Source organism: Streptomyces sp. XY431, assembly GCF_001279805.1.
GTDB lineage: Bacteria > Actinomycetota > Actinomycetes > Streptomycetales > Streptomycetaceae > Kitasatospora > Kitasatospora purpeofusca.
In genome coordinates, this window is record NZ_LGDO01000469.1 from 1 (window position 1) to 49,298 (window position 49,298).

Consider the following 49,298-nt stretch of genomic DNA (forward strand, 5'->3'; position numbering starts at 1 on the left):
GGGCCGGGTCGGGGGGGAACGGGGGGAGGGGGGGAGGGGGGGGGGTGCCGGCGGCGGGGTGGGCGGTGCTGCCGTACCCGGTGCTGCCGAATTCGGTGGCCGCAGCGGCCCCGGTGTTCCCGTACTCGGTGCTCTCGTGCCCGGTGCGCTCGTACGTGCTGCCGCCGAGGACGGTGCCCGGAATGACCCGGTCCTCGCGGGACCCGGCCGGGGGCTCGGACGGTCCGTCGTAGGGGCCGTCGGTGCGGTGCTGCCACTGCTGGTGATCGCTCATGGCGACCAACGTCCGCCCGGTGGATGAGAATCCGGTGAGAGTGCGCTCAGAAGGGTCCGAGAAGCCCGTTGACTTCTCATAAAGCCTGGTCAGGCCGGGGTGCGCGCTACGCCCCGGCGCCGTCCGGGGAGCAGCCGCAGGAACGCCGTACGACCAGGCGCGACGGGAATTTGCGGACCCGTTCGGTGTCCGAGCCGGGCACCATCAGCGAGTCGTCCAGGACGAGGTCCACCGCGGCCCGGGCCATCGCGTCGCGGTCGGAGGCGACGGTGGTCAGCGGCGGGTCGGCCAGCGCGGCCTCCGGCACGTCGTCGAAGCCGGCCACGGCGAGGTCCTCCGGCACCCGCAGGCCCACCTCGCGGGCGGCCCGCAGGACACCGATGGCCTGGTCGTCGGTGGAGCAGAAGATCGCCGGCGGGCGGTTCTCGGAGCGCAGCACGCCGAGGGCGACGTCGTAGGCGCCGTAGCGGTGGAAGGGCGCGTCGATCAGGTGCGGTTCGGTCGGCAGGCCGTGCGCGTCCATGGCGCGCTGCCAGCCCTCGACGTGGTCGATGACCGGGTCGCCGGGGGCGGGGGACTCGACCGGGCCGCCGAAGCAGGCCACGTACGGGTGCCCGTGCACCTCCAGCAGGTGGCGGACGACGGCCTCGGCGCCGCCCACGTCGTCGGTGACCACCGCGACGTCGTCGATCGCCTCGGGGCGGCGGTGCAGCAGCACGACCTTCGCCCCCTCCATGGCGGCGAACTCCTCGGCGGCCCGCTGGGAGGGGCCCTGGCTGACCAGGATCAGGCCGGAGACCCGCATGCCGAGGAAGGCGCGGACGTAGTGGACCTCGCGGTCGTCGACGTAGTCGGAGTTGCCGATCAGCACCAGCTTGCCGCGTTCGGAGGCGGCCCGTTCCACGGCGTGCGCCATCTCGGCGAAGAACGGCTGGCGGGCGTCCGGGACGACCATGCCGATGAGGTTGGTGCGGCGGGAGGCCATCGCCTGCGCGACGCTGTTCGGCCGGTAGCCGAGCTGCTCGATCGCGGCGAGCACCTTCTCCCGGGTGGCGGGCGCGACCGGCCGCGGCCCGTTGTTGATCACGTAGCTGACGACCGCGGTCGAGGTACCAGCCAGTCGGGCTACATCGTCGCGCGTCACTTTGGCCACGGGGGGAGTCTACGCGTGTGGCGTGCGGCCGGGCAGTGGGGACCGCCCCCCGGCCGGGCCGTTCGAAGGGCGGCTCCCGGACGGGGTGGGGCGAATCCGGACAGGCCGGGCCGGGCGGTGCTGGGTGGGCCCGCCCGGCCCGCCGGTTCAGGCCTCCAGGACCGTCGCGGGGCGCCGGGCGGCCTGGTCGGGGCGCTCGCCCTTGTCGGGCTTCTCCGGGACGACGAAGCGGTAGCCGACGTTGCGGACGGTGCCGATCAGGCCCTCGTGCTCGACGCCGAGCTTGGCCCGCAGCCGCCGGACGTGCACGTCGACCGTCCTGGTGCCGCCGAAGTAGTCGTAGCCCCAGACCTCCTGCAGCAGCTGCGCCCGGGTGAAGACCCGGCCGGGGTGCTGGGCGAGGTACTTGAGCAGCTCGAACTCCTTGAAGGTGAGGTCGAGCACCCGGCCCTTGAGCTTGGCCGAGTAGGTGGCCTCGTCGACCGAGAGGTCGCCGTTGCGGATCTCCATCGGGCTGTCGTCGGTGGTCACCTGGAGCCGGCCGAGGGCGAGCCGCAGCCGGGCCTCGACCTCGGCCGGGCCGGCGGTGTCGAGCAGGACGTCGTCGATGCCCCACTCCGCGGTGACGGCGGCCAGGCCGCCCTCGGTCACCACCAGGATCAGCGGGGAGCCGATGCCGGTGGAGCGCAGCAGCTGGCAGAGGCTGCGGATCTGCGGCAGGTCGCGCCTGCCGTCCACCAGGATGACGTCGGCGCTGGGGGTGTCGACCAGGGCGGCACCCTCGGCGGGCGCCACCCGGACGCTGTGCAGCAGCAGGCCGAGCGCGGGCAGTACCTCCGCGGAGGGCTGCAGCGCGTTGGTGAGGAGGAGCAGAGAACTCATACCCGGTAGTCCCCTTTCCGGGTCGTCGCGGTCGCGTTCCGGCTGCCGCCACAGCCGGATGGCGCACGTGCTGGTGAGGGGGAGGAGGGGGACGCCCGGTGGGAACCGTTGGACCCGCCGAGGCGGACGGCCGAACGGGGCGCGCGCCGGGGGTCCCGCAACCCGCGATGCACCGTTTCTGCCCTGTTCATCCCGCGAACCTTCCGGTCCTGGCCCGTCCCGGGCGGCGGCCCGGAGCAGGGGTTGTCCGACGCCCCTGCCGGGTCCGGCACGTCGTTGTGCCGTGCGTGGCGGGGGCGGTTCCCGCGGACCGCCGGGGGTGGGCCGACGATTCGCAAGAACGTCCGTACTGGCGTCCTGAAAGCACAAAAGGACCCGGGGGCGACTCTGCCCGGATCCCTCAGGGGTCGAGGATAGCCGACCGGTCCCCGGGCCGGGAGGGCTCCGACCCGGCGGTTCGGCCCTTTTCGGGCGCGCCCCGGGTGAGCCCCGCCACAGCTTCGCGACGGCGCCGCCGGGTACCGGGCCAGGGCGATTGCCGCTCGTGCGGGCGAACACGCCATCATGGGACGCACATCGGCGGCACCCGTGCGCGTACACCTTTCGGGGTAGGCGCGGCCGCCTCCGGTGGTGGACCCGGCCGGGGTACCCGGGAACGGGCGAGGACGACGAGAAGGGGTTGCCATGGGCGCGACCACCGGGCACGACCCGGCGGCCGCCGTTCGGGTGAGCGGAACCATCCGCTACTGGGCGGCGGCGAAGTCGGAGGCCGGGCTGGCCGAGGAGCCGTACCTGGCGGCGACCCTGGCCGAGGCGCTGGCGGAGGCCAGGGCGCGGCACGCCGACCGGCCGAAGCTGGTCCTGCTGCTCGGCCACTGCTCCTACCTGGTGGACGGTTCGCCGGTGGGCGGCCGTGACCACTCGACGGTGGCGCTCAGCGAGGGCGGCACCGTCGAGGTCCTCCCGCCGTTCGCGGGCGGGTGAGCGGTGTGACCGGGACGAACGGGGCCCCCGAGGGCCCGCCGGGGCAGCACCGGCCGCAGCCGCCGCAGCAACTGCAGTACCCGTACGGGCAGCCGCAGCCGCAGCCGCAGCAGCCGCAGCAGCAGGCGCAGTCGGGGCAGGAGCAGCCGCAGATGCAGCAGCCGGGGGCGCAGGGGTACCACCCGCAGCAGCCGCCTTATCCGTACGCCCCGCAGCAGGGGTACGCGCCGGATCCTTATGCGCAGCAGGGGCTCGCGGCGCAGCCGCACGCCCCCGGGGCGGGTGTACCGCCGTACGGGGGACCGTCGGCGCAGCCGCCGGGGTACCCGCAGCAGCAGCCGTACGGACAGCAGGCCTACGGGCAGCCGTCGTACGGGCAGTCGCCGTACGGGGCGGGGCCGGGCGGTGGTCCGGCCGTGGACGACGCCGCGACGGCGCTGCTCCCGCCCGTGCCGCCGCTGGACGACGCGGACGCGACGGCGCTGCTCCCGCCCGTGCGGGTGTCCGGCGTGGTGCCGCCGGGTGTCCAGGGCCGACCGGCGGAGCCCTTCCCCGGCCACGACCGGCCCCAGGCCCAGGCCCAGCCACACGACCGGCCCCGGGCCCGGCACGGCCGGCCGCAGGGCCAGCCGCCCGCCGGGGCCCCGTACGGCCAGGGCCCGGCGCAGACCCAGGCTCCGGCCCACGCGCAGGCCCCGGTGCAGGCCCACGCCCCGGCGCCGGTCCCGGACCAGGGGCAGGCCCTCGACCAGCCGACCATGACCCTGAAGCGTCCGGAGCCGCCGGCCCCCGTGCTGACCGACCCGGCCGCCGCCCGTGCCGCCAGGGCGGCCCGCGCCGCGCAGAACGCGAACGCGGCGCTCGGCGGCCACGGCGCCCCCGCGGCTCCGGCCGCGCCGTTCACCGCCCCGGTGCCGGTCCCGGTGCCAGTCCCGGCCGCCCCGGCTCCGGTTCAGGCGGCGGCTCCGGCGGCGCCCGCCGTCCGGACCGGTTCGCCGATCAACGACCCCGGTCTCCAGCCGGCGCTGATCACCGCCGGTGCCGCCGCCCTGCTGGCCGGTGGCGCGGCGCTCGGCCAGGTCGGGCTGGCGCTGGTGCTCGTGCTGCTCCAGGGCTTGACGGCGGCCGGCTGGTTCCGGCTGAACGGCATGTGGCCGGCCCGGCAGGGCATCGCGCTGGCCGCGCTGTCCGGCGTGGTGGCCGACGTGGCGGTGCTGCTGGCCGACGAGGACGGCGGCACGGCGGCCGTGGTCGGCACGCTCGGCGGGTTCTTCCTGCTGGTCCTGGTGCTGCAGACGTTCCGGCCGGCCGATCCGAAGGAGCGGTTCTACGCGCTCACCGTGCTCGGCTCGGCCACCGTGGTGACGGTGCTCTGCACGGCGCTGCTGCTGTCGGACTGGGTGCCGGCGGCGGTCGGGGCGGTCGCGCTGGCGACGCTGCTGGCGGCCGCGCCGCTGCCCGGGCCGAAGTGGCTGGGCCCGTTGCTGGGGCTGCTCGCGGCGGTCGGGCTGGGTCTCGCGGTCGGCGCCCCGCCGGCGCTGGGCGCGGCGGCCGGTCTCGGCGCGCTGATCGGCCGCCGGGTGGCGGGGTACGACTTCCCGTCCCGGTTCGTGCACATGACGGCGGGCGTGGCGCTGCCGCTCGCGGTCGCGGCGCCGCTGGTGTGGATCGCCACGACCCTGCTCGGCTGACCGCCGCCGCCGAGGCGGCCTTCCCCACGACGTCCCGCCCCGGAACCATGCTCCGGGGCGGGACGTCGTACGGTCGTGCGGAGCGGCCGTACCGGAGTACCCGGATCCGCCGCCGTGGGGACCGACCGCGACGCGACCGCGGCGCGGGGACGGTGCACGACAGCGCACCACAGCGAACCAAAGCGAACGACAGCGACCGGCGACGACGGGGGAGAGCGATGCGCGGCTGGCTGAAGGCGACGATCGGCCTGGTGGTGCTCTCGGGGGTGCTGGTGGGCGCCGACCGGATCGCCGTGGGGGTCGCCGAGGACGAGGCGGCCGACCAGATCCTGAAGAGCGGCCGGATGAGCCAGAAGCCGCACGTGTCGATCGAGGGCTTCCCGTTCCTCACCCAGGTCGTCTCGCAGAAGCTGGACGATGTGCGGATCTCCGCCGACGGGCTGACCGTCGGCGAGGGCAAGGACAAGGTCGCGCTGCACTCCTTCTCGGCCAGACTTTCCGGTGTCGAGGTCAGTGACAACATGAGCAGCGCCACCGTGGACACCGGTTCCGGGTCCGGTCTGATCGACTACGCGGACCTGTCGCGGCTGCTGCCGCCGGCCTCGGAGCTGGTGCCGAACGCGGGCCGGCTCTCGCTCGGCGCCAACACCAGGCTGAGCCTCTCCTACGGCGGGCCGGGCAAGGTCAAGGCCTCGCTCGGACCGTTCCCGGTCGGTGAGGCCTCGGTGCACAACAAGGGGAACACCGTGACGGTGGACGGCTTCCGGATGAGCGCGATGGCCTCGCTGCTCGCCGGGGTGTCGGACCAGGCGATCGACCCGATCAGCTTCACCCTCGCCGCGCTGCCCGCCGGGCTGAACCTCGCCTCGGTGACGCCGCAGGAGGAGGGCTTCCGGCTCTCCTTCGAGGGCAAGGACGTCAAGCTCATCGGCTGACCGGACCCCGCCGTCCACCGTTCCGCTCCGCGAGACGCGCTGTCCAGCGCCGGCCGCGGAGCGGTGCTGTTCCCGCCCCCGGACCCGCCCCCGGGGCCCCGTCGCCCGGGCCGTGGCCGGTTCCCGATGCCCATGGAAGGGTCAAATCCCAGCATCCGAGCGATCTGGTCTCGGTATTCGATACGCTGATGACAGCGGGCGTCGGGTGTCCCTAGCATCGTCGGCATGAAGCGACAGACGGACCTCACGAAGCGGCGGGCGGTAGACCTGTGCCGCGTGGCCGCCTGTCTGTGTCGAATGCGCTGACTCGGCGTCCTGGCAGGGCAGTTGCCGCCCGCCGCCGATTTCTCCGGTGACCTGTGCCGGCCCCTCGGGCCGGGCGCGGCCGCCCTGCTCAGCACCTCTCGCCCGCTCGCACCGCACGCCGCCGCATGTCCCACTATTCGGACAGGAATTCGGACCGGCGTCCGACGGGCGACCGCACCCCCGCTGCGCCGCAGCACCCGAAGCAGCCACCAGCAGCACCACCTTCCGCAAACCGCCCCCGGATGGAGAACATCACCATGAGCCGCAGCGACGTCCTGGTCGACGCCGACTGGGTCCAGGCCCGCCTGGACGACCCGAAGGTCGTCATCGTCGAGGTCGACGAGGACACCTCCGCCTACGACAAGAACCACATCCGCAACGCCGTCCGGATCGACTGGAAGTCCGACCTCCAGGACCCGGTCCGCCGCGACTTCATCGACCAGGCCGGCTTCGAGGCGCTGCTCAGCGCCAAGGGCATCGCCAACGACGACACCGTCGTCCTCTACGGCGGCAACAACAACTGGTTCGCCTCGTACGCCTACTGGTACTTCAAGCTGTACGGCCACGGTGACGTCCGCCTGCTCGACGGCGGCCGCAAGAAGTGGGAGCTCGACTCCCGCGACCTGGTCTCCGAGGTGCCGCAGCGCGCCGCGACCGCGTACACGGCGCAGCCCGTCGACTCCTCGATCCGCGCCTTCCGTGACGACGTGATCGCCGCCATCGGCACCCTCAACCTGGTCGACGTCCGCTCGCCCGACGAGTTCTCCGGCAAGCTGCTCGCCCCGGCCCACCTCCCGCAGGAGCAGTCGCAGCGCCCCGGCCACGTGCCCTCCGCGCGCAACATCCCGTGGGCGAAGAACGCCAACGACGACGGCACCTTCAAGAGCGACGACGAGCTCAAGGCCCTGTACGAGGCCGAGGGCATCGACCTGGCGAAGGACACCATCGCCTACTGCCGCATCGGCGAGCGCTCCGCGCTCACCTGGTTCGTCCTGCACGAGCTGCTCGGCCAGGAGAACGTGAAGAACTACGACGGTTCCTGGACCGAGTACGGCAGCCTCGTCGGCGTGCCGATCGAGCTCGGCAACTGAGCCGTCCGCTCCACCCGTAAGGCTGAAGGGAAGACAAGACATGTGCGGTGCGAAGGCCGGTGGGCCGGACCTGGCAGGAGTTGACGTGGCGAACGAGACGATCATCCAGGGTTCCGTGACCCGCGACGGCGAGCCGGTCAACGGCTACGTCCGACTGCTCGACGAGGGCGGCGAGTTCACGGCGGAGGTGCCCACCTCGGCGACCGGCCAGTTCCGGTTCTTCGCCCGCCCGGGCAAGTGGACCCTGCGGGCGCTCATCCCGGGCCAGACCGTGGACCGCCAGGTGGTCGCCTCCCAGGGCAACCTGACCGAGGTCGCGATCGCGGTCTGACCGTCCACGACGGACCGGTGTCACCGAGGGCCCCTGCGGAGCGGGGGCCCTCGGGCATACCGTGGACGTGTGCAGGCACGTCGGCGACACCGCTACTACTTCGCCATGATGGCCGTCTGCCTCGGGCTGTTCGTGCTGGCCTGGGGTGTGGTGCGGTTCTGGTCCGTCCCGGCCGCGATCGGCATGTGCGTGGTCGCGATGGTGATCCCGCCCGCCGCCGCGGTCTTCGCCAACAAGCGGGACCCCGAGGACGACTGGTGGAACGACCCGCGCTGGGAGGACCCGAAGTGGGACGACCCCGGCCACGACCGGGACCGCCCCGACCGGGAGGACCGCTAGTAGACGAGCGCCTGCACGTCGTCGGCCATGATCTCGCTGACGAAGACCTGCGCGCCCGCGATCCGGACGCCCTCGACGGTGTCCTTCTGCTCGATCCCGCGCCGCACCGCGCACTGCGTGCAGAGGGTGACCGTGCCGGCCGCCAGGATCGACTCCAGCAGGTCCGGCAGCGGGGCCGCGTGCGGCAGCTCGAACTCGGCCGCGCGCCCGGGCAGGGCGAACCAGGACGACTCCCCGGTCAGCCAGAGCGAGACCTCGACCCCGCTGGCGACGGCGACCGCCGCCACCGTGAACGCCTGCGAGCACCGCTCCGGCGCGTCCGCTCCGGCGGTGACCTTGATGACGAGCTTCTTCTGAGACGACATGCCCGACACACTAGATCGCCGACGTGGTGGGGCTCACCGAGACCCGTCGGTGCCCGCCGGATAGAGTGAGCGGCAGCAAAATCCACACACTGTCGCCGCCCTGGGAGCCCCCCGTGTCCGGTCTGGAAATCTTCTTCGACGGTCTGCTGGCCCTCATGGCCGTGCTGATCACCTGGTTCGCCGTCTTCTCGGTGATGAAGCTGTACCAGGGCCAGCGCTGAGCGACTGCCGTACGGTTGAAGTGATCCCGCACCGACGACAGCGACCAGGAACATGATCGAGATCCCCTCTGACCTCCACAAGGACGTCGTCCCGCTGGCCTTCCTCCTCGGCACCTGGGAGGGCGCGGGCGTCTACGCCCCCCTGCCGGGCTCGGAGGGCCAGGACACCGAGAAGTGCAACTTCGGCCAGGAGATCGTCATCCGTCACGACGGACGGCCCTTCCTGGAGTTCCGCTCCCGCTCCTGGGTGCTGGACAACGAGGGCGAGAAGGTCCGTCCGCTGGAGAACGAGCACGCCTTCTGGCGCGTGACCAGCAACCAGCACGGCGCCAGCGGTGCCCGCGGGATCGAGATCTCCTCCGTCCGCGACGACGGCACGGTGGAGATCTGGTACGGCGAGCTGGCCGACGGCAAGCCGCAGATCGACGTCTCCACCGACGCGGTGGCCCGGATCGAGGGCTCCCCGGAGTACTCGGGCGGCAAGCGGCTCTACGGCTTCGTCAACGAGGAACTGCTCTGGGTCGGCGAGAAGGCCGCCCCGAACGTCCCGCTGCGCCCGTACATGTCCGCCCAGCTGAAGAAGGTGCTCTCGCCGGCCCAGCTGATCAAGGACATCAACGACCTGCCGGACGACGGCATCGCGTTCTTCAAGTAGGAAGCGCGCGGCGTCCGCCGAGGCGCACAGGTACAGGGACCGGCCCGTCGGCCGGTCCCTACACTTGCTTCAGGACCCCCGACGTTTGGCAGGGAACAGGACCGTGGCGGACACCGGCACCACCGACTGGCAGCTCTCCGGCGACTGGAAGGCCGACCTGCGCGAACGCGGCTACCGGCTCACCCCGCAGCGACAGCTCGTCCTGGAGGCGGTCGACGCGCTCGACCACGCCACCCCGGACGACATCCTCTGCCACGTCCGGCAGACCGCCAGCGGCGTCAACATCTCCACCGTCTACCGGACCCTGGAGCTGCTGGAGGAGCTCGGCCTGGTCTCGCACGCCCACCTCGGCCACGGCGCCCCGACCTACCACCTGGCCGGCCGCCACCACCATCTGCACCTGGTCTGCCGGGACTGCGAGAAGGTCACCGAGACCGGCACCGAGATCGCCCAGCCGCTGATCGACAGCCTGCGTGCGCAGCACGGTTTCGACACCGACCTCAAGCATTTCGCCATCTTCGGCCGCTGCGCCGACTGCTCCGCGAAGCGTGCCGCCGAGCGGTCGTAAGCTTGCCGGTATGACCGGTCTGAAGAGCCCGCTGCTTGCGCTGCCCGGAGCCGTCCCCGCCGAGGGCGCCGACGAGGGCGTCGCCGCCCATTACGGCGACATCTTCCGCGAGCAACGGAGCCTCGCCCAGGGGTCCGGCTTCGTCGACCTCTCGCACCGCGGGGTGCTCACCGTCACCGGCGACGACCGGCTGAGCTGGCTGCACCTGCTGCTCACCCAGCACGTCAGCGCGCTGCCGTCGGGGCAGGCCACCGAGGCGCTGGTGCTCTCCCCGAACGGGCACGTCGAGCACGCCCTCTACCTGGTCGACGACGGCACCACCACCTGGGCGCACGTCGAGCCGGGCACCCAGCAGGCGCTGATCGGTTACCTGGAGAGCATGAAGTTCTTCTACCGGGTCGAGGTGGCCGACGCGACCGCCGACTTCGCGGTGGTCCACCTGCCGGCCGGCTCGACCGTCTCCGCCGAGGGCGCGGCCGCGGTCCGCGAGCTGACCTACGGGCGGGACCTCTTCCTGCCGCGCGCCGAACTCGCCGCACTGACCTCGGGCTACGGCCCGGCGGCCGGCGTCTGGGCGTACGAGGCGCTGCGGATCGAGGGCCACCGGCCGCGGCTCGGCTTCGAGACCGACCACCGGACCATCCCGCACGAGGTGGACTGGCTGGCCACCGCCGTGCACCTGCAGAAGGGCTGCTACCGGGGGCAGGAGACGGTGGCCCGGGTGCACAACCTGGGGCGGCCGCCGCGCCGGCTGGTCTTCCTGCACCTGGACGGCACCGAGGAGGTGCTGCCCCCGCACGGGACGGAGGTGCGGCTCGCCTCGGACCCGCAGGGGCGCTCGCTGGGCTTCGTGACCTCCTCGGCGCGCCACCACGAGCTCGGGCCGGTCGCGCTGGCCGTCGTGAAGCGGAACGTGCCGGTGGACGCGGTGCTGCTGGCCGGCACGGTGCCGGGCACGCAGGACGTGATCGTCCCGCAGTAGCGGCGGTCCGGCGGGGGCGGGCCCGACGCTCGGACCCCGCCGGGGATCAGACCTCGACCAGGACGGTGAACGGGCCGTCGTTCACCAGCGCCACCTTCATGTCGGCGCCGAAACGGCCGGTCTCGACCTCGGCGCCGAGCGCGCGCAGTTGGGCGACCACCTCGTCCACCAGCGGCTCGGCGACCGGGCCGGGCGCGGCGGCGTTCCAGGTGGGGCGGCGGCCCTTGCGGGCGTCGCCGTAGAGCGTGAACTGGCTGATGACCAGCAGCGGCGCCGCGATGTCCGAGCAGGACCGCTCGACGCCGTCCCCGTCGGCGGGCAGCAGCCGCAGGGTCCAGAGCTTGCGGGCGAGCTGGGCCGCTTTGGCGGGGGTGTCGTCATGGGTGACGCCGACCAGGGCGCAGAGCCCGGGCCCCTCGATCGCGCCGACGGTCTCCCCGGCCACCGTCACCCGGGCCTCGCTCACTCGCTGCACCACTGCTCGCATGCGGTCATTCTGCCGGAGGCGGTGGGGGCGCGAGCAGGCCCCCCAGGGGCGCCTGTTGGCCTGGCGTGCGCCGGGTAGCGTGCGCCTGCGCGCTCCTAGGCGCCGCTCTTGCTGCGAAAAGCTTCGGTCGTATCAGCCACCCCTCTTCGCCAGGGGGCCGTTCGGGTGCACGGGCGGTGCGGCGGCGGTGGGCGGGGTGGCACGCTGGGGGACCGTACAAGGGCGGATCCGGCCGTCCGCCGCGTCATGCGGAGGAGGCCGGACACGTCCGTGGTCCGGGGCGCCGAAGGTCCGCCGCGCCGGGCCCGGTTCGGCCGGGCGGTCGAGCCGGTAGGTCAGGCGTTCTGGTCGTGTCGCCCCGGTGGGTGGCCACGGCCGGGGGAGGGAACCATCGCGGGCGTCCGGGCGTGCCTCCGGACGGGAACGCGCCGACGGCGCGCGCGGCGGTGACGGGCCGGACCGGCGGCAGGCGACGGGGTGCCGCGAGCGGGCGGGATCGGGACGACGGCAGGTGGGTTGGTTGATGGACGCGATCGGCACGGCACAGGACCGGTACGAGCGGGCGCCGGAGGACCCCGGGTCCGGACCGGACCTCGAAGGGCTGGGCCTGGACCAGCTGCGGATCCTGCGCCGGGAGACCCTGGAGCAGGAGGAGGACCTCTCCTACCTGCGGCGGCTGCTGCACGGCCGGATGGACATCCTGCTGGCCGAGCTGGACCGCCGGCCCGACGGCGGCGCGGCCCGTCCGGCGGACCCGGCGGAGCCGGCCGGCGCCCTGCTGGAGCGGCTGCCCGCCATCCTGACGGACGCGGCGCCGACCGTCCGCCGCTCGGCCCGGCACGTCACCCTGGGGCCGCCGCGCGGGCAGCAGTCCCAGCTGGAGGCGGACACCTTGATGGGTGACGTGCAGCTGGCCGACCTGGCCGCGCACCCGGCGGCGGACCTGCTGGCGGCGCTGGAACGGCTGCGCGCGCACGAGCGCGAGGTGTCCGGGCGGCGGCAGCTGCTGCTGCGGACGGCGGACGGCTGCAACGCCGAAATCACCCGCAGGTACCGTGATGGGGAAGCACGGGTCGACGACCTGCTCGCAGGCGGCCCGCTCTGATCGGACGAGGCACCCGGAGTGGGGACGGGCCCGGCTCGCCCCCGGCCCACCCTCACCTCCGGAAGGCTCTTCGCCATGTCCAACCCTGCCCTGCCCGTGCTCGCCGAGGTCGTCCGTTCGGGCTTCGTCGAGGGCCGGCACCACGGCTCGCTGGTCCTGCTCGCCGCCGACGGCTCGGTCGAGTTCGCCCTCGGCGCGCCGGACGCTCCGGTGTTCCCCCGCTCCTGCGCCAAGCCCTTCCAGGCGGTGGCCACCCTGCGGGCCGGGCTGGCGCTGGAGGGCGAGCTGCTGGCGCTGGCGGCGTCCAGCCACTCCGCAGAATCGTTCCACCTTGCCGGTGTGCGGCGGATACTGGCCGACGCCGGCCTGGACGAGTCGGCCCTGCGTACCCCGGCCGACCTCCCGCTGGACGAGATGGAGGCCGAACTCCACCTGCGCTGGGGCGGTGACCACGAGCCCGTGCTGATGGACTGCTCCGGCAAGCACGCCGGCTGGCTGGCCGCCTGCGTGGCCAACGACTGGCCCACCGACAGCTACCTCGACCCGGCGCACCCGATCCAGCGGCTGGCCCGGGAGGCCCTGGAGGAGGCCGTCGGCGAGACCTCCGCGCACGCCGGGGTGGACGGCTGCGGCGCGCCGCTGCTGGCCGTCAGCCTGACCGGCCTGGCCCGCGGCTACCGCTCCCTGCTGCTGGCCGAGCCCGGCACCCCGCAGCGCCGGGTCGCCGACGCGATGCGGGCGCACCCCGAGTACGTGGCCGGCACCCGCCGCGCCGACACCCGGCTGATGCGGGCGGTGCCGGGCGCGCTCGCCAAGATGGGCGCCGAGGCCGTCCAGGTGGTCGCGCTGCCGGACGGCCGGGCGCTCGCCTTCAAGATCGACGACGGTGCGGAGCGGGCCCGCGGCCCGGTCCTCGCCGCCGCCCTGCGCCGGCTCGGGGTCAGCACCGAGGACGGCACGATCGACCGGATCGCCGCCGCGCCGCTGCTGGGCGGCGGCATCCCGGTGGGCGAGGTCCGCGCGGCGTTCTGACGAGTGAGCTCCCGGGGCGGGTCCGCCCGCCCCGGGGTCCCGCCCCCGCTCCGTCCGGCGGTTGCCGGAGTGCGGACGGGCGGGGCCCGGTGCACGGTGGATCGGGGGCCGTCGCACAGCTGAGGGAGTCCGTCATGAGCGAGCACGTGTACCGGGTGACCGAGATCGTCGGGTCCTCGACCGAGAGCATCGACGCCGCGATCCGCAACGGCGTGGAACGCGCCTCCCGGACCCTGCGCAACCTCGACTGGTTCGAGGTGACGCAGGTCCGGGGGCATCTCGCGGACGGCGGGATCCAGCACTTCCAGGTCGGCCTGAAGATCGGCTTCCGGCTGGACGACGAGGGCTGAGGCGAGGGCTGACAGCGAGCGTTGACGGCGAGCGCTGACGACGGCGGCGGGCCGGGGGAGCCGCCGGGCTACCGGCGTTCCGGCAGCACCAGCGGCACACCCGTCCGCGGGTGCGGCAGCACCTCGACCGGGTGCCCGTACACCTCGCTGAGCAGCGGCGCCCGCAGCACCTCCGCCACCGGCCCGTCGGCGACGGTGGCGCCGTCGGCCAGCAGCACCACGCGGTCCGCGTAGGCCGCCGCCAGCGACAGGTCGTGCAGGACGACGACCACGCCGTCCCCGGCGGCGGCCCGGGTCCGGGCGAGGCGCAGCACGAGTTCCTGGTGCCGCAGGTCGAGCGCGGCGGTGGGTTCGTCCAGCAGCAGCAGGGCAGCGCGCTGGGCGAGCACCCGGGCCAGGGCGACCCGGGCCCGCTCGCCGCCGGAGAGGCCGGTGAACGGCCGTCCGGTGAACGCGGCGGACTCGGTGGCGGCCATCGCCTCGGCGACCACCCGGTCGTCCTCCTCGGACGCGGCGGTGCCCGCCCAGGGGGCGCGGCCCATCCGGACCACCTCGTCGGCCGGGAACGGGAAGGACAGCGCGGCCGCCTGCGGGAGCAGCGCGCGCCGCCGGGCCAGGTCGAGGGGCCGGTAGCCGGTCAGCGGGCGTCCGTCCAGCCGGACTTCGCCCGCGCTCGGGACGAGGTCGCCGGCCAGTACGGAGAGCAGGGTGGACTTGCCGGCGCCGTTCGGTCCGAGCAGGGCGACCACTTCGCCGGCCGTGACCCGGACCTCCGCGCCCGCCAGCAGCTCGCGTCCGCCGAGGCTCAGCCGGACGGCCTCGGCGGTGAGCAGCTCGGTGCCCGGGGCGGGGCGTTCGGGCACCTCGGGGCGGTTGCGCAGTCCGAGCCTCATGCCCAGCCTCCCTGCTTGGTCCTGGTGCGGCGCAGCAGCCAGAAGAAGAACGGGCTGCCGATCAGCGCGGTGAGTACGCCGAGCGGGAGTTCGGCCGGTTCGGCCAGGGTGCGGGCGGCGAGGTCGGCGGCGACCAGGACGAGCGCGCCGGCGAGCGCGGAGGCGGGCAGCAGGAAGCGGTGGCCCGGTCCGGCGAGCATCCGCAGCAGGTGCGGGACGACCAGGCCGACGAAGCCGATGATGCCGCTGACCGCGACCGCGGCGGCGGTGAGCAGGGCGACGACGGTGATCAGCACCAGCCGCATCCGCTCGACGTCCACGCCGAGGTGCCGGGCGGGCCGTTCGCCGAGCGCCAGCAGGTCCAGCGAGCGGGCGTAGCGGGGCGCGACGGCGAGGCCGACGAGCGCGAACGGGAGCACGCCGAGGACCTTGCCCCAGGTGGCCTGGGAGAGCGAGCCGAGCTGCCAGAAGGTGACCTGGCTGATCGCGGCGGTGTCGGCGGTGAACAGGAACAGGCCGATCAGCGCGCCGCAGAAGGCGTTCACCGCGACGCCGGTGAGGATCAGGGTGACCACCTCGGAGCGGCCGCCGGAGCGGGACATCGCGTACACCGCGAAGACCGTCAGCAGGCCGGTGACGAAGGCGGAGGCGGTCACCGTCCAGGTGCCGAGCGCGTCCAGGCCGAGCACGATGCAGCCGACGGCGCCGACCGCGCCGCCGGAGGAGACGCCGATGACGGCCGGCTCGGCGAGCGGGTTGCCGAACACGCCCTGCATCAGGGCGCCCGCGCAGCCGAGCGAGCCGCCGACCAGCAGGGCCAGCACCACCCGGGGCAGCCGGACGTTCCAGAGCACCGACTCGGGGACGCGGTCGAGTTCGTGGCCGCCGAGGCCGAGCCGGTGGCCGAAGGAGGCGAGGATGTCGCCGAGCGGGATCCGGTAGGCGCCGATCCCGGCCGCGAGCACGGCGCAGACCACCAGGGCGACGGCGAGGCCGACGGTGAGCAGGGTGGTCCGGCCGGGCCGCCGGGCGGTCGTGACGGCGCTGCCGCCCGTCGCGGCGGCGGTCACTTGGCGGCCTCGGGGTAGAGCTGTTCGGCGATCTCGTGGATCACCTGGGGGGTGCGCGGGCCGTAGCTGAGCAGCTGGCCGTCCTCGATCGAGACGATCCGGCGGTCGAGGCCGGCCGGGGTCTGGGCGACGCCGGGAAGCTTGAGCAGACCGTCGACGCCGCCGACCGAGTCGAGTCCCTTGCTCATCACCAGGATCGCGTCGGGGGCGGCCTTGACCAGGGCCTCGCTGGTGAGCGGGGTGAAGTCGCCGGTGAGGCCGGCGGCGGTGCCGGCGTCCTCGCCGCCGACCGCCGTGATCAGCGAGCCGGCGCCGGAGGCCGGGCCGCCGAGCAGGTAGACCGAGGCGCTGCCGCGCAGGTAGAGGAAGGCGACCTTGGGGTGGCGCTCGACGGCGGGCAGGGCGGCCCTGGCGGTGGTGATCCGCTGCTCGGTGCGTTCCTTCAACTGCTTGCCGGCGTCCGGGACCCCGAGTGCGGCGGCGACGGTGTCGATGCGCGGGCCGACGTCCTCCAGCCGCTTGGCGTCGTCGAGGACGAGGAGGGGGACGCCCGCCGCACGGATCTGGGCGATCGCCTCGGCCGGGCCGGTGGAACGGTCGGCGAGGACGACGGTCGGGTGCAGCGAGAGCACGCCCTCGGCGGAGACGTCGTGGGCCTGGGTGATCACGGGCAGGGCGGTGGCCTGCTGGAAGGTCGTGGAGACGTCCCGGGCGACGACCTCGGGGCCGAGGCCGAGGCTGAAGACGATCTCGGCCAGGCTGCCGTTGAGCGGGATGATCCGCTCGGCGCTGGCGACGGTGACGGCCCGGCCGTCGGCGGAGGTTGCGGTGGCCGGGAGCGCGGGGACCGGCGCGTCGGGCAGCGGTTCGACCGCGTCCGGGGCGCGTGAGGTGCCCGCCCCGGCGGCCGCGCCGGCGCCGCCGGAGGCCGAGCCGCAGGCGGTCAGGGCGAGCAGCAGACCGAGGAGCAGCAGCAGGATCGCGGGTCCGCGGGCGGCCCTGGTTCGGTGGGTACTGCTGCTCAAGGTCGTTCCCTTCGAGGGGAGTTGTCGCCGCCGGGAGTGGGGGTGCGGTGGCGGCCGACGGGGCTCTTGACTCATATATTAGGTTAGCCTTACCTAAAGCCCGCAAGGGGGTCTGTGCTGCGCCGACCCCGATTTCCACCTGCCCTTCCCCGTCGCGCCGAGGAGTGATCCGCGTGCCTCTGCCCCATCGGCTCCGCCGCACGGCCGCCGCCCTGGTGACCGCCCTGGCGGCCCTGCTGACCGTTGTGGTCCTCCCCGGCCAGGCGGTGGCGGCCGAGGGCAAGGTGTCCGGCGGGCGGCTGGACTGGGGGATCAAGCAGTCCTTCCTGACCTACGTCACCGGCCCCATCGCCAAGGGCAGTTGGGCGCTCACCGGCGGAGCGGCCACGGTGTCGGGCAGCGGCTTCCGGTTCCACTCGGCCACCGGTTCGTACGACCCGGCGAACGGCGCGCTGACGGCCGCGTTCTCGGGCGGGGTCCGGTTCACCGGGCACCAGGAGAACGGCGCGAACGCGCTCGACCTGAGCATCGGCCGGCTCACCTTCCGGGCCGCCGCGGGCGGCACGGCCGGGCTGTACGCGGACGTCAGCAGCAAGTCCCGGGAGACCGGGCAGGTCAGCAACGCGAGCCAGGCCAAGCTGGCCGAGCTCTCGCTGGCCGGTGTCGACCTGCGCGGCGCGGCCGGGACCCTGACGCTCGGCAACGTCCCGGCGACCCTGACCGAGGCGGGGGCCAAGGCCTTCGGCGGCTTCTACACCGCCGGGACGGCCCTCGACCCGGTCAGCCTCTCGGTCAACCTTCCGGCAGCGCAGCCCACTTCGACGCCGTCGGCGGCTGCTTCCCCGTCCGCTGCTTCCCCGTCCGCCACGACGCCGTCCGCCCCGGCCCCGGCGGTGCCCGCGCCGAGCACGACCGCTCCGGCCGCGCCGACCAGTCCGGCCGCCACCCCGCCGGCCGCCCCCGCCACCGAGTTCGCCAACGGCGCGCTCGACTGGGGCGTGCGCCGGACCTTCCGCGACTACGTCACCGGCACCATCGCCCAGGGCCGCTGGGAGACCTCCGGCGGCGCGGCCGACGGCGGCGCGTTCTACCGCTGGACGCCCGCAAAGGGCAGCTACGACCCGGCCACCGGCGCGCTCACCGCCGCCTTCACCGGCAGCGTCCGCTTCACCGGGCTGAAGAGCGGCGACAGTTACGGCCTGGACCTCACCCTGGCCAACACCGCCGTCACCGTGGCCGACGGCAAGGGCGTGCTGCGCGCCGACGTCTCCGGCCGCACCCCGGACGGTGCCACCCAGCAGCTCACCGGTGTCGAGCTGGGCACCTTCGACCCGGCCGGGCTGACCACCGAGGGCGGCCTGCTCAAGGCCGTCGAACTCCCGCTCACGCTCACCGAACCGGGCGGGAAGGCCTTCGGCGGCCTCTACCCGGCGGGCACCGCGATGGACCCGCTGAGCTTCGCCGTCGCGCTCGACCCGGCGGCCGCGCTCCCGCCGCTGCCGGACCTCGGCAGCGCCCCGGCGGTCGCGCCGACCCCGTCGGCCACCACCGCTCCGCCCAGCACGCCTGCGGCGCCGGTCGCCGCGGACGCCGGTGACTCGGGCGGTGTCCCGACGGCGGCCCTGGTCGGCGGTGGCCTGCTCGCCGTCGCGCTGGCCGTGACCACCGGTCTGTTCGTGCTCCGCCGCCGTCGTCGCGCCACCCCCGCCGACGCGGCCTGAATCCCTTCCGCTTCCCCGCTCACCGAACGGAGACCCCCCATGTCCCGCAACCGCACCCGGATGGCCGCCCTGGCCGCCGTCACCGCCGGCCTCGGCCTGACCGCCTTCGGCGCCCCGGTCCTGGCCTTCGGCGCCGGAGCGCCGAGCAGTGTCACCTACGACACCGGCTCGCTGGACTGGGGGGTCAAGGCCAGCTTCCGGAGCTACGTCACCGGGCCGGTCGGCCAGGGCGCGGTGGAGCTGAGCGGCGGCGCGACCACCAACGCCGACGGCAGCTTCCACTTCGGGCTGGCGAGCGCCAGCTACGACCTGGGCGCCCACGCGCTGACCTCCGCCTTCACCGGCGGCGTGCGGTTCACCGCCCACCACGGCGCGCTGGACGTGGGTCTGAGCGACCTGAGGATCACCACCGCCGGGACGACCGGCACGCTCACCGCCGACACCGCGTCCAAGGAGGCGGTGGGCGCTCCCGAGGTCACCCGGCGCGAGGACGTCCCGCTGGTGACCTTCACGGTCGGCCGGGACACCACCAACGGCGGGCCGACGGCGGCGAAGCTGACCGAGGAGGGCGCCAAGGCCTTCGCCGGCTTCTACGCGGCCGGGTCGGACATGGACCCGCTGTCGCTGCTGCTCAAGCAGAGCCCGGCCACGCCGTCCCCGACCGCCACGCCGACGCAGACCCCCACGGCCACCGCCACGCCGACCGCCACCGGCAGCCCGACGGCGACCGCCTCGCCGACCGCCACGGCCTCGCCGACGGCCACCGCTTCCCCGACGGCCACCGCCTCGCCCACCGCGACCGGCAGCCCGACCGCGACCTCCTCGCCCACCGCCACCGGTTCGCCGAGCGCGACCAAGTCGCCCTCCGCGACCGGCAGCCCGTCCACCGCGCCGACCGCCGGTACCGGTGAACTCGCCGTCGTCAACGGCACCCTGGACTGGCAGGTCAAGGAGAGCTTCCGCAAGTACCTGCAGAGCCCGGTGGCCAACGGCAAGGTCGAGTTCGCGGGCGGTGCGGCCGACTACCGGTTCGCCGGTGCCAAGGGCGCGTACAACACCAAGACCCACGCGCTCTCGGCGGGCTTCGCCGGCTCGGTGCGCTTCCTCGGCCACCCGGGCGAGGGCGGCGGGTACCAGCTGGACACCACCTTCTCCAAGCTGGGCCTGAGCATCGACAAGGACGGCGCGTTCCTGACCGCCGACGTCAACGCCAAGTCCCTGGACGGGAAGACGAGCACGCTGTCCGGCGCCCGGATCGCCGAGCTGGACCTCTCCAAGGCGAGCCTCGCCCCGGTCAACGGTGTGGTGACGCTGAACGCCGTCCCGGCCAAGCTGACCGCCGAGGGTGTGCCGGCCTTCGCCAACTACAAGGCGGGCGAGGCGCTCGACCCGGTGACTGTGTCGCTGGCCTTCGACAAGAACGCCCAGCTGCCGACCGGCGGCTCGGCCGGTGGCGCGGGCACGACCACCGGCGGTGCGGCCGGTGGTACCGGTAGTGGTACCGGGACCGGCACGGGTACCGGTTCGGGCAGCACGGTGGGTGGTGCGTCCCTCACCACCACCGGCAGCGGCTCGTCGTCGCTCGGTGGTGGCGGCGTGCTGGCCTCGACCGGTTCCGACACCCCGGTGGTACCGCTGCTGGCGACCGCCGCCGGCCTGCTGCTGCTCGGTGGTGGGGCCACCGCCCTGGCCCGCCGCCGCGCCTCCCTCAGCGCCTGATTCTTTGGTCGGTAAATGCTGTGGCCCTCGCTCGATCCGAGCGAGGGCCACAGTGGTTATGCGTGGTGGTCGAGTTTCCCGGCCTTGATGGTGCCGAGGAGGTCGGCGAAGGCGGCCGGGTAGGTGTGGAGGACGACGTCGCCGTCGTCGGACTCCCGGAGTTCGACCAGTTCATCCGAGACCCGTACTTCGATGCACTCGTTGGACGCGCCGCTGAAGCTGGACTTCTGCCATATGGACTTACTCATGTTGGCCCCTGATGGATCGAATGAATGTGCGCGACTCGTCGTCGGACAGTGCAAGGGCGCTCAGGTGAGCAAAGGTTGCCCGGTGACTGGCCAGATCTGCTGGAGCGTCGAAGAACAGAACGCCCTGGGCTGTGTCCATTTGTAGCGTTGCGAGCTCCGGAACCGGCCCTTCGGCGAACATGATGTTCTCCCCTGCACCAGGGAAGGTGTCCATGTCGAACGGGACCACTCTCACTGAGCTGGTCCCGGCCTCGGAGTCCTTGACCAGGCTGTCGAGTTGCTCGGCAAGGACCTTCCGGCCGCCGAACTGCATTCTCAGAGCTGCTTCGTGGATGAAGGACACGTGTGCCGTTCCGCCGGATCGGAGAGCTTGCTGGCGTTGAGATCGGAACGCCGTCCTGGTGTCGATGTCGCGCTGCGGCAGCGGTGGCGAGATGCGACCGAAGACTGCAGAGGCGTAGGCGCCAGTCTGCTGAAGACCCGGAACGTATGTGGTGGCCCAGGTGTAGATCTTCAAGGCATGTGCTTCCATCTCCGCAACCTCGAGGAAGCCCGTCGGCAGCTTCCCCTGGTACCGCTCCCACCAGCCCTTCGAGCGTGGCACGGTGAAGTCGATCAGAGCTTCGATGAGCGGCTCGTTGGCACACTTGCATGCCGCTGCGATCGTGCGCAGTCGGTCTGCGTTGACGCTGGTCTTTCCGTTCTCCATCTGTGTCACCTGGGCTGCGCTTACGCCCAGCGAGTGGGCGAGTTCGCTACCTCGGAGTCCTGCCTGCTCGCGCATTCTTCGCAGTTCGGTACCCAGGCGGCGCTGGCGAAGCGTGGGGTTCAGACGGCCCGGCATGGCGTCCTCTCGATGTCCTGTGCTCACAGTGTGCCGTGAAGCTTGAGGGCGAGGCCATCTGTCCCCCGGGAGGGGGAATCTCTCAGAGAACTACCTAAAATTAAGTCGATGTGCCGTATGGTCTACCTCACAGGGATCGGACGGATCGTCAGCAACTGTCCGCCTGTGAGGTGTTGGGTGCACTATGCCTGTTTGGCACCATTGATGCCTCTTCTCTTTCTCCTCCCCCCTGCCTCTCCCACGGAGGTCTGTCATGCGTGCCCTCAACCCGCCCGACTGCTCCCTCGCCCGTGCCGAACTCCGGGCCGCCCTCCTCTCGGCCGGCTGGCCGCCGGACGTCATCGACGATGCCGAACTCGCCTTTCACGAGCTGTACATCAATGCCTGGCAGCACGGGGGCTGCCAGGCGCCCTCCGTCCTCGTCTGCCTCCGGCCCGCCGTGCTCCGGGTCTCCGTGTGCGACGACCGCCCGGACCTGCCCTCCCCCTCCCTCCCCGCCGACCTCTACTCCCTCTCGGGGCGCGGGCTCCACCTCGTGCGCGCCCTCACCCACCGCTTCGGCGTCGACCCCGCCAAAACCGGCAAGGTCGCCTGGTTCGAGCTGGATGCCGCCGCGTGAACACCCCCCTCGAACCGCACGACCCCTACCTCCGCACCTACACCGAGCCCGAAGTGACGTCCCTCCTCCGCGAACTCCACGAGCGGGGCCGGCCCTTCGGCATCCGCTGGGGTTCGGCCGCCGTCAACGGCACCACCGTCGACGGCCGCCTCCTCGTCGACTTCGGCGACACCTCCGTCGCCACCCTCCTCAACCTCCTCACGCTCCTCCGCGAGGCGGCCCGGGCATGACCACCTTCCTCGTCGGTGCGGCCTTCGCCGCCCTCCTCGCCCTCGCCGTCGCCACCGTGATCACCGGCGTCGTCACCGCACTCAGGATCGGCCCGCCCCCGCCGCCGATCACCTGCCGCGGGTGCCGGGCGCCCCACGCCCCCGTGGACGGCGCCTCCGACAAAGCCCGATGAACGCCTCGGAGCAGGAAGTCGGCCGCTCCGACCTCCTGCTCCGTCGCATTTGTGCAGATCGTGTGACGCTGTTTCACATCCGTGACGGTTGGCGCACAGATCAGCGAAGGACGGCTGACAGGCTTCTCTCATCGCACAGAGCAGCGAGGGGCCGAACAAGCGGACGACAGTCCGCCGGGGACGGTGGACACGGCTCTGGTGCGGAATCCGAGCATCACGTCGTTCCAGGGGGACAACCGATCATGAGCAAGGCCCTTTCGTTCCGCAAGTCCTCGTCCCGCGCCGCGAAGTTCGCCGCCGTCGCCGCCCTGACGCTCGGCCTCGTGGCCACCGTCAGCCCGGCCGCCCAGGCCGCCTCGCTCGGTGCCGCGGGTGCGAAGGGGCTGAAGCACAACGTGCTGACCGTCAGCAACGGCACCCGGTACGTGCAGATCGACGGCAAGACGGTCGACTTCCGCACCGTCGTGCGTGACCTCTCCTGGTCCCCGGACGGCAACAAGGCCGTCTTCATCGACGGTTCGGGCAACCTCGTCATCTCCGACGCGGACGGCGGCAACCGGGTCACCGTGGCCAAGAACCCCGGCGGCCAGAACTGGAACCACCCCACCTGGCAGACGATCCCGGGCTACGCGGAGGCGGAGCTTCCGGTCCGGAACAACATCGTCTTCGTCGCGAGGAAGAACGGCGTCTCCCGGCTGGAGACCATTTCCGCCACCGCGGTCCAGGGTCAGCCGACCGAGAAGTCCGTTTCGGGCGGCGTCGACGCTCCTGTCCTGCCGGAGACGGGCAACATCTGGCCGAACGCGAGCAGCAAGGCGGGCACCGCCGTCTACGCCAACCCCGGCACCGGCACCGTCTACATCCACGACGACTACCTGCGTTCGCAGAGCGACGTGCTGACCAAGGGCTCCCAGCCCGCGCTCTCGCCCGACGGCGAGGACGTCGTCTTCGTCCGCTCGGTGCAGGGCCACGACCACCTCTTCGTGCAGGGCGTGCACGACAAGGTCGTCAAGGACCTCACGCCCAAGGCCACCACCGACTACACCCAGCCGACCTTCTCGCCGGACGGCAAGACCATCGCGGCCCGGACGCCCAAGGGCATCGTCACCCTCCCGGTCAGCGGTGCCGCCAAGCCCACCGTGGTCACCAGCCGGGTCGGCCTGCCGGCCTACCGCGGCTGACGCCGCCGAGTACGAGCACCGTTGGACCGCCCGGCCGGGTCAGCTACCGGCCAGGCGGTCCAACTCCGTTCTCAGGTCCGCGAGATGCTCGTCCGCATTGTCATGGGGCAGGAACTCCACCACGTCGATGAAGCGGAACAGCACCCGGGTGTCGGTGATCCCGTACTCGTAGTCGGCGAAGCCCACCACGGCGCCCGTCGTACCCCGCACCGCGCCCCGGACGACATGTCCGGTCATCTCGTCGGGCTGCTCGGCCGACTGCCTGCGCCGCGCGTTGGGCCGGGCCAGGTACGGGCAGACCATTGAGGCGTAGAGCATGCACGCGCGGTGGCCGGGGCCCTCCAGGGTCGGGGAGAGATTGCGGTAGGGCCGCCCGGCCGCCAGTGCCTCGGCGATCGCGGCGCTCTCCGTCTTGCCGACCACCCGCCACACGGGCCCCTTGGGCATCAGCCGGTTGCAGACCGAACAGAGCCGCCCGCGCGCGCAGTCGGCGCTGCGGCCGTAGTCCGTCAGCGCGAACTGGGGTTGGTCGCCCTCCCACGGCGTGATCGCCGGAACGGGGTAGCCGCGCACATCGCGGGGCCTGGCATCGATGGACGGCGGTATCGGGACGTTGTCAAAGCGCACGCCCCATCAGTACCAGGAACCGGCCCGGCCGCACAGCGCCGGAGTCCCCGGGAGAACCCGGCGAAACGCCTCGGAGCAGGGAGTCGGACCGGCCGACTTCCTGCTCCGAGACGTTCGATGTTCCAGCTGCTCAGGCGCTCAGCGGGTACCGGGTGTCCAGGTCCTGGAAGAGCGCGCCGTTCAGCCGGAAGGCGCGCTTGCACTCCTCGACCACCCGGCGGCGCTCGACCTCGTCCAGTGCCAGCCCGGCGGCGTCCAGCTTGGCCCGGTAGTCGCGCTTGAACGCGGCCGGGTTCTCCACCTGCTCGAAGACGTAGAACCGCACGCCGTCACCCTTGCGCTCGAAGCCCCAGGTCTTCTCGGCGATGCCGCGGATGATCTGACCGCCCGAGAGGTCGCCGAGGTAGCGGGTGTAGTGGTGCGCTATCCAGCCGGCCGGCCACTCGCGGGCCAGCTCCTCCAGCCGGGCGACGTACGCGGCGGTGGCCGGCAGCGGGGCGAGGCCCTCGCGCCAGTCCGGCCCCCGCAGGTGGGCGAGGTCGCGCTCGATGGCGGCGGTGCGCAGGATCGTGCTGTCCACGAACGGCCCGGCCACCGGGTGCTCCGCCAGCTCCCCGGCCCGCTCCTCCAGGGCGCGGTAGACGAACCAGAGCTGGCCGGTGAGGTCGGCGTAGGCCTCGATCCCGAGGTGCCCGCCGAGCAGGTGGCTCATGAACGAGGACTGCTCGGCGGCCTCGTGCTCGGCGCTGCTCGCGGTGCGCAGCACGGTGGAGAACGGGACGACGGGCTGCTCGGGCGTGGACATGCGGGCCTCCAGTGGTCGAGTACGTCCCCGATTGCTTTGGTTAGCCTAACCTAATCCGTTGTCATGCCGACAGGGTGTCGGGAACCCATCCTCGCCCGGCCCCGGGAACGGCGAAGGCCGGGGCCCGCGGAAGTACTCCGCGAACCCCGGCCTTCGACTGCCTCGCCTACCTCGAAGCGCCCGGGCGGACGGACCGCCGGACGAACGAGACGGGCAGGACGGCTCAGTGGCCGCCCTGCTCCGCCAGGCGCTTGATCGACGCGGTGACCTCGGCCTCGGCCTCGGCGCGGCCGACCCAGTTGGCACCCTCGACGGACTTGCCGGGCTCCAGGTCCTTGTAGACCTCGAAGAAGTGCTGGATCTCCAGACGGTCGAACTCCGACACGTGGTGGATGTCCTGCAGGTGCTCCCAGCGCGGGTCCGTCGCCGGGACGCAGAGCAGCTTGTCGTCGCCGCCGGCCTCGTCGGTCATCTTGAACATGCCGATGACACGGCACTTGATCAGGCAACCGGGGAAGGTCGGCTCGTCCAGGATGACCAGGGCGTCCAGCGGGTCACCGTCGTCCGCCAGGGTGCCCTCGACGTAGCCGTAGTCGGCCGGGTAGCGGGTCGAGGTGAAGAGCATCCGGTCGAGCCGAAGGCGACCGGTCTCGTGGTCGACCTCGTACTTGTTACGAGAGCCCTTAGGGATTTCGATAAGGACGTCGAACTCCAACGGTTCCTCCAAGGTAGGGACTGACAGAATCCAAGTGTCTCCTACGGGAGTGAGTGCTCAGGAAAGGGGCCGGGTCGGTGCGAGCAGGGGCTGGGTCGGGGCGCCGGCGCGGGGGGACGGCCGCAGGGCTGTTCGGGGCGTCGTTGCTGGTCGCCGCGACGGTGCTGGGGGCGGGAGGCGCGTCCGCGCTGCCGTCCGCGCCGCCGTCCGGATCGGCCTCGCCGGGCGGCCCGGGGGTCGGCGGCACCCGGGGCGACCAGGACGAGGGCAACGGCAGGAGGGGCGACGAGGAGAACCGGGACGACAAGGGCGACAAGGGGGACCGGAACGAGGAGCCGGGTCGACCCGGGAGCTCGGGCAGCACCTCCGCCCGCCCCGGTACCACCCCGCCGTCCACTGCCCCGTCCACCCCGCCCGCCTCCGCGCCCGCCTCCGCATCGACCTCGCCGTCCGCCTCGGCCTCGGCCTCCGCGTCCACCTCCGCCTCCGTCAAGCCCTCCGCCGTCGCCCGGCCGGCCCCGGCCGGTGCCGTGCTGGCCGCCGCCGAGGCCGGTCCGGGCGCCGGACTGCCCACCGCGCAGGGCCTCCAGCAGGCGCTCGCCACCGTGCTCACCGACCAGAACCTCGGCACCGTCGGCCTCGCCGTCGCGGACGCCGCAGACGGCCAACTCCTTTACGGCAAGGGGGAGAACACGGCCGCCACCCCCGCCTCCACCACCAAGCTGGCCACCTCGGTCGCGGCCCTCTCGCTGATCCCGGCGGACACCCGGCTGGCCACCCGGGTCGTCAAGAACGCGGCGACGGGCGGGATCACCCTCGTGGGTGGTGGTGACCCGACGCTGACCGCGCTCCCCGCCGACCAGGTGCAGGTCGCCGGCGTCCCCGCGGACCCGGACACCGCCCCCGCCTCGCTGGACGCGCTTGCCCGGCAGACCGCCGCCGCGCTGAAGGCCGCCGGTACCACCACCGTCGTGCTCGACTACGACGTCTCGCTCTACACCGGCCCCCTGCTGCACAAGAACCACGACGGCGAGAACATCGCCGCGGTGACGCCGCTGATGGTGGACGAGGGCAAGGTCGACCCGAAGAGCCTCGCCGACGCCCCCGCCCGGGTCACCGACCCGGCCGGCGCGGCCGCCGAGTCCTTCGCCAACCTGCTCAAGGCCCAGGGCGTCACCGTCCAGGGCAAGGCGAAGGCCGCCGCCGCCCCGGCCGCCGCCGACGCCCCCGTGCTCGGCCGGGTGGACTCGCCCACCATGGCCCGGCTGGTCGAGCGGATGCTGACCACCTCCGACAACACCCTCGCCGAGGCGATCGCCCGCCAGGCCGCGATCGCGGCCCACCAGCCGGCCGCCTTCGAGGGCGCCGCCGCCGCCGTCACCCAGGAACTCACCCGGCTCGGCGTGCCGATGACCGGCGTGCTGCTCAACGACGGCAGCGGTCTGCACCCCGGCAACGCGATCCCGCCGGCGGTCCTGGTCAAGCTGCTCGCCCTGGCCGCCTCGGCGCAGCACCCGACGTTGCGTCCGGTGCTGACGGGCCTGCCGATCGCCGGCTTCACCGGCACCCTCGGCAAGCGCTTCGGCGCCGGCTCCGGGGCGGCCGACGCGGCCGGCCTGGTCCGGGCCAAGACCGGCAGCCTCAGCGGCGTCAACACCCTGGCGGGCACCGTGGTGGACGCCGACGGGCGGCAGCTCGCCTTCGCCCTGATGACCCGGACCGGCGCCCCCGTCGACACCGCCCGCGCCGCGATGGACCGGGTGGTGGCCAGGCTGGCGGCCTGCGGCTGCCGCTGAGCGGCCACGGGTCGGCCACCGGGCCGCCATTGACCGGCCGTTCCGGCTCCCCCAGGCGCACGGGAGCACGTACGGTGATGGCATGACGAGCGCGAGCGGCGGGGCCGACATGGTCGACTGGAATCTCGCGGTCGCGACCGCGACCAGGCTGGTGCGGCCGGGGCCGGAGGTGAGCCGGGCCGAGGCGGCCGCGGTGGTCGCCGAGCTGCGCCGGCACGCCCTGGCGGCGGAGGAGCACGTCCGGGAGTTCACCGGTATGCGCTCCAGCAGCCTGGCCGAGGCCGCCGCGACCCCGGTGCTGATCGTGGACCGGCCCGGCTGGGTGCGGGCCAATGTGGCGGGCTTCCGCACCATCGTCCAGCCGCTGGTGGAGAAGCTCCAGGCGCGCCGGACGGGCGGTTCGGCCTCCGCCGTGCTCGGCACGGTGGGGGAGAAGGCCACCGGCATCGAGGTCGGCGCGCTGCTGGCCTTCCTCTCCACCAAGGTGCTCGGCCAGTACGAGACCTTCGCCCCGGCCGAACCCTCGCTGGAGGCGCCGGACAGCCCGGCCGCGCTGTTCGACAAGCCCCGGCTGGGCCCCGAGGGCCCAGGCCCGGGCCGGCTGCTGCTGGTGGCGCCCAACATCGTCCACGTCGAGCGGGAGCTGGACGTCGACCCGGCCGACTTCCGGCTCTGGGTCTGCCTGCACGAGGAGACCCACCGCACCCAGTTCACCGCGGTGCCCTGGCTGCGCGACCACATCCAGTCCGAGGTGCAGTCCTTCCTGGCCGAGACGGACGTCGACCCCGGTGCGCTGGTGGAGCGGCTGCGGGACGCGGCCGGCTCGCTCGGCGCCGGCCTGCCCGGCCTCGGCGGCCGCGGCGGCGACGCCCCGTCGGCCGGCCTGCTGGAGATCGTCCAGTCGCCGGCCCAGCGGGAGATCCTCGGCCGGCTGACCGCCGTGATGTCCCTGCTGGAGGGGCACGCGGACGTGGTGATGGACGGCGTGGGCCCGGCCGTGGTGCCGAGCGTCGCCGAGATCCGGGAGAAGTTCCAGCAACGCCGGGACCGCGGCGCCAACCGGCTGGACCTGGTGCTGCGCCGACTGCTCGGGATGGACGCCAAGCTCCGCCAGTACCAGGACGGCGCGGTCTTCGTCCGGGGCGTGGTCGAGCGGGTCGGCATGGAGGGCTTCAACCGGGTCTGGACCTCGCCGAACACCCTTCCGACCAAGGACGAGATCCACGACCCCGCCGCCTGGGTCGCCCGGGTGGCCCGCTGACGGCCCGCCGACGGCCCGGTCCGGGCGGGACCGGGGGCGGTCGGATCCGTTCGCACGAGTGGTCCAGTCGTGCACATGGCGGGTGAAGATACGTTTCTTCATTCACCCGAACGTGGGACGGTGGTCGTACCGGTGGCGCGGGTGGCGTAGCGGGTGCCTCCTTTCTGCCACCATCTGTGAGCGCCCGGTAACACGGTGCTCATGGATGCGCGGTCCCCGCCGCGCCCACCGCAGTCCTGTCCCCCCTCCGTCGAGGAGTCGTCCGCCGTGGGCCCACACCCCGCTGTAGCCGCGATACGCCTGGCCGTACGCCGCACCCTCGCCGACCTCGCAGCCGAGGCCGGCTCCACCTTCACCGCGCCCGCCCGCGAGCCGCGCGAGCGCGTCCCCGGCGTGCCGGTCGCCGCCGCCGCGCTGCCGGCCGCCGTCGGCACCACGCTGATCGGCAACGCCCACCGCCACCCGTCCGGGCTGCCCCGTACCCCCGCCGCGCCCGGCTCGCCGCTGGTCCTGGTCGCCGTCAGCGGCGGCGCGGACTCCATGGCGCTCGCCATCGCCGCCGCCTTCGAGGCCCCCAAGATCGGTCTGCGGGTCGGCGCCGTCACCGTCGACCACGGCCTCCAGTCGGGCTCCGCCGAGCGGGCCGACCAGGTCGCCGACCGGCTGCGCGAGCTCGGCCTCGACCCGGTCGAGGCGATCGCCGTCCGGGTCGGCCGCGAGGGCGGCCCCGAGGCCGCCGCCAGGGACGCCAGGTACGCCGCCCTGGACGCGGCCGCCGAGCGGCACCGCGCGGTCGCCGTCCTGCTCGGCCACACCCGCGACGACCAGGCCGAGACCGTCCTGCTGGGCCTGGCCCGGGGGTCCGGCGCCCGCTCGCTGGCCGGTATGCCGGCCCAGAAGGGCCGCTACCGCCGCCCGCTGCTGGAACTCGACCGGGCCGCCACCCGGCAGGCCTGCTCCGCCCAGGCGATCCAGGTCTGGGACGACCCGCACAACTGCGACCCGGCCTACACCCGCTCCCGGGTCCGCCACGAGGTGCTGCCGGTGCTGGAGAAGCACCTGGGCGGCGGCGTGGTCGAGGCCCTCGCCCGCACCGCCCGGCTGTTCCGCGACGACGCCGACGCGCTCGACCAGTGGGCCGCGCTGGCCGAGCGCGACATCCGGACGGGCGAAGGCACCCTGGACGCCGGGAAACTGTCCGAGCTGCCCCCCGCCGTGCGCCGCCGGGTGCTGCGCCGGGCCGCGCTGCGGGCGGGCTGTCCGGCCGGGGACCTCTTCGCCCGGCACCTGGAGACGATCGACCTGCTGGTCACCGGATGGCGGGGTCAGGGACCCCTGCACCTACCCGGGGGCGTCGAAGCCACCCGGCGGTGTGGCACGCTGGTCTTTCGGCGACAGGGCGACTGACGGGCGGGCATGCCCGGGGGAGCCGGCCGCCGGCCATCCAGACCCCGACACGTTTGAGGACGTATCCCCGGTGGACCAGAACGACATGGGCGCTGACCTCGCGAAGGTGCTCATCAGCAAGGACGAGATCGACGCGAAGCTCCTGGAGCTGGCCGAGCGCATCGACCGGGACTACGCAGGCAAGGACCTGCTGATCGTCGGCGTCCTCAAGGGGGCCGTGATGGTCATGGCCGACCTGGCCCGCGCCCTGCACTCGCAGGTGACCATGGACTGGATGGCGGTCTCCTCCTACGGGATGGGCACCAAGTCCTCCGGTGTGGTGCGGATCCTGAAGGACCTGGACACCGACATCGCCGGCCGTGACGTGCTGATCGTCGAGGACATCATCGACTCCGGTCTGACGCTGTCCTGGCTGCTCGGCAACCTGGGCTCGCGCGGCCCGGCCTCGCTCGAGGTCTGCACCCTGCTGCGCAAGCCCGACGCGGCCAAGGTCGAGATCGACGTCAAGTACGTCGGCTTCGACATCCCCAATGAGTTCGTGGTCGGCTACGGTCTCGACTACGCGGAGAAGCTGCGCAACCTCCCCTTCATCGGCACCCTCGCCCCGCACGTCTACGGCGGCTGAGAACCCGTTCGGACGACGGGCGGGAACAGGATCCTGTTCCCGCCCGTTGGATCGGGGGACCATAGAAGAACGTCGTATCGCCGTGCTCCCGCCACGTGGGGGGCGTACTGCGGTACGGTCCAATAAAACCGCTCTTCACATGAGCACTGACTGACCGAATGCGCCGGTGGCCCACAGCCCCGCGGCGCCGTTGAGTGGCAGGAGGGACGGGGCGGCAACGCCCCGCATGGATGGACGTTAAGCGATACTTCCGTGCGCCGATCATGTGGATCGTGCTGGCCGTCCTCGCCGTCATCGTGCTGATGCAGGTCGTTTCGGATTCGAACGGCTACAAGACGGTGGACACCGGGCAGGTCGTCGCAGCGATCGACGCGAAGCAGGTCAAGTCGGCGCAGATCACCACGGGTGACTCGAACACGATCAAGATTCAGCTGAAGGACGGCGCGAAGCTGCCTGCCGTGGGCACCGGCAAGCCGCAGTCCGGCAGCAAGTTCCAGGCCTCCTACATCGGGGACCAGGGCGTCGGCATCGCCGACAAGCTGCAGGCCCAGATCAACGACAACGACCAGAGCACGCTGACCGAGGGCTACACCATCAGCCCCGAGAAGCAGAGCACCCTCGTCAGCCTGCTGCTGTCGATGCTGCCGATCGTGATCATCGTGCTGGTCTTCCTCTTCCTGATGAACCAGATGCAGGGCGGCGGCTCGCGCGTCATGCAGTTCGGCAAGTCCAAGGCGAAGCTGCTCACCAAGGACACCCCGAAGACCACCTTCTCCGACGTCGCAGGCGCGGACGAGGCGGTCGAGGAGCTCCACGAGATCAAGGAGTTCCTCCAGGAGCCGGCCAAGTTCCAGGCCGTCGGCGCCAAGATCCCCAAGGGTGTGCTGCTCTACGGCCCGCCCGGGACCGGCAAGACCCTGCTGGCGCGTGCCGTCGCGGGCGAGGCCGGGGTGCCGTTCTACTCGATCTCGGGTTCCGACTTCGTCGAGATGTTCGTCGGTGTCGGCGCCAGCCGCGTCCGCGACCTCTTCGAGCAGGCCAAGGCGAACGCCCCGGCGATCGTCTTCGTCGACGAGATCGACGCCGTCGGCCGGCACCGCGGTGCGGGCCTCGGCGGCGGCCACGACGAGCGCGAGCAGACCCTCAACCAGCTGCTGGTCGAGATGGACGGCTTCGACGTCAAGGGCGGCGTCATCCTGATCGCCGCCACCAACCGCCCGGACATCCTGGACCCGGCGCTGCTGCGTCCGGGCCGCTTCGACCGTCAGATCGCGGTCGAGCGTCCCGACCTCCAGGGCCGTCTGGACATCCTCAAGGTGCACCAGAAGGGCAAGCCGATCGCGCCCGACGTCGACCTCTCGGCCGTCGCCAAGCGCACCCCCGGCTTCACCGGTGCCGATCTGTCGAACGTCCTGAACGAGGCGGCGCTGCTGACCGCCCGCTCGGACAAGAAGCTGATCGACAACAACATCCTGGACGAGGCCATCGACCGCGTCGTGGCGGGTCCGCAGAAGCGCACGCGGATCATGTCCGACCGGGAGAAGAAGATCACCGCGTACCACGAGGGCGGTCACGCCCTGGTCGCGGCGGCCTGCCAGTACAGCGACCCGGTGCACAAGATCACCATCCTGTCCCGCGGCCGGGCCCTCGGCTACACCATGGTGCTGCCGGAGGAGGACAAGTACTCCACCACCCGCAACGAGATGCTCGACCAGCTGGCCTACATGCTGGGCGGGCGCGCGGCGGAGGAGCTGGTCTTCCACGACCCGACCACCGGTGCCTCCAACGACATCGAGAAGGCCACCGCCACCGCGCGGGCCATGGTCACCCAGTACGGCATGACCGAGCGCCTCGGTGCCATCAAGTTCGGCAGCGACAACTCGGAGCCGTTCCTGGGCCGTGAGATGGGCCACCAGCGCGACTACTCGGAAGAGGTCGCCGGGCTGGTCGACGAAGAGGTCAAGAAGCTCATCGAGAGCGCGCACAACGAGGCCTGGGAGATCCTGGTCGAGAACCGCGACGTGCTCGACAACCTGGTCCTGGAGCTCCTCGAGAAGGAGACCCTCAACAAGGAGCAGATCGCCGAGATCTTCGCGCCGATCGTCAAGCGCCCGACCCGTCCGGCCTGGACCGGCTCCGCCCGTCGGACGCCGTCCACCCGCCCGCCGGTCCAGTCGCCCAAGGAGCTGGCGCTCACCAACGGCGCCTCCGCCACCGAGGCCGCTCCGGCCGACGTGGTCAAGCTTCCGCAGCTGCCGGTCGAGCCGCCCGCGGAGGGCTGACGAACCTCCGGCAGCCGCCGGAATGGATGCCGCGTCACCGGGGTTTGTACCCTGGAGGCGCGGCATCCGTGCTGTTCAACCCCGTGTTCGCCAACGAGTTAGCGAGGCCCGCATGATCGACCCGGTGACGCTCGACGGTCCGCCCACCGTCGGCACGTTCGACCAGAAGCGGGCCGAGAACGCGATCCGTGAACTCCTGCTCGCGGTCGGTGAGGACCCGGACCGCGAGGGCCTGCTGGAAACCCCCGCCCGGGTGGCGCGGGCCTACAAGGAGATATTCGCGGGCCTCTGGCAGGAGCCCGAGGACGTCCTGACCACCACCTTCGACCTCGGTCACGACGAGATGGTGCTGGTCAAGGACATCGAGCTGACCTCCGTCTGCGAGCACCACCTGGTGCCGTTCCGGGGTGTCGCGCACGTCGGGTACATCCCGTCCCCCAGCGGCAAGATCACCGGCCTGTCCAAGCTGGCCCGGCTGGTCGACGTCTACGCCCGCCGGCCGCAGGTGCAGGAGCGGCTCACCAGCCAGGTCGCCGACGCGCTGATGCGGATCCTGGAGCCGCGCGGCGCGATCGTGGTCGTGGAGTGCGAGCACATGTGCATGTCGATGCGGGGCATCCGCAAGCCCGGCGCCAAGACCATCACCTCCTGCGTGCGCGGGCAGCTGCGCGACCCGGCCTCCCGGGCCGAGGCGATGAGCCTCATCATCGGGCGCTGACCGGGTCGCGACAGCCTCGCACGGGCGGCCGGGGGGCCGCTCAGAGCGGCTCGGGCCCGGTGTGCGGCGGAGCCGGGGTGCCCAGCGCGTTGCGCCGGGCGGGCATCCGCAGCCGCACCATCCGCCGCCAGCCGTACAGCAGGTCGTAGAGGTAGAGCGCGTGCAGGCCGGCCGTGACCACGGCCAGCTGCCAGCGCGGCCAGGCGAGGATCCGCGCCATCCGGGACGTCACCGCGAGCCCGACGTCCCGGTGGGTGCGGATCTCGCCCCGGGCGCAGGTCTCCAGGACGTGCCGGATGTACGGCCCGTGGCCCTCCGCGGACAGCCGCAGCAGCTCCTCGTGGCAGTAGGCGAGGTGGTTGTCCTCGTCCGCCGAGATCATCCGCATCGCCCGGCCGAGGTCGGGGTTGTCCCCGTACACCTTGACCAGCTGGCGCATCTGCTCGGCCGCCCGCTGCTCGGTCACCCGGCTGTGCGCCAGATAGGTGATGATCTCGCGATCGGTCAGCGGGATGTCGGTGGTGAGCCGCTCGTGGGCGAGACCGACGCCCTGCCGCTCCAGCAGCATGCAGTAGTCGGCCTCGGCGGGGACGTCGACCTTCGGCAGGCCGCGCTTGTGCAGCAGCTGGGTGAAGATCCGGCCGTGCTTGCGCTCGTCGGCGCCGTGCCGGGCGATCTTCGGGGCGAGGACCGGGTCACGGGTGAGTTCGGTGATCCGCTCGTTCTCCCAGCCGCCCTGGTCCTCGCCGCCGGCGGCGATGCTGCAGAACAACTGGTAGGCCTCGTCGTTCCGGTAGATCGCCTCGAAGAGCGATCGGGTGCTGAGCATGGGGCCTCCTGCCCGGATCAGGGACCGCCCCGGCCGTCGGCCGGCCGGGGCGGTCGCGATACGTCCCCCGCGGCGGCCCGTGCTGCGCCCGACCCGCCGGTAATCACCCAGGTGTCCTAGCGGCACGCCCTAGCCGAGGTGGTGGCCCACCCATTCCAGTGTGGCCGGCAGCTCGCGGATCCAGCTTTCGAAGTTGTGGCCGCCGTCGTCCAGGTACATCGACTCCACCTGGAACTGCGGATTGCCGGCGGCCACCTGCTGGGCCAGCTCGACGAACTGGACCGTCTGCGGGTAGTCGGCCTCCTTGCGGGTGGAGACCACCAGCATCGACAGCGGCGGGGCGGGCAGGTTCTGCAGCCGCCAGGTGAGGTCGCTCTGCTCGGTCAGCGTCCGGTCCCCGCCGAACAGGCTGCCGCCGGTGAACTGGTCCTCGACGACCTTGACGTCGCCGTGCAGTCCGGCCGTGACGCCGAACACGTTCGGGAAGCGCATCGCCAGCCGGAACGCGCAGCTGCCCCCGGTCGAGTAGCCGAAGACGGCCCAGGAGGCGGGGGAGCGGCCGATCCGGTAGGCGGAGTGCAGCGCCTCGGGGACGTCCTTGGTGAACCAGGTCTCGGTGCGGGGCCCGCCGGCGACGTCCACGCACTCGGTGTTCCGCGGCGGGTTGAGGGTCGGGCGGGACAGCACCACGATGGTCGGCTGCATCTTGCCGGCCCGCTGGAGCTCCACCGCCTGCTGGACGACCGGCAGCTCCTTCATCAGATTGACCGTGATACCCGGGTAGCCGGCGATCGCCAGCATCACCGGGAACCGGGTGAGGGCGAGCTTGGGGTCGAAGTACTCCGGCGGCAGGTAGACGAACATCTGGTCGGACAGTCCGGTCTCCTTGCCGGTGATCCGGACCGACTCGACCCTGCCGACCTCCTCGGGCGGCCCCTTGGGCAGGTCCCCGACCGTCTCCAGGCCGCCCTCGTTGGTCGGCTGGACCAGCGCGTCGCCGACCGGCGCACCACCCTTGTGGTTCTCGTTGCTGGTGAGGGCGAGCTTGGTGCCGCCGGAGCCGAGTAGGTCGTCCCAGGAGGTGTAGAACCCGAAAGAGTTGTTGACGCTGAGCGCCAGCACCGACACCAGCACGACCTGAGTCACCGTCAACAGGCCGACCCGGCCGAGCACCGGGAGTGGGCGCTGCCTGGCCAGCCGCGGCCACAGCCACAGGGTGATCACGAGCGCGGCCGAACCCAGGGCAAGCAGCGAGTTCATCAGCGCGTCGCTGGTCAGTTCCATGCTGTCGGCCTTCCGGTGGGACACTGACAGTGCAGGTTTCATCGTCTGGCGGTGCGTCAGCCCGGGCCACCGCGGCTAGGCTGTCCGGACGCCGGGGCGGGACCGGGATCCCGGTGGCGCTCGCGCGCAACCGACGCCCTAAAATGCGGCGTCCACCGTACGTAGCACGTACGCGGGGGCTCGTCGCGCCACGCGGTGAGGGGCCCCCGGCACCCACCCCTCGGCTCAATTCGCAGCGCCCCCGGGGCGCCGGTTTACCCTTCGTTGCCGGTTCCTTGGTGTGCGTCTTGCCAGATGAAGGAAAACGCATGAAGGTCCATCACGGCTCCCGCCCGGGAGTGACCGGACACCCCGCGACAGCCTCTACGCTGAACCCCCATGAGCGTTCCCGTGTCCGTTGAGCCGAGCCCCGAGCAGCCGCAGCGCCGTCGCGGCCTGCAGACGCTTCGTACCCAAGCGGCCGCCGTTCCGAGGGCCTGGCTCCCGGGTGCGGTCGGCTACGCCTGTCTGCTGATCGGACTGGTCGACATCGCCAGTGCGGTGTTCCCCAAGCTCCGGCACACCAAGGTGCACACCTTCGCCGGGCAGCTGCCGGGCGGCACCACGACGCTGGCCGCGGCCGGCACCCTGATGATCGGCCTGCTCCTGGTGCTGCTCGCGCACGCGCTGCGCCGGCGCAAGCGGCGCGCCTGGCGGGTGGTGTGCGTGCTGCTGCCGGTGGGCGCGGCGCTGCACCTGCTGCGCTGGCACCAGCTCGGCCCGGCGGTCATCTCACTGGTGCTGTTCGTGGTCATGCTGGTCCACCGGCGCGAGTTCTACGCCAAGGCCGACCCCCGCACCCGCTGGCGCGCGGTGGTCAACCTGGTCGTCCTGGGCGCCGTGAGCGTGCTGATCGGCCTGCTGATCGTCAGTACCCGGACCAAGTACGAGCTGGGGCACCCGGGCCTGGACCAGCGGCTGGAGCACGTCCTCTACGGGCTGTTCGGCTTCGAGGGGCCGGTGCACTACAACTCGGACCGGATGGAGGACCTGGTCGGGTACCTGCTCGGCGCGATGGGTCTGATCACCGCCTTCACCACCACCTACCTCGCCCTGCGGCCGGAGAAGCCGAAGCCGGAGCTGACCGCCGAGGACGAGGAGCGGGTCCGGGCCCTGCTGGAGCGGCACGGCGAGCGGGACTCGCTCGGCTACTTCGCGCTGCGCCGGGACAAGAGCGTGCTGTTCTCGCCCACCGGCAAGGCGGCGATCTCCTACCGGGTGGTGTCCGGCGTGATGCTGGCCTCCGGCGACCCGGTCGGTGACGTCGAGGCCTGGCCGGGCGCGATCAAGGTGTTCATGGCCGAGGCCCGCGAGCACGCCTGGGTGCCGGCCGTGATGGGCTGCAGCGAGGTCGGCGGCGAGGTCTGGACCCGGGAGGCGGGGCTGGACGCGCTGGAGCTGGGTGACGAGGCGATCGTCGACACGGCCTCCTTCTCGCTCGCCGGGCGGGCCATGCGCAACGTCCGTCAGATGGTCAAGCGGATCGAGCGCAACGGCTACTCCTGCCAGGTCCGCCGGGTCTCCGAGCTCGGCTGGGAGGAGCGGCAGCGGATCGCCGACGCGGCGGCCCGCTGGCGCGGCACCGACACCGAGCGCGGCTTCTCGATGGCGCTCGGACGGTTCGGCGAGCCGGGCGACGACGCCTGCGTGGTGGTCACCGCCCACAAGGCGCCGGAGGAGGGCGAGAGCGGCGACGACCTCAAGGCGGTGCTGCACTTCGTGCCCTGGGGCGAGGACGGCATCTCGCTGGAGCTGATGCGCCGTGACCGGGCGGCCGACCCGGGCCTGAACGAGCTGCTGATCGTCGCCGCGCTCCAGGCCGTCCCGGCGATGGGGGTGCGCCGGGTGTCGCTGAACTTCGCGATGTTCCGTTCGGCGCTCGCGCGCGGCGAGCGGATCGGCGCGGGACCGGTGCTGCGCGCCTGGCGCGGGCTGCTGGTGTTCCTGTCGCGCTGGTTCCAGATCGAGTCGCTGTACAAGTTCAACGCGAAGTTCCAGCCGGAGTGGGAGCCGCGCTTCCTGGTCTTCCCGAACACCAGGGACCTGCCCAGGATCGGCTTCGCGGCGATGCAGGCGGAGGCCTTCATCACCCTCGGCATGCCGCGCTTCGGCCGCAAGCCGCGGCGCCAGGGGCTGCTGCCGGCCGGGGCCAGGCCGGAGGTCACCGAGGCCGCCTGAGCCGGGCGCACGGCCGCCGGCCCCCGTCGAGGACGCTCCTCGGCGGGGGCCGGCCCGCTGTCCGGGACAGGGGCGGCCCGGGCCCGGGGCGGGTGCGGTCCGGGCCGGGGGGCGGGCGCCGGGTGGCCCGGTCCTGGCCACCGGATAATGGGGGCATGAGCAATTCGGTGCCCTACTCGTTGCCCTCCGGACTGCCGCGGCTGGACCGCTGCGCGGTCATGGGCGTGGTCAACGTGACCCCCGACTCCTTCTCGGACGGCGGCCTGTGGCACGACCCCGCCAAGGCGATCGCCCACGGCCTCGCGCTGCGCGCCAGGGGCGCCGACCTGGTCGACGTCGGCGGCGAGTCCACCCGGCCGGGGTCGCAGCGGGTGCCGGAGGAGGAGGAGCTGCGCCGGGTCGTCCCGGTGGTGCGGGAGCTGGCCGCCGCCGGGGTCGCGGTCTCCGTCGACACCATGCGGGCCTCGGTGGCCGAGCGGGCGGTGGAGGCCGGCGCGCTGCTCGTCAACGACGTCTCCGGGGGGCTGGCCGACCCCGCGATGGCCCGGGTGGTGGCCGCGACCGGCGTGCCCTTCGTGGTGATGCACTGGCGCGGGCAGTCCGCCGACATGGACCGGCTGGCCGTCTACGACGACGTGGTCGCCGACGTGGTCGGCGAGCTCACCGCCCGGGTGGACGCGCTGGTCGCCGACGGGGTCGACGAGCGGCAGCTGATCCTCGACCCGGGGCTCGGCTTCGCGAAGACCGCCGAGCACAACTGGGCGCTGCTCGGCCGGCTCGACGCCCTCACCGCGCTCCGTCGTCCCGTCCTGGTGGCCGCATCGCGCAAGCGGTTCCTGGGTACGCTGCTGGCCGACCCGGAAACCGGGGAACTGCGCCCGGCCCGGGAGCGCGACGACGCCACCGCCGCGGTGTCGGTGCTGTCGGCGGAGGCCGGGGCCTGGGCGGTGCGGGTGCACGACGTGTCCGGGACGGCGGATGCCGTCCGCGTGGTCGCGGCCTGGCAGCGCGCGGCCCGGCAGGGGTGAGCGTTCGGCGAAGACGGGAGGGTCATGGCAGGTGACGGCAGGTTGAGCGGGGAGACAGCGGGCCGACGGTCCACCGAGGCGGACCGCGAGGCGGCCCTGGAGGCCAACCGCGCGCTCTACGAGGCACTGGAGAACGGCGACCAGGAGGCGGTCGAGGACGCCTGGCTGGGCGCGGGCGAGGCGGACGACAAGGGGGGCGTGGTCTGCGTCCACCCGGGGTGGCCGGTGCTGCGCGGGCGGGCCCAGGTGACCCGCTCCTACATGCTGATCATGGCGAACACCGAGTACATCCAGTTCATCCTCACCGACGAGGAGGCGGAGGTGCAGGGCGATGTGGCCCTTGTCACGTGCACCGAGAACATCCTTTCCGGCGGCGAGGCGGAGGAGGAGGGCGAGCTCGGTCCGCTGGTCGGCGGAAAGGTCGTGTCGACCAATCTCTTCCGGCGCACTCCGGCCGGGTGGAAACTGTGGTCGCACCACGGTTCACCCGTTCTGACCAGCGCCGACGAGGACGACGAGGACTGATTCCGGGATCCGGCCGGAAATCCGGGGAAAACGGCCCCGGCCGGTGGCCGGGGAATTCCCGGCAGGTCACCGAACGTTCACGTCAATCGCCAATGCGGCGTGCGTGGCGACGGTTCGTGCCGGGTAGGACGGTCGGGTGTTGTCGGCGCGCGCGGGTAGATTCAAAAAGGTCAGCGGCGGGCGCGACGCCCGTCTCCGCCCTGCCCGCCGTTCTCGTCCGGGTGGGGCCCGTCCGACTTGGAGCAGTGATTCGTTTGCTGGACCGCGTCACTCTGCGGGGCCTGCGTGCCCGCGGCCACCACGGTGTTTTCGAGCGTGAGCGGGCCGAGGGCCAGACCTTCGTGGTCGACCTGGTGCTGTTCCTGGACACCCGTCCCGCCGCCGCCGGCGACGACCTGACCCGCACGGCGCACTACGGCATCGTGGCCGAGGAGGTCACCGCGATCATCGCCGGCGAGCCGGTCGAGCTGATCGAGACCCTGGCCCAGCGGATCGCGGACCAGTGCCTGAAGCACGAGCCGGTGCAGGAGGTCGAGGTGACCGTGCACAAGCCGGACGCGCCGATCACCGTGCCGTTCGACGACGTGACCGTGACCATCCACCGGGCCCGCGGGTGATCCGTACCGCGTGTCCGGTGCCCGCCGCAGCGCGGCCCGTCTCAGCCCTAGGGGAAGTGCGATGACCACCAGTGACCCGACCGCCGCGCCGAGCACCTTCGACCTGGAGCAGCGGGTCGACTCGGCCGACACCACCCTGCACAGCCAGCGCTGCGCCGTGATCGCCCTCGGCTCCAACCTCGGCAACCGCCTGGACACCCTCCAGGGGGCCGTGGACGCCCTCGCGGACACGCCCGGGCTCAGGATCAAGGCCGTCTCCGCCGTGTACGAGACGGACGCCGTGGGCGGCCCCTCCGAGCAGCCCGCGTACTACAACGCGGTGGTCGTGCTCCGCACCACGCTGCCGCCCCGCGACCTGCTGGAGCGCGGCAACGCGATCGAGGACGCCTTCGGCCGGGTCCGCACCGTCCACTGGGGCCCGCGCACCCTGGACGTCGACATCCTGGCCTACGAGGGCGTCGTCAGCGAGGACCCGGAGCTGCTGCTGCCGCACCCGCGCTCGCACGAGCGCGCCTTCGTGCTCGCCCCGTGGCTGGACGCCCAGCCGGAGGCGGAGGTGCCCGGGCACGGGCCGGTCGGCGAGCTGCTGGCGGCCCTCGGCGGCCCGGACGCCCAGGGTGTCCGGCGCCGCGAGGACATCCGGCTGACCCTGCCGGAGTAGACCCGCGCCGCGGGCGCGGCTCCCGGGCCGGGCGGGCCGGGGAACTCGCGCGGGGCCGCCGGGCGTACCCATGGTGTCGGCACCGGTCCGGGGACCCCTCCGGGCCGGGCCCGGTACGGTGGCCTGACGCCGCCGCACCGGAGCTCCGGGGCGGGCGGTTCCGTCGTCGCCCGCCATGTGTCGCCCGTCGCCCGCCGCCCGGGAAAGGACCCCGTCCGAGTGAAGCTGCTTCGCCTCCGTCTGCTGGTCGGCATCACCGTCGTCACGACGGCGCTGTCCTGGGCCGGTGCCAAGCTCTGGGCCTCCCTGGACACGCTGCCCGCGGTGCCGGGCGCGGCACCGGTGGTGCTGGCCGCGGTGGCGGTGATCCTGCTGGCGACCGCGCTCTCGCTGCGCTCGCGGCTGAAGGCGGCGCGCGAGCGGCAGCCCGGCGCGAAGCGGGTGGACCCGCTGGGCGCGGCCCGCGCGGTGGTGCTCGGCCAGGCCAGCGCGCTGGTGTCGGCGGTGGTCACCGGGATCTACGCGGGCGCCGGGATCCAGCTGCTGGGCGAACTGGACGTGCCGGCCCGCAAGGACCAGGCGATCACCGCCGGGCTCGCGGTGCTGGCGGGCGTGGCCGTGATCGCGGCGGCGCTCTGGCTGCAGCACATCTGCCGGCTGCCGGAGAACCACGACGACCCGGGTGCGCACGGGCCTGCGGCCACCCCCCGCTGACCGGCCCCGTTCCGGTGACCTGGGGTGATTTCCCGGAGGCGTCCGGTCGATCCGGCACGGTGTCAAGGGCCGAAGCCGACCCTGGGCTGACACGGCCCCAATTCGCACGCTAGTTTCTTGGCATGTCTCGCGGACGCCATCGTCATTCCTCCGTCCTCGGCCGGGTCTTCCCCCCCACCGCCGCCGGCGTGCTCCTCGTCGCCGCGCTGGGAGCGCTGCTGTTCAGTCAGGACACCGTGCTGGTGCGCTCGGTGGGCGCCGCCGCGGTGCTCGCGACGCTCGGCTTCGCCGTGCTGCTGCGGCAGCGCGACCGGGCCGCCCGGGCGGCGGCCGAGCTCTCCGCGGCGCAGCGGCTGCGGGCCGAGGAGCGGTTCGAGGAGCAGCTCGCCGAGGCGGAGTACGCGGCCGAGGTGGCCGAGGAGCGGGCGACCAGGTTCGGGCGCCGGCTGACCGCCGAGAAGTCCCGGCTGGCGAAGGCCGAGACGGAGATCGCCCGGCTGCTCAAGGAGCGGGCCGTGATGGTCGCCGAGCAGGCGCTCAAGGAGGCCGAGGCGACCCAGCGGGCCCTGGCCGCGAGCCGCCCCAAGTACCCGGCCAGTCCGGCCGCCTTCGTCCGTGCCGGGGCCGTGCTGCGGCAGCTGGGGCGGCGGGCGGCGCAGCAGGAGGCGCAGCGGGAGCGGGAGGCCCGGCGGGAGGCGGAGCGCGCCGCAGAGCGGGAGCGTGCGGCGGGTGCGGAGGTCGCGCTGCGGGCCCGTACGGCGCCCGCGACGACGTCCGCGCCGGTGCCCTCGCCGGTGCCCGAGCGGGCGCCTGGGCGAGTGGCGCCGGTGGTGCCGGCTCCGGTCGCTCCCGGGGTGCCCGCGCCCGCGACGGCGCCGTCCGCGCCGTCCGCGTCCGGTGGGGCCACGCCCGTTCCCGCCGCGCCGGCCCGGCCGGTGCTGACGGCGACCGTGGGACAGCTCGGCGGGGCGCCGGCGGCGCAGCCGGTGCGGCCGGCCGAGCGGCAGCGGCCGCGCCCGGCGGTGCCCGCGACCGCGCGGCCCCAGGGCTTCAGCTTCTTCGGCCGGGGGGCCGGTACCGGTGCCGGGGTCCGGCCGGCCGCACCGACGCCGGTGGTGGGCAGTGTCGCGGAGCTCGGCGAGCGGGCCGACCTCGCGGACGTGGTGGGGGACGAGGTGGTCGCCGCCCAGGCGCAGGCCCAGGCCCAGGCCCGGACGCAGATACCGACCCAGGTGCCGGACGCGGTGCAGGAGCCGGCGGCCTCCGTGGCCCCGGAGGCCGCCGAGGAGCGGACCCAGGTGCTGCCCCAGGTCGGCCGGCCGGCCGCCCCCGAGGTGGTCGACCTGACCCCGCACGACGAGACCGAGCAGATCGAGGTGCCGGAGCTCCGCGCCTCCCGCTGAGGCGGCGCGAGCGGTCGGTGCCGAGCGGCGCCGGTGGACGGAGGACCGTCCGCCGGCGCCGCTCCGTCGTTCCGGGCCCGGTGCCCCGGCCCGGCCGGTGGGCGGGGACGCCGGGAACGACGCGGCGCCCGCCCCGCCGGGTGGCGGGACGGGCGCCGGAGGGCACCGCGGGGGCGGAGCGTCAGAGCTGGACGCCGAAGTCCTGGGCGATGCCGGCCAGGCCGGAGGCGTAGCCCTGGCCGACCGCGCGGAACTTCCACTCGGCGCCGTTGCGGTAGAGCTCGCCGAAGATCATGGCGGTCTCGGTCGCGGCGTCCTCGGAGAGGTCGTAGCGGGCGATCTCGGCACCGCCGGCCGCGTTCACCACGCGGATGTAGGCGTTGCGGACCTGGCCGAAGTTCTGCGACCGGGTGACGGCGTCGTAGATCGAGACCGGGAAGGTGATCCGGGCGGCCTCGGCCGGCAGCGTGGCGAGGTTGACGTTGATCGCCTCGTCGTCGCCGGCGCCCTCGCCGGTGCGGTTGTCACCGGTGTGGACGACGGTGTTGTCCGGGGTGCTGGTGTTGTTGAAGAAGACGAAGTGGCTGTTGGACAGCACCTTTCCGTCCGCGTTCAGCACGATGGCGCTGGCGTCCAGGTCGAACTCGGCACCGGTCGTGGTGCGGACGTCCCAGCCGAGGCCGACGGTGACCGCGGTCAGGCCGGGGGCCTCCTTGGTCAGCGAGACGTTGCCACCCTTGGAGAGGCTCACTGGCATGGTGTGTGCTGTCCCTTCGATTGCTGTTGCCGGGGATAACGCGGGAACCGCGAGGGTTGGTTCCGCGCGGCCGGTTTCTTTTCCGCCGCCGGCACGGTTTCGGGTATTCCCCGTCAGACGCGCCGGAACCTGCCCTGGAGTTCCCAGACAACCGGATTGTCGGCGAGATCCGGGTGCATGTCGAAGAGGTCGGCGAGAGTGTCCTGGAGGAAATCCCTGGCCTCGCGGCGCAGATCGCCGTGGCGCACCACGACCGGCGGCTCGTCCGGCAGCCAGGTGGCCGTCACCTCTACCCAGTTGAAGCGGCGGGCGAACCGCAGCAGATGGGTGTTCTGGGTGAAGTCGAGGTCGGCGGTCTGCACCCGGGCGGCGCGGCCGCCGTCCGGGTCGCGGTCGAGTTCCTCGACGATGTCGCACAGGGCCCAGGCGAAGTCCAGCACCGGGACCCATCCCCAGGCTGTGGACAGGTCCGATTCCTCGTCCTCGACGTGGACGTCGCCGCAGAACAGGTCGTACCGCAGCTCGCGCACGCCCGCGGACCGGTAGTCGGTCTGCGGGGGGTCGGGGAAGCGGTTGGAGAGGGAGTAGCCGAGCTCGATCACAGGGACATTGTCGGGGTTGGCGCGGGACGGCCGGATAACCGGGTGACCCGGCGTGGTCCGGCGCGGGATGATGGGCCCATGCCTGAGCCCATCCGCGTACGGGGGTCGGTGGTCGTCCCCGACGCCGAGCTCGTCTGGCGCTTCTCGCGTTCCTCCGGCCCCGGTGGCCAGCACGTCAACACCTCCGACACCCAGGTCGAGCTCCGCTACGACCTGGCCGCCTCCGCGGCGCTGCCCGAGGTGTGGAAGGAGCGCGCCCTGGAGCGGCTGGCCGGCCGGCTGGTGGACGGTCGGGTGCTGGTGGTCCGGGCCTCCGAGCACCGTTCGCAGTGGCGCAACCGTGAGGTCGCCGCGGCCCGGCTGGCCTCGCTGCTCGGCGAGGCGACCGCCCCGCCGCCGAAGGCGCGCCGGGCGACCAGGCCCAGCCGGGGCATGGTCGAGCGGCGGCTCACCAACAAGCGGCACCGCTCCGAGCTGAAGCAGGGGCGGCGCTCCCCGCGCGGCGGCGAGTAGCGGCAGCACCCGGCAGTGCCCGGCGTGTCCGGTGGTGTCCGGCCGGCGCCGGGGTCAGCCCAGGGAGCGGTAGCCGCCGCGGAAGTACAGCAGCGGGCGGCCGCCGGGGTCGGGAACCCGGGCCTCCAGGACCCGGCCGAGCAGCAGGGTGTGGTCGCCGGCGGGCATCCGCTGCTCGGTGCGGCACTCCACGGTGGCGAGCGCGCCACTGATCAGCGGGGCCCCGCTGTACGGGCCGCGGTGGTGCGGGGCGTCGGCGAACAGCAGCCGGTCGCTGAGCCGGCCCTTCATGGCGAACCGCGAGCCGAGTGCCTTCTGCTCCTCGGACAGCAGCGAGACCGCCCAGGTCCCGGCCCGCGAGAGCACCTCGTCCATCCGGGAGTCCTCGCGGACGGAGATCAGGACCAGCGGCGGTTCCAGCGACACGGACAGGAAGGACGTCGCGGTCATGCCGACGTCCTCGCCGTCGTCCGGGTCGTGGACGGTCACCAGGCTGACACCGGAGGCGAGCTGGGAGAGCGCCGCCCGGAACTCGTCGGGGGACGCTTGGGAGGCAGCTTCGGGCTGCGGTGACGGGTACACGTAGGCACGCTAGCCCGCGACCGGGGGAAACGACATCGGACCCTGGTCGTAGGACCAGCGACGCAGCGCGGCTCGGTCCGCCCGGGCGGCGGGAAGGTTACGGTTCGCGCCCGGCCTCACTCCCAGGAGTGAAGGGGAGGGCCTGCCCGGCGGTCAGTCGGCTACAGCGCCGGGCCATTTCGACCGACCACCGGAAATGTGCCGATGGGGCTTTTTGTCCCGTTATGGGGCAGATGAACCGATTAAGGGTGCATTAGTGTCGTGTGATTTAAGTCACAAGTGCTGACCTATTGCTGACCGAGCGTGCCGAACGCTGTGCTCCCTGTGATTCAGTTCTTCTGGCAATCGGACGATAACCAATCAAGACCTATCCGAAGCAGCCGGGGAGCCCCCGCATGGAAGCCGAGTCGGAGCCTTATGTCCGTCTCGCGACCCTCCGCACCTTGCACCGGGTCGTGGCGGACCTCAACGCTGCCCGCAGCCTGGCAGGAACGCTGCAGGCCGTGGTCGAGGGCGCCGTGCACGGGCTCGGATTCGACGCCGCCGCGGTCAGCCTGGTCCGGCCCGACGGAGACCTGGTGGTGGCGGCCGTCTGGGAGCTGGAGGAGAGCGCCATGGGCGGCCCCTCCGTACTGCTCGGCCAGGTCGGCTCCCGCGAGTCCTGGGACCGGCTGCTCGGCGTCAGCGACCACTGGGGCACCCTGCGCTTCCTCCCCTACGACCGCGGCTGGGCCGTGGCCAGCGACATCCCGCGCTGGATCGGGGACGGTGCGATGCCGGTCTACGCCAACGACTGGCACCCGGCCGACGGTCTGCTCGCCCCGATGTACAGCGCCGGCGGCGACCTGCTCGGCGTCCTCTCGGTGGACCGGCCGCGCAGCGGCAAACGGCCCGGGGCCTGGACCCGCGAGGCGCTGGAGATGTTCTCGCTGCAGGCCTCCATCGCGATCGGCAACGCCCGGCTGCGCGCCGAGATGCAACGCGCGCTGGCCCGCCTGGAGAAGGAGCAGCAGGCGCTGCGGGCCAGCGAGGAGAGCTTCCGCCAGGCCTTCGAGTACGCCCCCAGCGGGATGGCCATCACCGAACTCCACGGCGCCGGGCGGGGCCAGCTGACCAGGGTCAACGACGCGCTCTGTCGTCTGCTCGGACGCCCCCGGGCGGTGCTGCGCCAGCAGAGCTTCGCCGATCTCGTGCACCCCGACGACCGGACGCTGCTGGAGCGCACCAGTGCCGAGAGCGGCCGGGCGGAACTGCGACTCTCCCGCCGGGACGGCGGGTACCAGTGGGTCTGTCTGCGGAACTCGATCGTGGCCGACGCCGCCGAGGGCCCGAGCTTCCTGCTCACCCACGTCGAGGACATCGAGGACCGCAAGCGGCACGAGCTCCAGCTCGCCCACCGGGCCAGCCACGACGCGCTCACCGGGCTGCCGAACGGGGCCGAGCTCAAGGCCAGGCTCGGGCGCCGGCTCTGCGCCCTGCCGCAGGCGGTCGCCGCCGGGCACCAGGCCGTCCCGCCCGGGGACTCCGGTCACGGCGGCGCCGGGTACGCGGCCGCGCTCCGCCCCGAGGACGGCTTCGGCGGGTACCCGGAGCACCTGTTCGGGGACCCCCACCGCACGCCCGTCGGGTACGAGGGCATGGACCCGGCGCACGGCTACGGCCTCCCGGAGGGCTATCCGGCGGTCGCGTCCGCCGGCGCGCCGGACGGCGCGAACGGTTACGGCGACCATGTGCACGCCGTGGTGCCGCCGGACCACGGCCCCGGCGGCGAGATCCGGACCGGACCGTTCCGTTCGAGCCCCCCGCCCGCCGTGGAGAAGGGGCTCGCGGTGCTCTTCTGCGACCTCGACGGCTTCAAGTCGATCAACGACCGGTTCGGGCACAACGCCGGGGACGCCGTCCTGGTCGAGGTGGCCCGCCGGCTCAGCGGGGCCGTCCGGGACGGCGACACGGTGGCCCGGTTCGGCGGCGACGAGTTCGTGGTGCTGGCCGACGGCATCGGCCGCGACGAGGCGAAGGACCTCGCCCACCGGCTGCGCAACGCGATCATCCCGCCGATGCGGATCGACGGCCGGGCGATGCGGGTCGGGGTGAGCCTCGGCATCGGCTGGGCCGGCTGCGGGATGAGCATCGAAGAGGTCCTGCACACCGCCGACGAGCGGATGTACGACGAGAAGCGGGCCCGGGGCGGTGCGGTGCGCGGTGCCCGCGGCGAACGCTCGCACCGGCGGGCCGGCTGAACCGGGGTCCTGGGCGGGCGCAAGCTACCCGTGGGTTGTTAAGGGGTCTTTTCGGGGCGTAGCCGACGACAGGTAGTGTTCCGGGGGTACGAGCGACCACGATCAGCGCCGGACGGCACGGCAGTGCGGCGGCGCGACCGCGATGGGGGAGTTGACCACCGTGACCACTGCCGGCAGCAGCGGGGCGCCCCAGGGGCCGGAGGGCGGCGTCCCTCAGGACGACGATCCGTTCGGCTACCTCTACCGTCCGGCCGACGGCGCCTCCGGGCAGCCGGCCGAGCCGCAGCAGGGCGTGCCCCGCACCCCCTACAGCCGCCCGATGGAGGTCGGCCGCGCCCAGTACGGTCAGCCGCCCCGGCCGCAGCAGCCCCACCAGCCGCAGCCCGGCTACCAGCAGCCCGGCTACCCGCAGGCCCAGCCGCCGCAGCAGCCGTACCCGGCGCAGGGCGACTTCGGTGCCGCCCCCACCCAGCAGACCCGCTACGCCGAGCACTCCCGCCCGCAGCCGGGCGAGGAGCGGCCGAGCGGCGGCGGCCGGGGCAAGGGCGCCGTCATCGGCGCGGTGGCCGTGGTCGCGGCGATCGCGATCGGTGCCGCGGTGGCCCTCACCGGCGGGGACCCGGACAGCGACAAGGAGAAGTCCGCCAAGGCCAGTGCCTCGGCCGGCGTCTCGGCGGGCCCGGGCACCGGCACCGGCAGCGCGAACCCGACCGGCTCCGCGTCGGCCACCCCGTCGGCGACCGCCTCCGGCACCGGTGGCCTGGGCACGGTGGACGCGAGCCAGCTGCAGGCGCAGAGCGCTCCGGTCGGCAACACCGTCAAGGGCACCAAGTCCTCGGACGGCAGCTACCTGACGCTCAACCCCGGCGGGACGATCACCTGGGCCGGCGAGCTGGCGACGGCCGGGACCTACAAGTTCACCGTGCACTACAGCAACGCCGCCGCCGACGTGCGGGCGACGACGGCGGTCAACGGCAAGGACTGGCCGGGCGGACTGTTCTTCAAGAACTACTCCCCGGGCAAGGACCCCGCCTCGTCCTGGTTCAACACCTACATAACCCCGCCGATGCAGGCGGGCCCGAACACCATCGTGATCTCGCTGCCGCCGGGCAGCGGCACGATCCTGCTCGACCAGGTGGTGCTGGAGGCCGCGTAGGCCCCACGCACGACGGCCGCCCGCTCCCCTTGGGGGAGCGGGCGGCCGTCGTGCGTGGTGGGGTCGTACGGGTCAGGCGGTGGTGATCGGGGCGAAGCGGTCGCCGCCGGTGATCCACTCGCCGCGGCGCATGACGGCGACCAGGTCGTAGCTGGTGGAGTCGACCACGACGAGGTCGGCGAGCTTTCCGGTCTCCAGGGTGCCGACCCGGTCGGCGAGGCCGAGCAGTCGGGCCGGGACGGTGGAGAGCGACTCCACGGCCTGGTTCAGGCCGAGGCCGTTGACCGTGACCGAGCGCTTGAACGCGACGTCCAGGGTGAGCGTCGAGCCGGCGATCGCACCGCCCTCGACCAGTCGGGCCACGCCGTCCTTGACCTCGACCTGGAGCGGGCCGAGGGGGTAGAGGCCGTCGCCCATGCCGGCGGCGCCCATGGCGTCGGTGATGAGGGCGACCCGGGAG

General features: G+C 73.1%; 53 protein-coding genes and 1 pseudogene. 35 read left to right on the plus strand and 19 right to left on the minus strand.

Annotation, left to right across the window (positions count from 1 at the left end):
• The 3 genes and pseudogenes from ADK60_RS29415 to ADK60_RS29425 form a co-directional block, all read right to left on the minus strand.
• A pseudogene (locus ADK60_RS29415) lies at positions 1-274 on the minus strand (hypothetical protein); the annotation flags it as partial.
• Between the two features lie 106 nt (positions 275-380).
• Positions 381-1,427, minus strand: a complete 1,047-nt coding sequence (locus ADK60_RS29420) for a LacI family DNA-binding transcriptional regulator (protein ID WP_045938983.1) — start codon at positions 1,425-1,427, stop codon at positions 381-383.
• Positions 1,428-1,574: 147 nt separating this feature from the next.
• Positions 1,575-2,309 carry a response regulator transcription factor gene (locus ADK60_RS29425; protein WP_045938984.1) on the minus strand — a complete coding sequence of 245 codons (735 nt, stop codon included), beginning with the start codon at positions 2,307-2,309 and terminating at the stop codon, positions 1,575-1,577.
• 684 nt (positions 2,310-2,993) lie between these two features.
• On the opposite strand from ADK60_RS29425, the gene ADK60_RS29430 reads away from it, so the two are divergent.
• The 7 genes from ADK60_RS29430 (at position 2,994) to ADK60_RS29455 (ending at position 7,986) form a co-directional block, all read left to right on the plus strand.
• A complete protein-coding gene (locus tag ADK60_RS29430; protein WP_053649936.1) occupies positions 2,994-3,293 on the plus strand; it encodes a MoaD/ThiS family protein in 300 nt (99 codons plus the stop codon).
• Between the two features lie 5 nt (positions 3,294-3,298).
• Positions 3,299-4,984 (plus strand): hypothetical protein, encoded by a 1,686-nt coding sequence (locus tag ADK60_RS29435; RefSeq protein ID WP_053649938.1) that lies wholly within the window; start codon positions 3,299-3,301, stop codon positions 4,982-4,984.
• Positions 4,985-5,202: 218 nt separating this feature from the next.
• The gene (locus tag ADK60_RS29440) at positions 5,203-5,919 is read left to right on the plus strand and encodes an LmeA family phospholipid-binding protein (protein ID WP_045938986.1); all 717 of its coding nucleotides are present in this window, start codon (positions 5,203-5,205) and stop codon (positions 5,917-5,919) included.
• A gap of 225 nt (positions 5,920-6,144) precedes the next feature.
• On the plus strand, positions 6,145-6,225 hold the full coding sequence (locus ADK60_RS48215; protein ID WP_350517234.1) for an Ms5788A family Cys-rich leader peptide: 81 nt from the start codon (positions 6,145-6,147) through the stop codon (positions 6,223-6,225).
• Between the two features lie 257 nt (positions 6,226-6,482).
• Positions 6,483-7,316 (plus strand): sulfurtransferase, encoded by an 834-nt coding sequence (locus ADK60_RS29445; protein ID WP_045938987.1) that lies wholly within the window; start codon positions 6,483-6,485, stop codon positions 7,314-7,316.
• 40 nt (positions 7,317-7,356) lie between these two features.
• On the plus strand, positions 7,357-7,647 hold the full coding sequence (locus ADK60_RS29450) for a DUF1416 domain-containing protein (protein ID WP_030397542.1): 291 nt from the start codon (positions 7,357-7,359) through the stop codon (positions 7,645-7,647).
• Positions 7,648-7,716: 69 nt separating this feature from the next.
• A complete protein-coding gene (locus ADK60_RS29455) occupies positions 7,717-7,986 on the plus strand; it encodes a DUF3099 domain-containing protein (protein WP_045938988.1) in 270 nt (89 codons plus the stop codon).
• Here ADK60_RS29455 and ADK60_RS29460 read toward each other — a convergent pair.
• The gene (locus tag ADK60_RS29460; protein ID WP_045938989.1) at positions 7,983-8,351 is read right to left on the minus strand and encodes a DsrE family protein; all 369 of its coding nucleotides are present in this window, start codon (positions 8,349-8,351) and stop codon (positions 7,983-7,985) included. The two genes, ADK60_RS29455 and ADK60_RS29460, sit on opposite strands and share 4 nt — an antisense overlap.
• Positions 8,352-8,624: 273 nt before the next feature.
• Here ADK60_RS29460 and ADK60_RS29465 point away from each other — a divergent pair, with 273 nt between their 5' ends.
• The 3 genes from ADK60_RS29465 (at position 8,625) to ygfZ (ending at position 10,777) form a co-directional block, all read left to right on the plus strand.
• Positions 8,625-9,227 (plus strand): heme-binding beta-barrel domain-containing protein, encoded by a 603-nt coding sequence (locus tag ADK60_RS29465; RefSeq protein WP_045938990.1) that lies wholly within the window; start codon positions 8,625-8,627, stop codon positions 9,225-9,227.
• 103 nt (positions 9,228-9,330) lie between these two features.
• Entirely contained in the window at positions 9,331-9,795 is a 465-nt protein-coding gene (locus tag ADK60_RS29470) for a Fur family transcriptional regulator (RefSeq protein WP_045938991.1), read from the plus strand.
• 19 nt (positions 9,796-9,814) lie between these two features.
• Positions 9,815-10,777, plus strand: coding sequence for a CAF17-like 4Fe-4S cluster assembly/insertion protein YgfZ (ygfZ, locus tag ADK60_RS29475; RefSeq protein ID WP_045939020.1), 963 nt, complete (start codon positions 9,815-9,817; stop codon positions 10,775-10,777).
• A 46-nt stretch (positions 10,778-10,823) separates the two neighbouring features.
• On the opposite strand, the gene dtd is transcribed toward ygfZ, so the two are convergent.
• A complete protein-coding gene (gene dtd, locus ADK60_RS29480) occupies positions 10,824-11,264 on the minus strand; it encodes a D-aminoacyl-tRNA deacylase (protein WP_030397548.1) in 441 nt (146 codons plus the stop codon).
• 523 nt (positions 11,265-11,787) lie between these two features.
• Between dtd and ADK60_RS29485 the strand changes: the two genes are divergently transcribed.
• From ADK60_RS29485 to ADK60_RS29495, 3 genes are all read left to right on the plus strand, one after another.
• Positions 11,788-12,369 carry an RsiG family protein gene (locus ADK60_RS29485; RefSeq protein ID WP_063772435.1) on the plus strand — a complete coding sequence of 194 codons (582 nt, stop codon included), beginning with the start codon at positions 11,788-11,790 and terminating at the stop codon, positions 12,367-12,369.
• Between the two features lie 75 nt (positions 12,370-12,444).
• Positions 12,445-13,401 carry an asparaginase gene (locus ADK60_RS29490; RefSeq protein ID WP_053649940.1) on the plus strand — a complete coding sequence of 319 codons (957 nt, stop codon included), beginning with the start codon at positions 12,445-12,447 and terminating at the stop codon, positions 13,399-13,401.
• A gap of 134 nt (positions 13,402-13,535) precedes the next feature.
• Entirely contained in the window at positions 13,536-13,751 is a 216-nt protein-coding gene (locus tag ADK60_RS29495; protein ID WP_030397551.1) for a dodecin, read from the plus strand.
• Positions 13,752-13,819: 68 nt separating this feature from the next.
• On the opposite strand, the gene ADK60_RS29500 is transcribed toward ADK60_RS29495, so the two are convergent.
• Genes ADK60_RS29500 through ADK60_RS29510 form a run of 3 tightly spaced genes read right to left on the minus strand, consistent with a single transcriptional unit; the run spans position 13,820 to position 16,739 of the window.
• On the minus strand, positions 13,820-14,644 hold the full coding sequence (locus ADK60_RS29500) for a heme ABC transporter ATP-binding protein (protein WP_053649942.1): 825 nt from the start codon (positions 14,642-14,644) through the stop codon (positions 13,820-13,822).
• Positions 14,641-15,714, minus strand: a complete 1,074-nt coding sequence (locus ADK60_RS29505) for a FecCD family ABC transporter permease (RefSeq protein ID WP_045938994.1) — start codon at positions 15,712-15,714, stop codon at positions 14,641-14,643. The genes ADK60_RS29500 and ADK60_RS29505 overlap by 4 nt, the downstream gene beginning before the upstream one ends.
• On the minus strand, positions 15,711-16,739 hold the full coding sequence (locus tag ADK60_RS29510; RefSeq protein WP_063783291.1) for a heme/hemin ABC transporter substrate-binding protein: 1,029 nt from the start codon (positions 16,737-16,739) through the stop codon (positions 15,711-15,713). Before ADK60_RS29510 ends, ADK60_RS29505 begins: the two co-directional genes overlap by 4 nt.
• A gap of 173 nt (positions 16,740-16,912) precedes the next feature.
• Here ADK60_RS29510 and ADK60_RS29515 point away from each other — a divergent pair, with 173 nt between their 5' ends.
• The gene (locus ADK60_RS29515; protein ID WP_063783292.1) at positions 16,913-18,460 is read left to right on the plus strand and encodes an HtaA domain-containing protein; all 1,548 of its coding nucleotides are present in this window, start codon (positions 16,913-16,915) and stop codon (positions 18,458-18,460) included.
• A 39-nt stretch (positions 18,461-18,499) separates the two neighbouring features.
• On the plus strand, positions 18,500-20,179 hold the full coding sequence (locus ADK60_RS29520; protein ID WP_053649944.1) for an HtaA domain-containing protein: 1,680 nt from the start codon (positions 18,500-18,502) through the stop codon (positions 20,177-20,179).
• A 56-nt stretch (positions 20,180-20,235) separates the two neighbouring features.
• Here ADK60_RS29520 and ADK60_RS29525 read toward each other — a convergent pair whose 3' ends face one another.
• Together ADK60_RS29525 and ADK60_RS29530 are read right to left on the minus strand one after the other, a co-directional pair.
• Positions 20,236-20,427, minus strand: coding sequence for a DUF397 domain-containing protein (locus ADK60_RS29525; RefSeq protein WP_053649946.1), 192 nt, complete (start codon positions 20,425-20,427; stop codon positions 20,236-20,238).
• Complete coding sequence (locus ADK60_RS29530) at positions 20,420-21,271, minus strand: helix-turn-helix domain-containing protein (protein WP_079008775.1); 852 nt, start codon at positions 21,269-21,271, stop codon at positions 20,420-20,422. The genes ADK60_RS29525 and ADK60_RS29530 overlap by 8 nt, the downstream gene beginning before the upstream one ends.
• 253 nt (positions 21,272-21,524) lie before the next feature.
• Here ADK60_RS29530 and ADK60_RS29535 point away from each other — a divergent pair, with 253 nt between their 5' ends.
• From ADK60_RS29535 to ADK60_RS29545, 4 genes are all read left to right on the plus strand, one after another.
• Positions 21,525-21,890: an ATP-binding protein gene (locus tag ADK60_RS29535; RefSeq protein WP_053649950.1), complete on the plus strand. Its 366-nt coding sequence runs from the start codon at positions 21,525-21,527 to the stop codon at positions 21,888-21,890.
• The gene (locus ADK60_RS29540) at positions 21,887-22,120 is read left to right on the plus strand and encodes a hypothetical protein (protein WP_053649951.1); all 234 of its coding nucleotides are present in this window, start codon (positions 21,887-21,889) and stop codon (positions 22,118-22,120) included. Before ADK60_RS29535 ends, ADK60_RS29540 begins: the two co-directional genes overlap by 4 nt.
• The gene (locus tag ADK60_RS45140) at positions 22,117-22,293 is read left to right on the plus strand and encodes a hypothetical protein (protein ID WP_159400637.1); all 177 of its coding nucleotides are present in this window, start codon (positions 22,117-22,119) and stop codon (positions 22,291-22,293) included. Before ADK60_RS29540 ends, ADK60_RS45140 begins: the two co-directional genes overlap by 4 nt.
• 242 nt (positions 22,294-22,535) lie before the next feature.
• A complete protein-coding gene (locus ADK60_RS29545) occupies positions 22,536-23,474 on the plus strand; it encodes a TolB family protein (RefSeq protein ID WP_053649953.1) in 939 nt (312 codons plus the stop codon).
• Positions 23,475-23,513: 39 nt separating this feature from the next.
• Here ADK60_RS29545 and ADK60_RS29550 read toward each other — a convergent pair whose 3' ends face one another.
• The 3 genes from ADK60_RS29550 to ADK60_RS29560 form a co-directional block, all read right to left on the minus strand.
• Positions 23,514-24,101 carry a hypothetical protein gene (locus ADK60_RS29550; protein WP_053649960.1) on the minus strand — a complete coding sequence of 196 codons (588 nt, stop codon included), beginning with the start codon at positions 24,099-24,101 and terminating at the stop codon, positions 23,514-23,516.
• A 130-nt stretch (positions 24,102-24,231) separates the two neighbouring features.
• Complete coding sequence (locus tag ADK60_RS29555; protein ID WP_053649962.1) at positions 24,232-24,906, minus strand: biliverdin-producing heme oxygenase; 675 nt, start codon at positions 24,904-24,906, stop codon at positions 24,232-24,234.
• A 223-nt stretch (positions 24,907-25,129) separates the two neighbouring features.
• Positions 25,130-25,621, minus strand: coding sequence for an inorganic diphosphatase (locus ADK60_RS29560; RefSeq protein WP_030397564.1), 492 nt, complete (start codon positions 25,619-25,621; stop codon positions 25,130-25,132).
• Positions 25,622-25,698: 77 nt separating this feature from the next.
• Here ADK60_RS29560 and dacB point away from each other — a divergent pair, with 77 nt between their 5' ends.
• From dacB to folE, 6 genes are all read left to right on the plus strand, one after another.
• The gene (gene dacB, locus ADK60_RS29565; protein ID WP_159400638.1) at positions 25,699-27,417 is read left to right on the plus strand and encodes a D-alanyl-D-alanine carboxypeptidase/D-alanyl-D-alanine endopeptidase; all 1,719 of its coding nucleotides are present in this window, start codon (positions 25,699-25,701) and stop codon (positions 27,415-27,417) included.
• 82 nt (positions 27,418-27,499) lie between these two features.
• Positions 27,500-28,678, plus strand: a complete 1,179-nt coding sequence (locus ADK60_RS29570) for an Rv3626c family coenzyme F420 biosynthesis-associated protein (RefSeq protein ID WP_045939004.1) — start codon at positions 27,500-27,502, stop codon at positions 28,676-28,678.
• 267 nt (positions 28,679-28,945) lie between these two features.
• Positions 28,946-30,085 (plus strand): tRNA lysidine(34) synthetase TilS, encoded by a 1,140-nt coding sequence (tilS, locus tag ADK60_RS29575; protein ID WP_045939005.1) that lies wholly within the window; start codon positions 28,946-28,948, stop codon positions 30,083-30,085.
• 70 nt (positions 30,086-30,155) lie between these two features.
• A complete protein-coding gene (gene hpt, locus ADK60_RS29580) occupies positions 30,156-30,710 on the plus strand; it encodes a hypoxanthine phosphoribosyltransferase (RefSeq protein WP_030059589.1) in 555 nt (184 codons plus the stop codon).
• A gap of 230 nt (positions 30,711-30,940) precedes the next feature.
• Positions 30,941-32,992 (plus strand): ATP-dependent zinc metalloprotease FtsH, encoded by a 2,052-nt coding sequence (gene ftsH / locus ADK60_RS29585; protein WP_045939006.1) that lies wholly within the window; start codon positions 30,941-30,943, stop codon positions 32,990-32,992.
• A 112-nt stretch (positions 32,993-33,104) separates the two neighbouring features.
• Positions 33,105-33,710, plus strand: coding sequence for a GTP cyclohydrolase I FolE (gene folE / locus ADK60_RS29590; protein ID WP_045939007.1), 606 nt, complete (start codon positions 33,105-33,107; stop codon positions 33,708-33,710).
• 40 nt (positions 33,711-33,750) lie between these two features.
• Here the strand turns inward: folE and ADK60_RS29595 are convergent, their stop codons facing one another.
• Positions 33,751-34,539 carry a ferritin-like domain-containing protein gene (locus ADK60_RS29595; protein WP_053649966.1) on the minus strand — a complete coding sequence of 263 codons (789 nt, stop codon included), beginning with the start codon at positions 34,537-34,539 and terminating at the stop codon, positions 33,751-33,753.
• A 129-nt stretch (positions 34,540-34,668) separates the two neighbouring features.
• Positions 34,669-35,823 carry an alpha/beta hydrolase gene (locus ADK60_RS29600; RefSeq protein ID WP_045939023.1) on the minus strand — a complete coding sequence of 385 codons (1,155 nt, stop codon included), beginning with the start codon at positions 35,821-35,823 and terminating at the stop codon, positions 34,669-34,671.
• Between the two features lie 378 nt (positions 35,824-36,201).
• On the opposite strand from ADK60_RS29600, the gene ADK60_RS29605 reads away from it, so the two are divergent.
• The 7 genes from ADK60_RS29605 (at position 36,202) to ADK60_RS29635 (ending at position 42,988) form a co-directional block, all read left to right on the plus strand.
• Positions 36,202-38,040 (plus strand): phosphatidylglycerol lysyltransferase domain-containing protein, encoded by a 1,839-nt coding sequence (locus ADK60_RS29605; protein ID WP_078896322.1) that lies wholly within the window; start codon positions 36,202-36,204, stop codon positions 38,038-38,040.
• Positions 38,041-38,195: 155 nt separating this feature from the next.
• A complete protein-coding gene (folP, locus tag ADK60_RS29610; protein WP_045939009.1) occupies positions 38,196-39,068 on the plus strand; it encodes a dihydropteroate synthase in 873 nt (290 codons plus the stop codon).
• 24 nt (positions 39,069-39,092) lie between these two features.
• Positions 39,093-39,593, plus strand: coding sequence for a nuclear transport factor 2 family protein (locus ADK60_RS29615; protein WP_078896323.1), 501 nt, complete (start codon positions 39,093-39,095; stop codon positions 39,591-39,593).
• A 257-nt stretch (positions 39,594-39,850) separates the two neighbouring features.
• A complete protein-coding gene (gene folB / locus ADK60_RS29620) occupies positions 39,851-40,210 on the plus strand; it encodes a dihydroneopterin aldolase (protein ID WP_045939025.1) in 360 nt (119 codons plus the stop codon).
• A gap of 61 nt (positions 40,211-40,271) precedes the next feature.
• The gene (gene folK, locus ADK60_RS29625) at positions 40,272-40,871 is read left to right on the plus strand and encodes a 2-amino-4-hydroxy-6-hydroxymethyldihydropteridine diphosphokinase (protein ID WP_045939011.1); all 600 of its coding nucleotides are present in this window, start codon (positions 40,272-40,274) and stop codon (positions 40,869-40,871) included.
• Between the two features lie 219 nt (positions 40,872-41,090).
• The gene (locus tag ADK60_RS29630; RefSeq protein ID WP_045939012.1) at positions 41,091-41,585 is read left to right on the plus strand and encodes a DUF3180 domain-containing protein; all 495 of its coding nucleotides are present in this window, start codon (positions 41,091-41,093) and stop codon (positions 41,583-41,585) included.
• Between the two features lie 122 nt (positions 41,586-41,707).
• Entirely contained in the window at positions 41,708-42,988 is a 1,281-nt protein-coding gene (locus ADK60_RS29635) for a hypothetical protein (RefSeq protein WP_159400639.1), read from the plus strand.
• Between the two features lie 181 nt (positions 42,989-43,169).
• Here the strand turns inward: ADK60_RS29635 and ADK60_RS29640 are convergent, their stop codons facing one another.
• The gene (locus tag ADK60_RS29640; RefSeq protein ID WP_053649969.1) at positions 43,170-43,745 is read right to left on the minus strand and encodes a TerD family protein; all 576 of its coding nucleotides are present in this window, start codon (positions 43,743-43,745) and stop codon (positions 43,170-43,172) included.
• 113 nt (positions 43,746-43,858) lie between these two features.
• On the minus strand, positions 43,859-44,347 hold the full coding sequence (locus ADK60_RS29645; RefSeq protein ID WP_045939014.1) for a hypothetical protein: 489 nt from the start codon (positions 44,345-44,347) through the stop codon (positions 43,859-43,861).
• Between the two features lie 78 nt (positions 44,348-44,425).
• Here ADK60_RS29645 and arfB point away from each other — a divergent pair, with 78 nt between their 5' ends.
• Positions 44,426-44,860, plus strand: coding sequence for an alternative ribosome rescue aminoacyl-tRNA hydrolase ArfB (gene arfB, locus ADK60_RS29650; RefSeq protein WP_045939015.1), 435 nt, complete (start codon positions 44,426-44,428; stop codon positions 44,858-44,860).
• A 54-nt stretch (positions 44,861-44,914) separates the two neighbouring features.
• Here arfB and ADK60_RS29655 read toward each other — a convergent pair whose 3' ends face one another.
• Positions 44,915-45,442: a flavin reductase family protein gene (locus ADK60_RS29655; RefSeq protein ID WP_045939016.1), complete on the minus strand. Its 528-nt coding sequence runs from the start codon at positions 45,440-45,442 to the stop codon at positions 44,915-44,917.
• A gap of 395 nt (positions 45,443-45,837) precedes the next feature.
• On the opposite strand from ADK60_RS29655, the gene ADK60_RS29660 reads away from it, so the two are divergent.
• On the plus strand, positions 45,838-47,682 hold the full coding sequence (locus ADK60_RS29660; protein WP_053649972.1) for a GGDEF domain-containing protein: 1,845 nt from the start codon (positions 45,838-45,840) through the stop codon (positions 47,680-47,682).
• Positions 47,683-47,842: 160 nt separating this feature from the next.
• Positions 47,843-48,838 (plus strand): carbohydrate-binding protein, encoded by a 996-nt coding sequence (locus tag ADK60_RS29665; protein WP_159400640.1) that lies wholly within the window; start codon positions 47,843-47,845, stop codon positions 48,836-48,838.
• A gap of 72 nt (positions 48,839-48,910) precedes the next feature.
• Here ADK60_RS29665 and ADK60_RS29670 read toward each other — a convergent pair.
• The coding region (locus tag ADK60_RS29670; protein WP_159400641.1) for an amidohydrolase family protein at positions 48,911-49,298 on the minus strand (388 nt) is incomplete at its 5' end.

Bases quoted from the DNA above. Each gene is read 5' to 3' on its own strand.
- ADK60_RS29535 (WP_053649950.1), top strand. From the start codon at position 21,525: ATGCGTGCCCTCAACCCGCCCGACTGCTCCCTCGCCCGTGCCGAACTC.
- ADK60_RS29530 (WP_079008775.1), bottom strand. From the start codon at position 21,271: ATGCCGGGCCGTCTGAACCCCACGCTTCGCCAGCGCCGCCTGGGTACC.
- ADK60_RS29635 (WP_159400639.1), top strand. From the start codon at position 41,708: ATGTCTCGCGGACGCCATCGTCATTCCTCCGTCCTCGGCCGGGTCTTC.
- ADK60_RS29570 (WP_045939004.1), top strand. From the start codon at position 27,500: ATGACGAGCGCGAGCGGCGGGGCCGACATGGTCGACTGGAATCTCGCG.
- ADK60_RS29425 (WP_045938984.1), bottom strand. From the start codon at position 2,309: ATGAGTTCTCTGCTCCTCCTCACCAACGCGCTGCAGCCCTCCGCGGAG.
- ADK60_RS48215 (WP_350517234.1), top strand. From the start codon at position 6,145: ATGAAGCGACAGACGGACCTCACGAAGCGGCGGGCGGTAGACCTGTGC.
- folP (WP_045939009.1), top strand. From the start codon at position 38,196: ATGAGCAATTCGGTGCCCTACTCGTTGCCCTCCGGACTGCCGCGGCTG.
- ADK60_RS29450 (WP_030397542.1), top strand. From the start codon at position 7,357: ATGTGCGGTGCGAAGGCCGGTGGGCCGGACCTGGCAGGAGTTGACGTG.
- arfB (WP_045939015.1), top strand. From the start codon at position 44,426: ATGCCTGAGCCCATCCGCGTACGGGGGTCGGTGGTCGTCCCCGACGCC.
- ADK60_RS29430 (WP_053649936.1), top strand. From the start codon at position 2,994: ATGGGCGCGACCACCGGGCACGACCCGGCGGCCGCCGTTCGGGTGAGC.
- ADK60_RS29465 (WP_045938990.1), top strand. From the start codon at position 8,625: ATGATCGAGATCCCCTCTGACCTCCACAAGGACGTCGTCCCGCTGGCC.
- ADK60_RS29460 (WP_045938989.1), bottom strand. From the start codon at position 8,351: ATGTCGTCTCAGAAGAAGCTCGTCATCAAGGTCACCGCCGGAGCGGAC.
- ADK60_RS29500 (WP_053649942.1), bottom strand. From the start codon at position 14,644: ATGAGGCTCGGACTGCGCAACCGCCCCGAGGTGCCCGAACGCCCCGCC.
- dtd (WP_030397548.1), bottom strand. From the start codon at position 11,264: ATGCGAGCAGTGGTGCAGCGAGTGAGCGAGGCCCGGGTGACGGTGGCC.
- ADK60_RS29490 (WP_053649940.1), top strand. From the start codon at position 12,445: ATGTCCAACCCTGCCCTGCCCGTGCTCGCCGAGGTCGTCCGTTCGGGC.
- ADK60_RS29485 (WP_063772435.1), top strand. From the start codon at position 11,788: ATGGACGCGATCGGCACGGCACAGGACCGGTACGAGCGGGCGCCGGAG.
- ADK60_RS29600 (WP_045939023.1), bottom strand. From the start codon at position 35,823: ATGGAACTGACCAGCGACGCGCTGATGAACTCGCTGCTTGCCCTGGGT.
- ADK60_RS29605 (WP_078896322.1), top strand. From the start codon at position 36,202: ATGAGCGTTCCCGTGTCCGTTGAGCCGAGCCCCGAGCAGCCGCAGCGC.
- ADK60_RS45140 (WP_159400637.1), top strand. From the start codon at position 22,117: ATGACCACCTTCCTCGTCGGTGCGGCCTTCGCCGCCCTCCTCGCCCTC.
- ADK60_RS29640 (WP_053649969.1), bottom strand. From the start codon at position 43,745: ATGCCAGTGAGCCTCTCCAAGGGTGGCAACGTCTCGCTGACCAAGGAG.
- ADK60_RS29440 (WP_045938986.1), top strand. From the start codon at position 5,203: ATGCGCGGCTGGCTGAAGGCGACGATCGGCCTGGTGGTGCTCTCGGGG.
- ADK60_RS29545 (WP_053649953.1), top strand. From the start codon at position 22,536: ATGAGCAAGGCCCTTTCGTTCCGCAAGTCCTCGTCCCGCGCCGCGAAG.
- ADK60_RS29660 (WP_053649972.1), top strand. From the start codon at position 45,838: ATGGAAGCCGAGTCGGAGCCTTATGTCCGTCTCGCGACCCTCCGCACC.
- ADK60_RS29595 (WP_053649966.1), bottom strand. From the start codon at position 34,539: ATGCTCAGCACCCGATCGCTCTTCGAGGCGATCTACCGGAACGACGAG.
- ADK60_RS29445 (WP_045938987.1), top strand. From the start codon at position 6,483: ATGAGCCGCAGCGACGTCCTGGTCGACGCCGACTGGGTCCAGGCCCGC.
- ADK60_RS29495 (WP_030397551.1), top strand. From the start codon at position 13,536: ATGAGCGAGCACGTGTACCGGGTGACCGAGATCGTCGGGTCCTCGACC.
- ADK60_RS29525 (WP_053649946.1), bottom strand. From the start codon at position 20,427: ATGAGTAAGTCCATATGGCAGAAGTCCAGCTTCAGCGGCGCGTCCAAC.
- ADK60_RS29615 (WP_078896323.1), top strand. From the start codon at position 39,093: ATGGCAGGTGACGGCAGGTTGAGCGGGGAGACAGCGGGCCGACGGTCC.
- folK (WP_045939011.1), top strand. From the start codon at position 40,272: ATGACCACCAGTGACCCGACCGCCGCGCCGAGCACCTTCGACCTGGAG.
- ADK60_RS29555 (WP_053649962.1), bottom strand. From the start codon at position 24,906: ATGTCCACGCCCGAGCAGCCCGTCGTCCCGTTCTCCACCGTGCTGCGC.
- ADK60_RS29520 (WP_053649944.1), top strand. From the start codon at position 18,500: ATGTCCCGCAACCGCACCCGGATGGCCGCCCTGGCCGCCGTCACCGCC.
- ftsH (WP_045939006.1), top strand. From the start codon at position 30,941: ATGGACGTTAAGCGATACTTCCGTGCGCCGATCATGTGGATCGTGCTG.
- folE (WP_045939007.1), top strand. From the start codon at position 33,105: ATGATCGACCCGGTGACGCTCGACGGTCCGCCCACCGTCGGCACGTTC.